Origin of the sequence: Maribacter sp. 4G9, from assembly GCF_002742265.1 — a bacterium.
In the GTDB taxonomy this organism is placed as follows: domain Bacteria; phylum Bacteroidota; class Bacteroidia; order Flavobacteriales; family Flavobacteriaceae; genus Maribacter.
Window position 1 is genome coordinate 1 of record NZ_MDGL01000032.1, and the last position, 57,671, is coordinate 57,671.

Below are 57,671 nucleotides of genomic sequence, written 5' to 3' on the forward strand. Positions count from 1 at the left end.
CAGGTGTAAAGGTAAGGGGCCAGTCGAACCGTACGCTCCCATAGGCCTCCTCGTAGGGCTCGTCGCTAAGGTCCACGTCCGGGAAGTTCCCGTTCAGAAAACCGCCGATCGGCTCCGTGCCCGTAAGGCCAGGTCCCAAAAACATGGGCGAAAAGGCAAGGACGAGGACGCCCAGAAAAAGAACCATTATCGTAGCGGTCCAATTCTTAATTTTTTTTGACAGGGGAAGGTAATTTTTTTTCATCAGGGCAATGCTAAAATTTAGTGCTTCTATAAACTAATCCACAAAAAAAAACTAATACGAGTGAAATACCATGTAATATCGTTTAACCGTCGGATAAAAACGTTTAATTTCGAGCCCGCAAATTTAAATTTTTCGATGCTCAAATACTACGTTAATCTGGGGACAAAACTTTAAAGTTACTAACATTAAAAAGAACAAAACAGAAGGGAACATTTGGTACATGGAACTTTGGTTTCCAGATGTAAACCAAAAATTATCTTTATGTGGATTAATCTCACAAAATATATAATCCGAACAAGGAGTTAATCTAGCAACTGCCCTATGGAATTATAAAATACCACTTAAAATTAAAAGGAACCGAGTACGGAAATTAGAAATTTTTGACGTAAATTTTAAATTTGACGGTGGATGTTGTACTTTCCCAAAGTACCGAAACATTTGAACAATGAAGAATACAGTTACACTACTATCATGAGAAAAAAACTAGTCATTTTTCTTTTTTTCACCATACTCTTAGGTTGTACGGCAGATAGTGATTTGGCTCAATTCCTAAATTCTAAAACTACAATAAACTTAATTTTTCCCGAAAATAATTCTGAGTGTAAAGAGGGCATAGCGTTATCAGCCTCCCAAACCGAACTGACGTTCCTATGGGAAGACAATAGCTTGGCGGAAGGTTACCTTATGACCTTAACAAATCTAAACTCGCGCGAAGTTAGAGAGCTGGAAAGTAATGAAGCACAATTATCCGTTGTGATAGAAAGGGAAACCTCGTATTCATGGAAGATAACCTCAGTTTCGAATCCGGATGAAATTCGTAGTGCTACATGGAGCTTTTTTAATGAAGGACCAGCACTGGACAACAGCCCTCCTTCACCAGCTACGCCCCTTTCACCTGTTACCGGAGCATCCATTTCAGCTACGAGTACCACTGTAAACCTACGATGGAACTCGGAGGACCCGGACAATGATATTATAGCGTATGATCTATACTTTGGTGAGGACAACAATCCTGGGTTGTTTGATTCTGATTTGGAAAATGACCAATACTTGGGAATCCCTGTCTCAGCTGGCAAAACGTACTATTGGAAAATAGTTACCAAAGACAGTAAAGGAAATGAGTCCATTTCCCCTGTTTTTTCCTTTACCGTGGGATAATACCAATTCGTATTAGGTCCCAAAACAATTATCAGAGAAGGAATAGTTCAGTATATTGATCTTTACGGTCTACGTACCTAACTATAAAATCAAGGAAACTTTTCTGATTGACCATAATCAATGATAGCAAACTGTAATCCTCATACCCAGTCGACAGGTTTTTGTGCCTTACCTGTTCAAAATTCGATGACTTGTATACCAGACCTGACATAGAAGTAATTCATAAGATAGAAGGCGTCTATTCGAAAGTCAATAAACTTATTTATGTCCGAAAACACATTGAATAAATCTCAAAGAAAATATCCGCCAAAAAAAGAGCCGCATCTTTTATCTGACACGGCTCTCCATTAAATATTGTAATTATAAGGGCTAAAACTGTAAAATCGTAAACTGTGATCTTCGGTTCTCCTGATGTTTAACCTCGGGACATTTTACCCCATCACCACATTCGTTGGTAAGTTCCGTTTCACCTTGGGCCTTGCCTACCAAACGGTCTGACGAAATTCCCTTTTCATTTAAATAATTAACTGTTCTTTCCAAACGTCTTTCCGATAACCATAGATTAAATTCTTCAGGACCCCTAGCATCCGTATGGGCCGAAATTTCCAAGGTAACAGTTTCATGCTCTTGAAGTATGGCCGCTAGCTTATCCAATAGCTCCTTATCCTCTGTAGTCAGGTATGACGAGTTAAATTTAAAATAAACACGCCCAAGCCCATCAATTTGATCTTGGATTGCCTTTTGTGCCGCTTCCTTTTTATCCCTCTCTGCTTTTTCGGCGACAGCCAATTCCGCGGCCTCTTTTTCTCTCTTAAGTCGCTCTGCCAACAACGCTTCCTCTCTTAACCTGTTGACTTCCGCAATGGAATCCTGTTGACGTTGGCGTTCTTTTTCTATAGCCGCCAAGAGTTCTTTCTTTTCTTCACCTCGCTTAGAAAGGCCCTTCTCAATACCAAACTGGTAAACAACACCCGCAGCATGTTGTATATGATTGGTAGCGCCTTCTGATTGGCTCATGGCCCATTTACCCGACGAATTGAAATCCAACCCCCATCTATCTGAAAACCATGTCCTAAAACCGACAATGGCGTTGTAGGTTCCCCTACCCAGATCATTCGCCTCCGTATACCCTGCTCCAACACCCACATAGGGATCGAACCAACCAGTTTCCCCAATGATTTTGTTCAAATCATACGTAATCCGGGCATCAATGGCATAATAGTCCTTATCTTCAGGATTTACCACTCCATCTACAATATTTCCTTCTTTGTATTTGTTTATAGTACCTATGGCTTCCACACCTAGTCCGCTTTTGAAATATCGGCCCAAACTAACCCTGGAAGGATACGGAAGTATATTCCACTCTTCACCAATATTGAAAAGTCCGTCAAAGACGTTTCCGGAATCATCTACGGCATTGAATCCAACGCCTACTATCCAAGAACTCGCTACAATACTATCCTTGGAGGTTATTTGCAGTTCTTCATCTTGTGCGAATGATACATTTATCGTGGCAAAAATCGTTACTACTAAAATTAGAAATTTGGTTCTCATGTCCATTATATTTGGGTATTAATGTGTAAAACTAGTATAATAAAAGCTAGTTTTCAAAAAACTCCTTTGTAAGGTATTTTTTATCGTTTGATAGATGTATTCCTATAAATATCCGATGTAATCTATTGGATTTTTAAGCTCCTCGTGGTTTTAGGAATGGTATAGATAAAGAAAGGTGTCAAAACAGCGGTTGTTTCATTTCTAGAATTTGTCTTTACCTTATTAAATAATAGTGTTTCATTGGAGGACATTCCTAAAGTTATATCGGATATATTATTGGTAGAAGTTCCTTTTAACCGAACGAGAACCGACTTTTTTTCAAAATCAATATCCGGAATGGGTATCCCAGGTTTTCTGGTCCTATTAATCTTTCCAAAAAAAACCTCAAATTCCGACTTACTATCGAATTTTAACAACTGCTCCTTTTCAAAGCCACTGTAATCTCCACTCATGACAAGTTCCATTCCCCCGTCATAACTATTTCCCATATTCCCTTTGACCTGGCTTTTACATGAACCTAAACAAATTGCAAGGAAAAACGCAACAAAATTGGCCCTAAGCATTTTTTAATCGGCTTTTATAAGCGCTTTCGTAGACCTTCTCGTACAATGGCAGCACCTTTAAAATGTCAAACTTTTCGGCTTCCTTAATAGCATTTATCTTAAATTTTTCCAAGGTTTCATCATCTTTTAAAATAAAGATTGCATTCTCGGCCATTTCCCCAATATTACCAATATCACTTAGAAATCCGGTCACACCATGAACATTTACCTCTGGAATTCCACCGGTATTGCTTGAGATTACAGGAACTTTATTTATCATCGCTTCCAAAGCCGCTAAGCCAAAGCTCTCCGTTTGGGACGGCAAAAGGAATAGATCGGAAAAGCAAAGTATTTTGTCAATTTCATTACTATTGCCCAAAAAGATAACCTTATTGCCAATACCCAGATCCTCACATAGGCGCTCGGCACCCTCCTTTTCAGGACCCTCGCCTACCATGATTAATTTTGAAGGAATCCTTTCTTGAATTTTATTGAATACCTTGATTACATCAGGTATGCGCTTTACTTTCCTAAAATTGCTAATATGAGTAATAATACGTTCGTCATCCTTTGCCATGGCCGACCTTTGGCAATCCGTAAACGTGTTCTTGTATTTGTTTTTGTCTATAAAGTTTGGAATGACCTCAATTTCGTTCTTGATATCGAATATTTCCAAAGTTCCCTGTTTCAGGCTTTCGGATACGGAGGTTACAACATCGGATTGATTGATACTGAAATTCACCGCTGGCTTATAAAATGGGTGCTTGCCCACTAGGGTGATGTCCGTACCATGAAGGGTAGTCACCATCGGAACATATATACCTTCCTCTTCCAACATCTTCTTGGCCATATAACCGGCATAGGCATGGGGAATTGCATAATGCACATGCAATAAGTCTATATTGTACAGTTTAATGGTATCCACCAATTTACTTGAAAGTGCCAATTCATAGGGTTGATAATGAAATAGCGGATATTCCGGTACATGGACTTCATGAAAGTAAATATTGTTGTTCAAAAGTTCCAGTCGCACCGGTTGTCTGTAGGTGACGAAATGGACCTCATGCCCCCTATTGGCGAGCGCGATTCCCAATTCCGTGGCCACTACGCCACTCCCGCCAAAAGTTGGATAGCATACAATTGCAATTTTCATTCGTTCTAAATCTATGTATTTATTTGGTCAGATTTCATAAACCATTGCAATCATGAAGGGTATCAGGAATTGCCCCGGCTCACTTTACATGTACAAAACTACTCTTTAATTTATAATGGAATCGTAAATGGCCTGTTGAATACGGGTTCTTAACCCAGATTTAACTAAAAGCGTGTTTGAGGCAGAAGGGTAGGTCCTGTTGGATAAGAATACATACACAATTTCTTCTTCTGGGTCTGCCCATGTGAAGGTACCCGTAAAACCACTATGTCCAAAGCTTTTTCTGGAGACACAACCACATGTAGGGCCACTGTGTTCCAATTGGGGCTTATCAAAACCAACGCCCCTTCGTACATTTTTATCGCAGAAATAGCAGGTATTGAACTTTTTTACGGTCCTGGAATCAAAAAACTTGGTACCTCCATAATAGCCGTTCTGTAAATACATCTGCATGATCTTTGCCACATCGTTCGCATTGCTAAAGAGTCCCGCATGGCCTCCTACGCCACCCTGCATGGCGGCACCCATGTCATGGACATATCCCTGTACCGTCTGATATCTGTAATAATTATCCTCTTCCGATGGAACAATGCTGTTCTTTGGAAACTTTTCCAAAGGATTATAGGTTGTACGGTTGGCCCCTAATCTACTATAAAGAAAATCGTTTGCTAAAATATCCAACCTTTTTCCATAGGTGTCCTCTACATATTTTTTCATAACATAGTAGGGTACATCGCTGTAGCGATATCTATTGGATTTTAAATCCTGTCTTCCAATCCTATTGTAGATAGAATCCTTATAGGCATCGGTCAGGTATAAATTTTCCGCCACCTTTACAGAGAAACCTGAAGTTGGTTGGGTCCTGTAAAATTCATTGGAAGGTTTTCTGTTTTCATCCAAAGTACGGACATAAAAAGGAATCCAAGCAGGCAACCTTCCATAGTGAGACAAGGCCTTTAATACCGTTACATTCTTTATTTCGGTATTGGAATACTCTGGAACAAGTTCCTCAAAGGTATCGTTCAACGCTATTTTACCTTCTTCCTCCATTTTCATGACCATGGGCAAAGTAGCCAAAATTTTGGTCAGGGAAGCCAAGTCGTAAATGTCGTCACCGGACACGGCAACCTGGGAATCGTACGTGGGTTTTCCAAAACTCTTGTTATAGACCACTTTCCCATGCCTTGCCACCAAAACTTGGGCACCAGGAAACATGAGACTATCCAAACCGTCATGCACCAATTTATCCAAAATGGCAAGACCTTGGGAACTTAGACCTACTCGCTCCGGCAGACTATACCCCAAACGATTTAATGATGACAGTTTGATTCCAGTCCCTGCCCTGAATTCAAAACTGCCGCTCACGGGAAGTTTTCCAGTAGCAGGTATCGCCCCAAAGAGTAGCTCTGCCGTTTTCCTTTGGGCAATCTCACTGTTTTGGTATGAGACCACGACTGCATCTATATTCTGAAATGTAGAAATATCCGAGAGTGCATAGGGTTTGGCAAATACGGACAAAATCAGGTTTGATGACCTTAAATTCGATATTTCTTGAAGCCAAGCCAATTCCTTATCCGTAAACTTATAAGCTTTCCAAGGGCTCTCATTACTTTTATGATGGCCAATGATGACCAAATTATAATCTTCCAATTGCTTTTTTAGCGATTCTATGTTGTCATCGTTCACTTGGGTGACCTTGGTATATTTATTCAATTCCTCAATAAAGGGATCGCTTGGTGCATCCCCAAATTTCACATAGGCAATCTTCTTGTTCTCCAGATTTTTGATACCAATCAAATCAAACCGATTTTTCACTATCGTAAGGGCGTTCTCAATAGCTTCCTCATAGAGGATATCATCTGCTACGGTATTTAAATCTTCATAGAGATTTTCCAAGACTATAGGCCTATAATCGTTGAGGCCTACCTTATATTTCGCCATTAAAATCTTCTTCACGGATTGCCCTAGCCTCGCTTCACTGATCCTGCCCCGATTGTAACTTTTGATCAGTAGGTTCTTGGCAGCCTCGACATCTTGAGGCATTAAAAGTATGTCATTACCCGCATTGAAAGCAGCTAATTCGACCGCTCCTTCGGTACCGAATTTTGTTGCCCCCTTCATGTTCAGGGCATCCGTAAAAACAAGTCCTTGAAATCCCAGCTCCTCCTTAAGTATGCCCGAAATGATCTGTTCCGATAAAGATGACGGTAATCCTTCCCTTATCTCCATGGAAGGCACTTCCAGGTGTGCCACCATCACACTGCTCAAACCCTCGTTAATCAATTTTTTAAAGGGATATAGTTCCAGGCTGTCCAAGCGTTCCCTGGAAAAGGGAATAACGGGCAAATCGTGGTGTGAATCCACCTCGGTGTCCCCATGACCTGGGAAATGCTTGCCGCTCGAGAGTACACCGGCACTTTCCATTCCTTTCATAAAGGCAATTCCCTTATTGGCCACCAGTTCCCGGGTCTCTCCAAAGGATCGGTTCCCAATTATAGGGTTTTTGGGATTGGTATTGATATCGATATCTGGCGCAAAGTTAATATGCACCCCTAGACGTTTTGCATGCTCCCCTACCCTATAGCCTACCTTTTCGATAATTTTATCATCCTGAATAGCTCCTAAGGTCATGTTCCATGGAAACGCATAGGTTGAGTCCAATCGCATGGCCAGGCCCCATTCGGAATCCATTCCTACCAACAATGGGACTTTTGAAATTGACTGGTATTCATTACAAAGATTGGCCTGCCGCACAGGCCCCCCTTTAGAAAATATGATACCACCTATTTTTTGATCTTTTATAAGCTGCTTGATCCGCTCCGTTTCCCCATTGGTTGGATTGGAGGTAACCATTACCATGAACAATTGACCTATCCTTTCTTCCAAGGTCATATTTTGGTATTGCTGCTCCACCCAGCCTGACTGAGCCAGACTATCTGAACTAACCAATGGGTTTTGTCCAAAAAAGGTAAAAGAACCAAAAAGAAAAAAGAAAAGTCTAAAAAAAAGCTTCATGTGTTTTTGCTGTATGGAGATAACATAAAACCATGAAATTTATTGCATTTCATCGATAAAACCTAATAAAATTAGATGTTAACACGCCATGGAGCCTCAAACAAAACGCGCATGCCAACTTTCTGAGGCAGGCACTTCCCAGTGTTCCAGATATTCGCCCTTGGTTGCAACAAGGTTGTTGAAAACAATGGTATTCTTGGAAATAGATTTTTGCTTGGCCATTGCTTTAAAGTCCAACAAGGTCTTATAGGCTATAAATTCGCCTTGCTTGAACGAAACGTTCATCTTATCCAACAGTTCAACATTGTATTTTTTTTCCAATTGCTGTATGAAATGAACCGAAGCATCAATGGAACAGCCCGTGGCCGACTGACCGCTTTGGTCCAGGGCAATTACCAAAAATCTGTTATACTTAATTTCAAAGCCCGCCTTCAAGTCCTTTCCATGAGCGGTCCAGTTTTCTAGAAATGCGTTGAGGTCGTTTTGTATTTCAAGCAACTCCTGTTCTGAAAAACTTCTGTTCGCCTGATAAATCCAAACTCTGGAATCATCGGGCAGTATATTAAAATCCGCTAACATGCATGTTGCTTTTGTACCGTTAAAATATCTTCTTTATAAATCCTCAGCTGCGGCAATAAGTTCTGCAATGTCCATCACCTTGATGTCCGCTTCCCTTTCCTTATGTTTTACACCGTCTGTCATCATGGTATTACAAAAAGGACATCCGGCTGCAATGATATCCGGGGTAGTCTCCAGAGCTTGTTCCGTACGCTCTATGTTTACATCTTTATTTCCCTTTTCAGGCTCCTTGAACATTTGGGCACCACCTGCACCACAGCACAACCCTCTTTGCTTACAGCTTTTCATTTCTACCAACTCTGCATCCAGTTTCCTGATCAACTCCCTGGGCGCCTCGTAAATGCCATTGGCCCTGCCTAGATAACATGGGTCGTGAAAGGTGATTCGCTTGCCTTTAAAGGTTCCTCCTTCCATGGTAATGCGTCCCTCCTTCAATAATTCCTTTAAAAACTGTGTATGGTGTACCACTTCATAACTACCGCCAAGACCAGGATATTCGTTCTTAAGGGTATTGAAGCAATGCGGACACGTGGTTACGATTTTTTGTATTTCATAGGCGTTGAGCACTTCGATGTTGGTAACCGCCTGCATCTGGAACAAAAATTCGTTTCCGGCCCTTTTAGCAGGGTCGCCAGTACAACTTTCTTCTGTTCCCAAAACGGCAAAGGATATATTCGCCTTGTTCAAAATCTTTACGAAGGCCTTGGTAATCTTTTTGGCCCTATCGTCAAAACTACCTGCACAGCCCACCCAAAAAAGTACTTCGGGTCTTTCACCGGCAGCAAACATTTCTGCCATTGTAGGAACTTTAATTGTGTCAGCCATTTTTAGTTCTTTATGATTCCTTGCTCCAATTTAACCTGTCCATTTGATTGAATGGCCAAGGAGCCCCATTGTTCTCGATATTGCCCATCATGTTGTTTAGATCTGAGGGCGCAGCGGATTGCTCCATCACCAAATACTGCCTCATATCCATGATAATGGACAAAGGGTCAATACTTACCGGACAAGCCTCAACGCAGGCGTTGCAGGATGTACAGGCCCACAACTCTTCGCGGGTAATATAATCGTCCAACAATTGTTTACCGTCCTCTTTGAATTCCCCACAATTGGCATCCAGAATTTTCCCTACTTCCTCCAATCGGTCACGGGTGTCCATCATGATTTTCCTAGGTGATAATTTTTTTCCGGTCTGATTGGCAGGGCATTCACTGGTGCATCGTCCACATTCAGTGCAGGTGTAAGCATTCAGCAACTGCACCCAACTTAAATCCATGACATCGGATGCACCAAATTTTGATGGCTCTTCTGTTCCCTCCGCAGGTGCTGCAAAAGGATCCGCCTCCGGATCCATCATCAATTTGACCTCCTTGGTTACGGCATCCAAGTTTTTGAACTTCCCCTTTGGTCCCAGTTTCCCATAATAGGTATTTGGAAATGCCAACAAAATGTGCAAATGCTTTGAAAAATAGAGATAGTTCAAGAAAAAAAGAATGCCAACGATATGCAACCACCAAGCCGTTCGTTCCAACAAGATTAGACTGGAGATGTCCATTCCACTGAACCAATTTGCAATATACTGGCTCACTGGAAAACTACCTGCCTGAACATAATGGTCCGCCCCCAACTGCTGCAAACGGAAATCGGCAGCATTCATGGTAAGGAACAGAAACATGAGGACCAGCTCTATATAAAGAATAAGGTTCCCATCTTTCTTTGGCCAGCCTTTCATTTCAGGCTTTAAAAAGCGTTGAAGCTTGATAATATTCCTTCTCACCCAAAAAGCCACCACAGAAACAATCACCAAAAACGCCAAAATTTCAAACGAAGCTATAAGAAAATCATACACGGGGCCTAAACCCGCAAAAATTCTATGTGTGCCAAAAATTCCGTCAATTACAATTTCCAATACTTCGATATTGATGATGATAAAACCAACATAGACAATCACATGAAGGATTCCCGCCACAGGACGCACCACCATTTTGGATTGACCAAAAGCGATTCGCAACATATTGCGCCATCGTGTAGGTGCATCATCCGAGACGTCCGTATCCTTTCCCAATAATATGTTCCGCCTAAGTTTTCCAACGTTTTTGGCGAAATAACCGATTCCTATAAGAAGGACCGCTACAAAAAGGATATTGGGTATATACTGCATTCGATCTATTCTATTTTAGCGGCCGGATCATCTTCCGGAACCTCATATTCCTTTTGTTTTTTACCGAATACCGAGACGTTCACGTAGCGTTTGGGATTTAGCCTAAAGTCCTGTAACAACAAATCCAACTCCTTGGAGGCATCGGTTAAATTGGAATACAACTCCTTGTCGTTCATCAACTTGCCCAAGGTGCCATCGCCCCGCTCGATTTTTGAAATCACCTTATCCAAATTGGACATAGTGGTTTCCAAGTTTGCAAATGTCCTACCCAAACCTGCGTTGTTCAGGGTATCCGAAAGTTTTGCAAAATTATAGGTTAGGGTTTCAAAATTGGTAAGGGAACTGTCCAGTTTCTTTTCGTTGTTGGCCAAAATATCGTTCAATACCTTGGCACTGCCATTGAGGCTTGCCATAAGATTGCTGAGCCCATTGATAGCGGTCTGCAAATCCTTTTTGGTCTTGGAGTCCAGGACCTCGTTCACGCTAATCAGAACAGAATCCGCATCCGAAACTGCCGATTCAAATTTCCTGAACAAGGGTGTAAGTTTTTCTTGGGCGAGCTCCGTTAGGCCCGGTCTTGTTTCCGTAGCAAGGGTATCGCCGGATTTTACGGTTTCCGCTCCATCGAAAACCGGGGTAATCTGTAGACCCTTTCCTCCTATTATTCCCGTATCATATAATTCTACGGTACTGTTTTTGGAGAATTTAAAATCACTGCTTACCGTAAAGGTGACGACCAAATTGCCTTGGGCGTCCTTAAATTTTATGTCGTTTACCTTTCCTACACCAAATCCGTTGATGGATACGGCGGTACCTGCTTGAAGGCCCCCAACGTCTGGATAAACGGCATACAAGGTTTTACTGTTATCAAAAAGAGGTGTCGATTTTAAATAGCTAAACCCCAATATGAATAGGAGTATTCCTCCAATTACAATAATTCCCGTCTTAATTTCCCTGGATAGTTTCAAACAATCAATTTTATGTTTCTAACAAAATTAGGAATAATTAGCATACCAAAGGAGTTTATTGGGATTCCTCTTCTACCTCCTTGGGTATCGAAATTCTTTCCCCATTTCTATACGCTACTATGTACGCTGAGGAATAACCGGTCCTGGTAGCCTTTGACTGAAGCATTTTTGCCTCCCTGTAGGAATGCGTAGCCCCATACATATATCGGTATAGACTGTTGTAAGGCTCCTTGGTTATTTGGGGCAACCCTTTGAAGTTTTCTGGTGACAAAGCCAAATCCTTGCTACTGGCCATTAACTGGACTTTATAGATAATGGCATTTTCATCCATCGTTTCCCCAACCTTATTTTCTGGTTCGGATACGGCCAATTCCTCCTTTTTACTTTCAACCGGTTCCGGTTTTTTAGCTTCTTTAATTTCCGATGTTTTCTCTTTAGGAACTATCACCGCAGCGACCGCAGCACCTTCGTCCTTTATTTGTATCTCAGGTGCTTCACTGCTCGTTACTTGGGTAGTTTGGGACCCTCCCTGCACATCGGCCTTGTATTTTAGAATAGCGTCCGCGATGGCCGTTCCCATTTCGGATTGTCCTTTTTTGGAATTCAAATAGGCGCCCTCTTCCTTGTTGGTGAGAAAACCTGTTTCCACTAACACACTTGGCATAAAGGTTTGGTGGAGCACAATAAAACCGGCTTGTTTTACCTTTCTATCGACCCTTTTTAACCTCCCCGACATGTTATCCTGAATATTTTTGGCCAAGGCGATACTTTGGTCCAAAAATTCTTCCTGCATAATGGTAAGCCCAATAACCGATTCAGGAGAATTGATATCATAATCCGCATAACGGATTTCATAGTTGTCCTCCAAGTAAATTACGGAGTTTTCCTTTTTTGCAATTTCAAAATTCTGTTTGTTCGCATGTAGCCCCAAAACGAATGTTCCGGCTCCATGGGCATCGGAGGAATGCGAATCACAATGCACCGATACAAAAAGATCGGCATTGGCCTTGTTGGCAATTTCCCCTCTTACAAATAGATCCACGAACGTATCGTCCTTTCTGGTATAAATGATTTTAATGTCCTTGTTCGCGGAAAGAAGTTCACCCACTTTAAGCACAATATTAAGGGCGATGTTCTTTTCTAGATATCCATTGCCCAAATTCCCCGGATCATGCCCCCCATGACCGGCATCCAACACTACTACAAATGGATCAACGGTAGACTTCTTCCCATCTTCTGGGGGAACTGCCTGCAAAGGCAGAAAAAACAATGAAAAAAAGAAGGCGATCAGTGAGTTAATTTTCATATTGTTATTGGGTTACTCTAGCTGTCTATATGGTTAAATTTATGGTAACACCCTATATAGAGAATAAAAAATATATGTAAGTTTGGCATCTGAATCTCATGGCTTCTAGATTGACAAACCTTTACAAAAATAGGATATATAGCCTTGCAATCAAATAAACAGAACGTACTTTTCCTATTCCTACTTTTTGTTGGTGTATTTTTAGTAACAGCACAAGAGGGCAAGGTAGTCCCCTTAGAGATTAAGGCAGAAAGAGATTCCATTGTAGCGCCCCTTCTCCCCAAACCAATGGTAAACGATACCATTTTGAGGGATTCCTTGCAACAAGATTCCCTGAATAAAAAACCTCCTGTTTTATTGGACAACATAACCTACAAGGCCAAGGACTATGTTAAATTAAGTCAGCGGGAGAACAAAATCTACTTGTACAATGAGGCTGAAATCTATTATCAAGATACCGAATTGAAGGCAGGTATCATCATTATGGATTACATCAAAAACGAAGTATATGCGGGCAGGATAAAGGATTCCGTGGGCAATTACACCCAACTTCCCTATTTTAAACAGGGTTCCAACGTGGTGATACCGGATTCCATCCGTTTTAATTTCGATACGCAAAAAGCAATAATTTGGAATTCCAGGACCGAACAACAGGCAGCAGCTGGCCAACTGGGGAGTGACGCCATGAAGGTCTATGCAGAAATTACCAAAAAGGAGAACGACTCCGTTTATTTTCTCAGCGAAGCGAAAATAACCACTGCCGAAGATACCATTAACCCAGATTATTACATTAGGGTGCGAAAAGCAAAGTTCGTACCAAAAAAAAAGGTGATTGCAGGGTTTAGCAACCTTTACATAGCCGATGTTCCCACACCCATAGCGATGCCCTTTGCCTATTTTCCATTATCAGTGGGCAGTGCCCCGGGCGTCCTGATGCCCACTTTTGGAAACGATCCGGACAGGGGTTATTTTTTACAGGACTTTGGGTATTACGCGCCTTTAGGGGACTATGCCAATGTAGAATTATCAGGTGATTTCTATACCAACGGGAGCTGGGGATTTAGAACGGCGTCCATTTACACTAAAAGATATAAATACAGGGGAAACGTCAATTTTAGGTACGAAAACCTAGTGTCAAGTCAAAAAGGCTTTAGTGATTATAGTTTATCAAAAAACTGGAATTTACAATTTTCCCATTCACAGGACCAAAAGGCGAGCCCCAATTCCAGATTTTCGGCATCGGTGAATTTGGGGAGTAGCGAGTATTATAGAAATTCATTGCAGCAACGCAATTTGCCCAACACACAGAACAATACCCTTTCCTCTTCCATATCCTATTCCAAAACGTTTCCCGCATATCCCTCTGTAAACCTAAGCGTTACGGCCACCCATTCCCAATTGACCTCGCCAACTGCCACGGCAACCAATCCGGACAATATCAACATGACCCTTCCAACGTTCCAGGCGAGCATGGAGCGTATTTTTCCATTTGCAAAAAGGGACGGAATAAAAAAGGGTGCCATCCAGAACATTAACTTTCAGTATGATGTCAATGCCCAAAACCGACTCACCACCAACGATGAGGATTTCTTTTCTGGCCGCATGTTTGAAAACGCCAGAATTGGGGCAAGGCACCGCATTCCCATCAGTACCAATTTTAAAATTGCCAAATACTTTAGCGTTACCATGGGAGGGAATTATGAGGATGTTTGGACGATGGAAACATATGAAAGAAGCTTTGATCCGGAAACGGAACGCGTGGTTGTGGATAGCGTAGCCGGGTTTGACCGTTACAATCAATATAACTTAAATGCAAGTATAGGAACTACGCTGTACGGTACGTTCAATTTTGGCGAGGACAAAAAGATACAGGCCATTAGACACGTGCTTAGGCCAACTATAAGTTATGGTTATGCCCCTTCCTTTGAACAATTCTATGATGAATATGAGGAAGGCATCAACGGTGAAGGCCGCGTGGTGCAATATAGTCGGTTTGACGGAACCCTAAACGGCGCGCCAAGGTTAGGGCGTTCCAACAGCCTTAGTCTTGCTTTGAACAATGTTTTAGAGGCCAAGGTCAGGGATAAGGATTCTACAAAAACGGAACCAAAGAAAATACCCCTATTGAGCAACTTTAATATATCAACGGCCTATAATTTAGAGGCCGATTCCCTGCGCCTAAGCCCCTTGAACATAAATGGGGGAACCAATATCCTGAACAACAAAATGTCCATCAACTTCGCTGCCGGGCTAGATCCCTATGCCATTGACAATAATGGAAGGCGCATCGATACATGGAACATCGATAATGGAGGAAGTCTATTTCGATTGACACGTGCCAATATGAACGTTTCCTATTCCATAGACAGCAAGATGTTTCAAAAGAAGAAAGAAGAAGAAGAGGAAGAGGGAGAGGATCCTTTTGATTATGTTGCCCAAAGTGGGGGTAGAACGGACGATCTTTTTGGCCGGGCCGATAGCTTTAGGGACAATCCTAGGGAAGACAGGGAAAAAGGGGATGTAGAAAATCCTGTTTATGGGACCAAAATACCCTGGAACTTTAGGTTGGCCTATTCTGCCACCTATCTAAACAGTGCAAGGCAAAACGAGTTTAGCGCGCATTCTTTAATGTTTTCTGGAGACATAGAACTATCGCCGCGCTGGAAAGTGGGCGGATCTTCTGGTTATGATTTTAAGAACAAAGGTTTTACCCTGACCCAATTACGATTTCAGAGGGACTTAAAAAGCTTTTCTATGCGATTCAATTGGACTCCTTTTGGAGAATATAGGAGATGGTACTTTTTTATAGGTATCGATGCCTCCATTCTGAGTGATCTCAAATGGGAAAACAGAAGTCAGCCATTTAGAAATTAAAAAACCATACTTTATGAAAAAAATAATAAATACCACAAAGGCTCCGGCACCCATAGGACCTTATAACCAAGCCGTATTTACTGGGGGCACCCTGTATATTTCCGGTCAAATACCCTTAAATCCAGAAACAGGTGAATTGGTTAAGGGGGATATCAAAAAAGAGACCGAACAATCCATGGAAAATCTAAAGGCCATTCTGCAAGAAGCTGGAATGACCTTTGAAAATGTTGTAAAATCGGTTATTTTCTTGAGCGATATGAATCAATTCGCACACGTTAACGAAGTATACGGTTCTTATTTTAATCCAGATACCGCGCCTGCAAGGGAAACCGTGGAGGTGGCGAATCTGCCTAAATTTGTGAACGTAGAAATCTCCATGATTGCCGTACAGTTCTAACAGTTACATATTCTCCCTGTGAAATACCACCAGGCCTTCGATAGGCTTTTGGCGAATCACCCCAACTATCAAATCATTGCGCTGTAGCACGGTTGTAAGTTCATCCCTAAGAAAATAGGCTATACTGCCCACAAAATTAATGGGAACCTTGGTGGCCAAATCGAACTGCATGATGTAATTGTTGATGAACTGCTGGAAGCCTTTATCAATAACGCCCTTGGAATATGGATGATCCTTATTTTCTATCAAAAACCTGGCAAAAGTTGCCAAATACGTATTGGGATTAGGTTGTTTGTATAGATTATCCTTGATCACATCTGCATCCAAATTGTACTGGCTGGCAAATTTATCAGCAAGATCTTTGGGAATTTTATTGAAATAATAATCACGTATCAATTTTCTTCCAAAGAAATTCCCGCTTCCGTCATCCATGGGAATATATCCCAAGGAAGTAACTTTTTGGTGGAGCTTTTCCCCATCATAGTAACTACAATTGGAGCCAGTTCCCAAAATACATACAATACCCTGTTGCCCAACCTTGGTTGTGGCAAATATGGCGGCATAGGTATCTTCCTTGACATCGGCTACGGCATTTGGAAAAAAGTCCTTAAAGATATCCTTAAGAAAATTTTTCATCCGGTCCGTACCACAACCGGCACCATAAAAAAACAATTGGCTAACCTTTTCCCTATTCTTGGAAAGTTCAAAGTTATTCGCCAACCTATCCTCGATGACATCCTTGGTCAAAACTTCCGGACTCAACCCTAGGGTCTGGGTCAAAAAGAGCTGATCACCATTTTCATCCAATGCGATCCAATCAGATTTGGTCGCTCCACTATCCACTATTAAAATCATGCCTTGCTATTTAAAAAATAATCCTGAAAATAAGGAAAAAATACCTCATTCACAGGATTATCATTATAAATCTAAATGCCTATTACAGGCTGTTAACGTGTTGCATCAAATCTACCATTTTGTTGGAGAAGCCTGATTCGTTATCGTACCAAGAAACCAACTTAAAGAATTTGGAATTCAATTCAATGCCAGCATCGGCATCAAATACACTGGTGTTCGTTTCACCAATAAAATCCTGGGAAACCACAGCCTCTTCCGTGTAGCCCAAAACCCCGTTCAACTCACCTTCAGAAGCCGCTTTGAACGCTTTCTTGATTTCTTCATACGAAGTTTCCTTTTCCAATCGTACTGTCAAATCCACTACGGAAACATCGGCAGTTGGAACCCTAAAGGCCATACCTGTAAGTTTACCTTCAAGAGCGGGAATCACCTTGGTAACGGCTTTTGCCGCCCCGGTAGAGGCCGGAATAATATTCAACATGGCACTTCTACCACCTCTCCAATCCTTTCTGGAAGGACCATCAACGGTCATTTGTGTAGCCGTTGTGGCATGAACGGTGGTCATCAAAGCTTCCTCGATACCAAAGGCATCGTTCAAAACTTTGGCCATAGGCGCAAGGCAGTTCGTAGTACAAGATGCATTTGAAACTATGGTATCCGATGCCTTTACTTCTTTATGGTTAACACCCATTACAAACATTGGGGCATCCTTGGAAGGAGCAGAAATAACTACTTTCTTGGCACCACCATCTATGTGATATTGAGCCGTTTCCAACGTTGTAAAAATACCGGTACACTCCGCTACGATTGTGGCCCCCACTTCATCCCATTTGCAGTTTTTAGGATCTCTTTCCGCGGTAATCCTGACCGTCTTACCATTCACGATCAAGTTCCCGTCCTTAATATCAACGGTTCCATCAAACCTTCCATGTACGGAATCATATTTTAATAGGTAGGCCAAGTGCTCCACATCCAATAAATCGTTTATCGCGACTACATCTACATCGCCTCTTTTTACGGTAGTTCTAAACACCAATCTACCTATTCTACCAAAACCGTTAATTCCTATTTTCAAATTTGACATTTTCTATTGTTTTTATCGATTATATTTTAAGTTGTCATTATTTCTGAGACACGGATAAGTTCCTTGTCTATTTTAGTATGCCCTTTGATCGCTTTATTAATGGGAGTAAGGGTTATTTTATTATCCTGAACGCCAACCATGAGACTGGTTTTTCCCTCCAGTAGTGATTCCACGGCCTTTACACCCATTCTACTGGCCAATACACGGTCGTAACAAGAGGGTGCGCCTCCACGTTGCATATGCCCCAAAACGGATACCCTCACATCGTATATCGGAAGATGTTTTTCCACATACTCTTTGAGCTCAAATACATTTTTACCCGTTTTGTCACCTTCGGCCACAATAACGATACTTGAAGATTTCCCCGACTCCTTACTTCTCTTTAAAGATTCCAACAACCGGTCTAAACCTAGGTTTTCCTCTGGAATCAAAATCTCCTCGGCACCTGCGCCAACACCCGCATTTAAGGCGATATGTCCAACATCCCTGCCCATAACTTCCACGAAGAACAAACGGTTGTGGGAACTGGCCGTATCCCTTATCTTATCAATGCAATCGACCACTGTATTCAATGCCGTATCGAAACCAAGTGTAAAACTTGTCCCAAAAATATCGTTGTCAATGGTTCCCGGGATTCCCATAATAGGGAAGTCGAATTCCTTATTGAAAATCATTGCGCCCGTAAAACTACCATCACCACCAATGACAACGAAAGCATCAATACCTGCGGCGACCAATTGATCATGGGCCCTTTTCCTTCCTTCAGGAGTTCTAAACTCCATACATCTGGCAGATTTTAATATAGTACCTCCCTTGTTGATGATATTGTTGACGCTTCTGGCATCCATAGGCTTAAAATCCCCTTCTATCATACCTTGATACCCCCTGTAGATCCCAACACAATCAACCTTCATATACGCACATGTTCTAACTACGGAACGTATGGCCGCATTCATTCCGGGAGAATCACCCCCAGAAGTTAGCACTGCTATTTTTTTTATGTTTGAAGACATCCGAAAAATTAAGCCAACGAAATTAGTAAAACTTCTTTCAATTATGAAATGTGTGACCAATGACTTTGGGCATAAAAGCCTCAAATAATATAAGTATGTCACATTTTAACCAAAAAATGACCTAAACCTGTATTTAATTAACATTGGACCAGGAATCCAAAATCAAAAAAAGAATTTAGAAGGATTTTGGTTTTGCATAAAAGTTGAGCAAACTATCCTTTCCCATTACAGAAATTGGTGGTTCTTGTGGCTCAATGATCTTGACTCCAGGGGGATTCTGCTTTGTATCCTTATTGAGTATTTTCCTGAACAGTTCCTTAAAGCTATCAAAGTCGACTTCATAAGATAAGCCAGCGCCCTGGGTAGATCCTTGTTGATCAGGAAGGAAGGCCTGGATTTCACTTTGCCTGCTGAAGAATTTTGCACTCAAACTTCCTTCCTCGTTCAACAGTAATTGAATTTCAAAATCCCCTGCAACCAAGGTTTCACTGGTCCCGCCCACCGGAACCCCTACTTTACCATTGAACAATACCCGATCCGAGATTTGCGTGGAGACCGTTACACCTATCCTATCGTCTGTTTCCAATTGGGCCCCTTGATACCCTTGTTCGTAGGACAGACCAAAATTCAACTTGTCATTTCCGCCGCCCAAAAGTGAATTCAATATACCCGATGCACTTTGTACCAAGTTGCCCGTAATGGCCTGTTGGTTGATTCCACTCTGGTCGTTCACAAAATTTCCCTGGGCCAAAAGGAATATGGCATTTTTCTCGGCCACCGTTGGATCCTGTAAGGCATATTCCAGCTCAGATTTAACAATGGAGTTCGTGCCCGGAAAATCAATGCCAAATTCAATATCGGGGTTTTGAAGTTCACCGGTCAACTGAATGATCACATCCGTTGGTATTCTTTGGGTATATCCCTGATTTTCCAATAGGGGCGCAGGGTTTGCGGTCAGTGAATATACCGCTTCCATATTCAATTGGGCCTCAAGGGGTTTTTGATTCCAGTTTATCTGGCCCCCGGGCTCCACGATAAATGTCTTATCTATTATGCCGCCAAATTTGTACCTGAATTGCCCTGTCACTACCACAAAATCTCCATACATTTCAAATTTGCCATTCGTGTTTATCTGTATTAGAAGGATACCTTCCCCAGTACCTTTTAAGGAACTTCCGGTTTTGGTATCCGTCACGATTTCCACCTCGGCCTCTGGGGTAACATCCAAATTGAATTCCAATTCCAGTCCTTGGTAATCCTTTAATTGCCGTTGTTCGTCGATAGAATTGACCTTATCCTTTTCCACAAAATTGATAAAGGAGTAGTCCCCTACACTCGCTACATCGCTTAAGGGTATTTTCAAGGAAGTTCCCCTGGCCGTTTCTCCATCAACGGTTATGTTCAAAGCGGTTGTTGGCCCATAAATTCTTCCTGTACCATTAAGATAGCCTGTTCCATAATAGAGATCACCTTCCTTAAACTCCGTATTTAAGATCAAGAATCTATTGTTATTGGTGTCCACATTGAAATTTAATACCCAATTGTCAAAATAACTGTGGGTGATGGTGCCGTCCAAATTGGCCCGTGTACCCATGGAAACGTCTGAAAGCGCAATATTTTCAAAATCAAAAGTCTGGTTTTCCAACCGTACCCTAGATCTTGGGGCAAAGGCATAGTCGACATTTAAATAGGGTATGGCAATGCCAGCATTTTCCAAGGTCACCAATCCGTTGAAGTTTGGATTGTCAACAGGTCCCGTCACATTGACCCTCCCCTCTAGATCACCCCGAATATGGTCAATTACGCCCTCGCCCAAAGGATTGAATGGATCTAGTGGGAACTTATTGAAATTGGCTACCAAATTTGCCGTGGGCATTTCCTCCCTATTCTCGATTTTGCCCACAACACCAAACTTCTCGACACCATTGTCAGACAGTTGTGAATTTACCTGAAACTCCGTTAAATCCCTATTCCCCACGATACTTATGGCCAAATCCCCCATGGGCATGTCATTGATGGCAAATCGATCTATGTTCAAATTGGAAGAAGGTAGGTAAATACCATCCTTTTGTAATATGTTCAGGTTCCCGTTAACCTCCCCTTGCAACTTTAGACTGTCTATTACCGGTGTAATTTTGTTTAGGGATACAATTTTAAACTGAAGCTGAAGGTCCTTATAGGTAGAGTCTGCCAATTGTCCACGCAACCTGATCTGCTCCTCTTCATCATTGTTCATGACGATTTCCTCAATTGAAATACTGTCAAGGGCCCTATTTAGAATCACCTTGTTTTTGGTATTCCCGTCCTTGTTCAAAATCCATTTGTTCCCCTTAAAACTGACATCAGAGGTTTTTAGACCTATGACCGATTTGTTATCCGCATTGAACGTATGGTAAAAGTTGAGGTTGTAGCTATCATTATATTCACTGCCACCTTTAAATTCAGACCTAAAGAATAACGTGTCCTTCAAGGTAGTGTTTATGAGATTGAAATCCTTTACATCATAATAGGGCGTCTTTAGGTCCCCAACTGAAACATAGGTATTGAACAACGGGTTTTTATTGTCGATTTTCACTTCAATATTATCTGCTTCATTCCCGTACGCCACGATACTGGGCGATTCAAAGTTCAGTTTAAAATCCCCCTCGTCAGACACTATTTTACCACGAATAAAAGTGTTTGGGTCAAAACGTACTTCTGGAAAGAAAACATCTACAATCTTGTTGTAGATTTTAAAATTAAAGCTCAGGTTTTGTCCGCTAGAAATCTTGAAAGGTCGGTAGTTGGTATAAATACTACCAATGGAATTCTGCACCAATTTACCCAATTCCCTCACCTTGAAATTGCCTTTCATAAATCCTGTGATAATATCTGGGGAATTTATATCTATCACCCTTACGGAATCACTTTCAAAAGCGGAGGAAATGGTGAAATCCTCAAAATAATAGGTATCGTTTATATTCTGGAAATTGGTCTTGGTAAAATTTACGTCCCCAACGATGTTGTCCAAAGTATTTCCACGGATGTTCATACTTACATCGCCCTTGAAAATGGATACACTGTCATTAATAAAATTCAGTCGTTTTAAATCCGCATAGTCTACGGAAGCCTTAAAATTGAAATTGTTGCTTTCCTCTCCAAAATCGGCCAGACCTTTAAAGTTAAACTTTAAGTTCTCATCATTGCTAGTCAAGGAACCATCGAACAATTGTTCCTTCAAGATACCGGACACCTTAATATCCTGATAATTATAATTATTGAACTCTATGGAATAGATCTGCCCAATAACCTCGGTATTCAATTTTTCCGAAACGAATCCCTGCCCTTCCACGTTAAAGTCAAGATTGGTTTTACCCAGACTTTTACTATTTACAAATTCGCCCAAATCAAAATCTATAAGTGAAATAAACCCTGTATATGTGGCATTGTCGATATTGTTGAAATTGGTCAAAACAATATCAGAATAACTACTACCAACCGCGGTATTTAGATTCACTTTTGCATCAATGGAAGAGTCCGTAACGAGCGCATCTCCCCGGATCGTGAACTGTCCCAACTTGCTGAAAGTTGATGGTAACGAATTACCTATCAAATTGGGCAAAAGCGCATTCAATTGGTAGTAACTGCTGGTTACATTTCGCATGCGTGCATCCAGTATAAAGGATTCCTGTTTATTAAATAGGTGTTTAAAATTGAAATCCCCCCTAATACCGGTATTATCGGAAACCAGAAAAAGATTATTAATGTTTATGTCGTTCAATACACCGTTTAAACTAGCGGTAAGGGTCGCTGTTTTTCCTTGTCCAAATTCGTTATAAACCAAATTGATTTCATCGAAGGAAACCGTTGATTCCTCAAAATCGGCCACTACATTTACCTTATTCAAGAAATCCTTAAAATCCTCTCTATTGTAGTTGAATACAATAGTTCCATCAAGATTGGAAAGCGGCGTCTTGATTTGAAGGGAATCAAAACGCATTTGTTCCTTGGTATATTTAAACTCCGTTTTTAAGTTTTCGACAAGGACTCCCCTTTTGCTCAAAAAGGACATTCTATCGATACCTGCCGTTACTTCCGGCCCAAGAATTTGAAAGTCGTTCGCCTCTATGTTCAAATTCTTAAAATGTAAAGCTTCCTCGTTTTCCAGATTTTCGTCAATGTATTGGAACCTGCTGTTTTCAATAGCTACATGGGAGGAGGAAAAAAAGAAGGGTGGAGTCCCGGGAGCCCGGGGTTTACCATCATCCAATTTGTCCACAAAGACATTTATATTGGTCTCCTGCTCGCCAAAATAGGTTTTAAGTTTAAAGTGAAGTTCGTCAATTTCAATGTCTCCAAACTCCAACCGTCCCTTTGCCAAATTCCCTATACTGACTATGGAAGTTTTCAATTCGTTGATATAAAACAATGTATCCTGCCTATAATCCTCCACGTAAATTCCATTAAGAGAAGTATCCCAGGATATTAAGGAGACCCGTAATCTATACACATTGATATTGGTACCAAACTCCTTATTTAAAGAGTCCGTAGCATACTTGGCAAGTGTAGTCTGTACAATAGGCAATGAGAGTACAATAGTCCCCAAAACACAGGTCAACAAAAGAACCAAAAGTGTTCTAACCAGTATTTTTCTAAGTTTTTTGATAGGGCTATTATGTTTTACCTTTGTATTTCAATTTTTATTCCAAACCCGTTGCAAAACGAAACAATTTATATTCTGGCCATTGAATCCTCCTGTGACGACACTTCCGTAGCGGTACTAGAAAACGATACCATGCTGAGCAATGTGGTCGCTTCCCAAAAAATTCACGAGGAATATGGCGGGGTCGTACCAGAACTGGCTTCCCGTGCCCATCAACAAAATATTGTCCCGATCACCAACCTAGCCCTAGCTAAAGCAAATATCGATAAAAATCAATTATCCGCCATAGCATTTACACGCGGACCTGGTCTTTTAGGTTCGCTGTTGGTTGGCACCTCCTTTGCCAAATCACTATCCCTTGCCCTAGGGATTCCATTAATAGAGGTAAATCACATGCAGGCCCATATATTGGCACATTTTATTAAGGCCGAAAATATGAAGCCCCCTACGTTTCCCTTCCTTGCCCTTACCATTAGTGGCGGGCATACCCAAATCGTAAAAGTGACCAACTATTTTGACATGGAAATTTTGGGACAAACCTTGGACGACGCGGTTGGTGAGGCATTTGACAAGAGTGCCAAAATACTGGGACTACCCTACCCTGGTGGACCATTGATCGATACATATGCCGCAAGTGGAAACCCATATGCCTTTGAATTCCCAATACCCAAGGTTAAAGACCTAAACTTTAGTTTTAGCGGTCTCAAAACGAGCATCCTCTATTTCGTTCAAAAACAAACGATACAAAACCAAAACTTTATTGAGGAGAATCTGGAGGACTTGTGTTCGTCCATTCAATACACCATTATCACTATTCTTATGGGAAAACTTAAAAAGGCCGTCAAAAAAACCGGAATTAAGAGAATTGCCATTGGTGGCGGGGTCTCCGCAAACTCAGGAATTAGGAAGGCCTTAAAAGATGCCGAAACAGCATGGGGTTGGACTACTTATGTGCCCAATTTTGAATTTTGTACCGATAATGCAGGTATGATCGGGATAGTGGGATATTATAAATACAAATCCGGCCAATTTGCAGGACAGGAAACCTCTGCCAAAGCCCGATACCACTTAACCTCCTAAACATGCAACTATTCTATAATCCCCATTTGGACGAAACCTCATCCCAATTTTCTTTCGATACCGAAGAAAGCAAACATATGGTACGTGTTCTAAGAAAAAAAGTGAACGATGAAGTCTTGATTACGAACGGTAGAGGATTGATGCTCAGTGCCAAGATTACCGACAGCAATCCAAAAAAATGCGCCGTTGAAATTACCGGCGTAAAAAAAGTACATCGAAAAAATCATTGGCTCCACATGATAGTGGCACCTACCAAAATGAACGATAGGTTCGAATGGTTCCTGGAAAAGGCTACGGAAATCGGCGTGAACGAAATCACCCCTGTTCTTTGTGAACATTCAGAACGTAAAACAATAAAATTGGACCGTTATACCAAGGTAATACAGTCCGCCATGAAACAATCGATGCAGGCCTATTTGCCCAAATTGAACGACTTGACCAATTTCAACGAAATCATTGATATACCTAGGGAAGGCGGTCTATTTATCGCCCATTGCGATGATTCTGAAAAATATGAATTAAAAAGGCGCGTAATCCCAGACAAACCCATTACCATTTTGATCGGACCGGAAGGTGACTTTTCGGCTAAGGAAATTAAAGTGGCAAAGGAAAAGGGATATCTTCCCGTCTCCATGGGGAGAAATAGGTTACGTACGGAAACCGCTGCCATTGTGGCCTGTACCACAGTAGCCATAATCAATAATGGTTAAATATTTCAAGGCCACATTTTCATGTGTTTATTTTTATTGTTTTCATGGGTTACATGTAACCTTTGATGATTAAATTCATGACGATGTGCGTATAAGGATTATTATAATCATGTCGGTTTCATAAGTACTTAATGCTTATTTTTGAAAGATAGGTTTAGTCCCATGCAAAAAATACTGGTCACTTTATTACTGCTTGTTGGTTTTGGCTTATCCACCAAAGCTCAGGAGATTGCCATTTTGAAATATCAAGGTGGTGGGGATTGGTATGCGAATCCATCGGCCCTGCCCAATTTGATAGCTTTTTGCAATTCAACTATTGGGACCCGGTTAAACGCGAAACCAGAAACGGTAGAAGTGGGAAGCAACTCCATTTTTCAATATCCCTTTTTACATATGACCGGCCACGGAAATGTGGTTTTTTCATTGGAAGAAAAAGAAAACTTGAGGGATTATCTCCTTTCCGGTGGATTTTTACATATTGACGATAACTACGGTATGCGGGAATATATCATTGGCCAAATCGAGGAGTTATTCCCCAATAGCGACCTGGAGGAAATAGGTCTGGACCATCCCATTTTCTCACAGGAGTTCAAATTTCCACAAGGCTTGCCCAAAATACACGAGCATGACGGTAAAAGACCACAGGCATTGGGAATATTTGAAAACAAAAGACTGGTTTTATTATTGACTTTAGAATCCGATCTTGGGGATGGCTGGGAAGATCCGGCCGTACACAACGACCCGGAAGAAATAAGAAAAAAGGCCCTGCAAATGGGGGCGAATATAGTGTCCTACGTATTTAAAAATTGACCATGACTTCTAAAACAATTGCCAACGGGATAATACGGGCAGTGGGAATAATCACGGGAACACTTCTCCTGCTCTATTTTTTTTACATGATACGTTCCGTTTTGGCCTATCTGGCTGCAGCCGCCGTTATAGCCTTGATCGGAAGACCCGTTGTACTCTTTTTTAGGCGAAGGTTGAATTTTCCCAACACGCTCGCCGTCATCCTTACCATGATTCTCATGGTAGGGATTTTAGCGGGAATCTTGGCGCTTTTCATACCATTGATTACGGAACAGAGCAAAAATCTTTCCCTACTCAATATAGACGAACTCCAGAAAAGCATCAATACCCTTTATCTCAAAACCACCCAATATTTTGGCCTGTCCTCACATGTAGTGGAAGATGTAATTCAAGATTCGGAAATTGAGAGAAATATCATTCAAGGCCTGGATATAGGATTTGTGCCTAACTTCTTGAATTCCCTATTGGACATCCTGAGTTCTGCGAGCATCGGCTTGTTCTCCGTACTTTTTATTTCCTTTTTCTTCCTTAAGGATAGTACCCTTTTTCAAAATGGCCTGCTCATATTTGTTCCTAAAACAAAGGAAACCGGGACAGTAAACTCCATCGATAAAATCAACAATTTGCTTTCAAGATACTTCGTGGGGCTTCTCTTGCAAATATTTATCCTCTTTGTAATATATACGATAGTCCTTTTGATCGTGGGTATCGAGAATGCAATCGTTATCGCCTTTTTGTGCGCCCTCTTCAATATCATACCATATATAGGACCCCTGATCGGTGGGGCCCTGATGATAACCCTAACCATGACCAGTAATTTGGGGGCCGATTTTAGCGAGGTGATCCTTCCCAAAACGGGTTATGTGTTGATCGGACTGGCAATTGGTCAATTGGTGGATAATTTTTTCTCACAGCCCTTCATTTTTTCCAATAGTGTAAAGTCACACCCCTTGGAGATTTTTTTGGTCATCATCATTGCCGGGCTATTGTTCGGGGTTGTAGGCATGATCGTTGCCGTACCCGGCTATACGGCCATTAAGGTTATCCTAAAAGAGTTTTTGGCCGAAAACAAGATTGTCAAATCCCTTACCGAAAACCTTTAGCACCCTTTGAACTTACACCTACTATATCCAGAGGTACAGGAATTTATCGACCATAATTTGAATACGGATGTACACTCCGTCCTTTTGGGCAAAAATGTATTCCCAGGTATTGAAAATAGGGAACTGGTCGAACAACTGGAGTCAAAAAAAAAATCCCAAAAGAAATTGCCTACGTGGTTTGGAACCGAAAACATTTACTATGCAAACAAGCTGAATATTTCACAAACATCCTCCGAGGCTACGGCAAGATATAAGGCGGATTTGGTTTCGGGAGATACACTTACGGACCTTACCGGGGGATTTGGGGTTGACTCCTATTACTTTTCAAAAAAAATCAAACTTGTTTTTCATATCGAAAAGAACAAGGAGCTATCAGACATCGCCGAACATAATTTTAGGAAGCTTGGCAGCACAAATATTTCCTGTTTTGCGAAGGATGGTATTGAATATCTGGAAACCCTTCAAGATACAACCGATTGGCTCTTTCTTGATCCTTCTAGGAGGGACAGTAACAATAAGAAAGTCTACTTTCTTCAAGACTGTGAACCGGATGTAACCAGGTGGATGCAGCATTTTTTTTCCAAATCCAATAATATCCTGATTAAAACCGGGCCGTTGCTGGACATATCCATGGGCCTCCAACAATTACAAAATGTATATAAAGTTCATATCTTAAGTGTAGAAAATGAGGTAAAGGAGGTTCTCTGGGAATTAAAAAAAGATCACAGGGAAGAACCGTTGATAAAGGCTGTCAATTTGAATGGGGATACTAAGGAAAGTTTTGAGTTTTTGGCCAAGGAAGAAAGAACCACGCTCCCGGAATATTCAGAACCGCTTTCCTTTTTATATGAGCCCAACACTGCCATTATGAAATCTGGGGGCTTTAATTTGGTAGGCAAAAGGTATGGATTAAAAAAACTACAGGAGCACTCCCATTTATATACTTCAAATGTTTTGGTTCCATTCCCCGGAAGGACCTTTGAGATATCAAACGTGTTTCCGTACAATAAAAAGTCCATAAAGGGGCTTGGCTTTCAAAAGGCCAATGTTACTACGAGAAATTTTCCGGAAAGCGTGGCCCAAATTCGAAAGAAAACAAAACTCAAGGATGGTGGCGAACACTTCCTGTTTTTTACCAAGAATTACCACAATGATTTGATCATGATTTCAGCATGTCAAACAGGTAAAAAGAAGGGCTAAAAATCCAGTAAAAAAATCCACCTTCTTCATCAAAATAATCCCAAACTACAACGTTTGAATCCTGCGAAAAGGATCGATTATTGACACAACTAGAGACAATAATGTTAAAATTCTCAAATTACCGATTTGACAATATTTTATAGCCCAAATTTTCTTTGAAGGCAATAAAGACGGACAATTATAGGATATATGTAATATTTTAAGTTATTTTTTGACACTTATTTTTAAAAAATAATGAATTACTCATTATTTATATTTCATAATATTTTGTTATCATTACGCTGAATTTGGTTTTTTTTAACAGTTTCCGGTACATACGGAAACCCTTTAAAAACCAGTTCAAGGAGATTAATTTAAACTAACAAACAACAAGGATTATGAATCAAAAACATGATTTCAAATCGGTTAAATCCAAAAGAGGTCTTTCCTTTTTTAAATCCGGGATTTTATCGATGGTCATTTGTTTAGGAGTGCAACTGGCTTCTGCAAATGAGACAAGTATCAACTACAAGATTGTATTGGATGAAACCTTACAGTCTACCGTTACAGGTACGGTAACGGATGAAACCGGTACTCCACTACCGGGTGCCAACGTAGTGGAAAAAGGTACTACCAATGGTACCCAAACGGACTTTGACGGAAACTTTACTTTAAATGTAGAATCCGGAGCAACATTGGTATTTAGTTATCTAGGTTTTCAAAGGCAGGAGATAGCCGTTGGAGGCCGATCTACAGTTAACGCAACCTTATTGGAAGATGCTGCTGCTTTGGACGAGGTTATCGTTACAGGTTATTCTACGGAAACCAAGCGGGAAACTACCGCTGCCGTTTCTGTAGTTGCAGCAGAGGATTTAGCTGCAATTCCTTCGGGTAACGTAGAGCAGCAATTACAAGGTAGGGTAGCAGGTGTTACGGTAATTACAAACGGACAACCTGGTTCTACTTCCCAAGTACGTGTTAGAGGTTTTAATGCCTTTGGAGGGAACCAACCTTTATATATCGTAGATGGTGTTCCTGTCCAGAGTATTGATTTCCTAAACCCGGATGACATTGCAAGTGCCCAAATTTTTAAGGATGCTGCGGGTGCTTCCATCTATGGGGCCAGGGCCGCGAACGGGGTTATTGTTTATACCACAAAACAGGGTAAGCGTTCTGATCGCAAATCAAATATTTCTCTAAACGTTCAAAGTGGTATATTGGACCCCAATTCTGCTGGTGCTCCCAGAAACTTGAATCCACAAGAAATGGCAGAATATACCCATTTGGCCTATGAGAACAATGCTGCTGCGAATGGTACGGCTCCACAGTATACCCATCCTCAATATGGCACAAATGCCACGCCAAGATTTCCCGACTATCTACATGCGGATGGACAGAACGGGGTTTTTGAATCGGATATTGATTTGGCACAGATTCGCGCCAATTACGAGGCCAATCCAGATAACGTATTCTTGATACGTCCAAATTTAAGGGGAACCAATTGGTACAAGGAATTGACTAGAGTCGCTCCTCTTAGCAGGGTTACCTTAGGTTTTGATGGCGGAAATGAAAACAGCCGCTTTTATATGGGAATTGGTATGCAAAATCAAGCTGGTATATTGTTGAACAACGATTTTACGAGATATACCGCGAGAATAAATTCAGAATGGGATTTAGCCCCCTGGTTAACCATAGGTGAAAACTTCCAAGTTACTTACCGTTCCGAAGTTGGTGGTTTTGGTGGCGATGGAGGTATTAGTGGCGCGGATGACGAATCCGTAATTCTGTCCGCCTACCGTATGCCCACTATCATTCCAGTTAGAGATGAATTTGGTAGTTTTGCAAGTACAAGGGCATCCGGATTCAATAATCCAAGGAACCCTGTGCGACAGCAAACACTAAATGCAGGTGATGATAAAAGTTATGGTATAGGTGGTTTTGGTAATATTTATTTGTTATTGAACCCATTGGAAGGTTTAACCGTTAGAAGTAGCCTTGGAGGGGCCTACAACAATAACTATTTTGTAAATTATGGATTCCGTTATTTGGGAGATTCTGAACCGGAAGCGAGTAACACCTTCTCAGAAGGAAGTGGTTATAATTTCCAATGGACCTTTACCAATACAGCTACGTACGAAAAACTATTCGGCAAACATAGGGTTAAACTATTGGCTGGTATAGAGGCCTTGAATACTGGAAAAGGAAGATTTCTTAGCGGAAACGGTATCAACCCATTCTCAACGGATTTGGATTTCCAAAACTTAAGCGTGGTACAGAGTCCTGTCGTTAACAGTAACTTGTTTAATGGAGTGAATTTCTATTCCACTTTCGGAAAATTGGATTATAGTTTCAATGAAAAATATATAATCTCTGGTACCTTAAGAAGGGATGGAGCCTCGCGTTTTGGTGGTAATAATCGTTATGGTACTTTCCCGGCAGTTTCTGCGGCATGGAGGGTCATCGACGAGCCCTTTATGCAAAATCAGAGTATTTTTAGTGACTTGAAATTCAGAGGAGGTTGGGGACAAATGGGTAACTCCAATAACGTAAACCCTAATAACCAATATTCCTTGTTCGCCTCAGATAGGGGAAATACGTGGTATCCAATTCAAGGACAAAACAGTGGAGCAGACGAAGGTTTTGCCCAAAGCAGGATCGGGAACCCAGATGCGAAATGGGAGACGACGACCACGTTCAACGTAGGGTTTGATGCCAGTTTCTTCAACAATAAGTTAGACGTTATATTCGAATATTGGGAAAAGGACACGGATGACCTTTTGTACCAATTGGAATTGGCCGGTGTAACGGGGAATTTTGCCCAGTCACCCTCAGTAAACATTGCCAGTATGGCGAACTCAGGAATAGAGATCGATATAACCGGTAGAGGAAATCTGACAGAGGACTTGACCTTCACGATGAACTTAAACGGTAGTTTTCTAAATAATGAAATTACATCCTTGGCTCCTGGTTTGGAGTTCTTTGATGGACCAGGATATAGAGGTATCTTCCCAATTAGAAATGCAGTTGGCCAATCAATTTCCTCTTTCTTTGGATATGAGGTAATTGGATATTTCAATAGTGCAGAAGAGGTGGCCAACTCTCCTGCCCAGGATGGGAAGGGACTAGGTCGTTTCCGATATGCGGATATTAATGGTGACGGAGCTATTACCCCAGACGACAGAACCTTTATAGGAAGTGCAGTTCCTGATTTTACAGGAGGTGCAACCTTAAACCTTAGATATAAAAATGTATCATTCGAAACTTTCTGGAGTGCATCATTTGGGAACGAAATCTTTAACCAGTCCAAATGGTTTACTGATTTCTTCGGAACGTTTGAGGGATCTGCAAAAGGACAGGCTGCCAAGCGCTCCTGGACACCAGAATTGGGCAACAACGCTGCAGCGCCCATATGGGAAAGTGCCACTAATTTGAGTACCAGTGGCGCAGCCAATTCCTGGTATATAGAAGATGGTAGCTATGTTAGGCTACAACGTCTGGCCTTATCCTATGACTTTACGGACTTAACTGAAAAATTGGGTCTTAGTAAATTCAGATTAGGCGTTTCCGCGAACAATCTTTGGACAATTACCAATTATAGTGGATTGGATCCAGCTGTAGGTGGTCCTGATACCAACTTTGGAATCGATGTAGGAAACTATCCTGTTACTCCTCAGTATTTGTTTACTTTAGAAATGGGAATTTAACCTTAACTATATAGAATTGTGATACTTATGTGTAAAATATATGTTATCTTTAAACAAAAATAAACTATGAAAAATATGATTAATCTTAAAAAGACAGCTGTTATTGGGATATCCTGCCTTATGCTTGGGGTGTCCTGTAACGACGAATTTTTGGAAGTGTTGCCTACGGGTTCCCTAGCGGATGCCCAGGTAGGCACCAAAGATGGAATTGAAGGCTTGTTAATCGGCACCTATGCGGCTCTCAACGGTGTGTTTGGGAACCGATTTGAAGGCCCAAACCATTGGGTAACGGGCTCCATTATGGGCGGTGACGCCAACAAAGGAACGGATGCCGGTGACTACTCGACCATAAACCCGGTACAACGTTATGAGGCAGATCCCACCATAGGAGATTTTAACAACTTATGGAGAGGTCGTTTCGAAGGTGTTAGCAGGGCAAACAAGGTGTTGGCAGCTTTGGCTGTTGCTACAGATGTATCTGCCGCAGATGCCGCACGAATCGCTGGAGAAGCCCGTTTATTGAGAGGCCATTACTATTTTGATTTGAAAAAACATTTCAATAGTATTCCTCTTTTTGACGAAACAGTGCTTCCTGCAGATATACCTAGCATTCCCAATACACCGGATGTATGGGCCTTTATCGAAGCTGATTTTCAATTTGCCTATGATAATTTACCAGAAGAAAATGGTGCTGGCAGGGTGAACAAATGGGCCGCTGGAGCCTATTTGGCCAAAGCTTATTTATATCAGCAAAAATTTGGTCCCGCACGAGACCTGTTTACAACTGTTATAGAACAGGGTAAAACTTCCAATGGGCTAACATATGATCTTTTAGATGATTATGCCCAGATTTACAACGCTGAGAATGACAACCATGCCGAAGCTGTTATGGATGTGGAGTCTGCCAATAATACGGGTAACGTACAAAATGCGAATGCATTCGATGATTTGAACTATCCATACAACACCGGACCTGATGGACCTGGTAACTGTTGTGGATTCTTCCAACCCAGTATTGAATTATCCAATTCGTTTAGGACTGGGGCAGACGGTTTACCATTATTGGATGGTTCCTATAACGATCCGGCCAACGAAGTGGATAATATTTACAGACATGTCTTTACAAATGGTAATGACGAATCCACCTTTGTAGAAGATCCAGATCCGTTGGATCCTAGAATCGACCACTCCATTGGTAGAAAAGGAATTCCTTACTTGGATTGGATAGAGCACCCAGGTTCTGCTTGGATTCGTAGCTTCCCATACGCCGGTCCGTATTCTCCTAAGAAATATATCTATTACAGAAGCCAGGAAAATAGCTTTACGGATGGTAGCTCTTGGACTAGAGGGTATGCCACTATGAACTACACGATTATTCGTTTTGCCGATGTCCTTTTAATGGCCGCTGAAGCAGAAGTAGAAGCTGGTACTTTGGACAAAGCCTTGGAATATGTAAATAGAGTGCGAGCAAGAGCTGCCAACTCTGAATTTTGGGTACAGGAGTACGATGGTAGCGGTCCCGCGGCCAATTATGTGATTTCTGAATATACATCGTTCCCTGATCAGGATTTCGCAAGAAGAGCGGTTCGTTTCGAAAGAAAATTGGAGCTTTCCGGTGAAGGACACCGTTTCTTTGATTTGGTTCGTTGGGGCGTAGCAGCAGCGGAATTGAATGCCTATTTGGATTACGAATCACAGTACTTGGTGACCAAGTTTGGTGGTGCAAGTTTTACTTCAGGTAAAAACGAGTACTATCCAATTCCACAACAACAAATTGACATCCAAGGTTCAGATGTTTTATCCCAGAACCCTGGTTATTAATTAATCAACCCATTTTATATGAAAAGGGCGTGTTTTACACGCCCTTTTTTATTATCCAAAAATTAAAAATGATTAATAAAAGTTTAATTGCCTACCCTTTTACCAACTTACATTTTTAAAACCTTACCTTTTATTTAAATTTGTCAATTGTCACACATTTCTAATTTTTAACCTGTGTAATCTAACTTTTTCCTGAACTATTAAACAACGTATTGTTTACCATGAAAAAAATAATTTGTCTCTCATTACTAATTGGTCTTACCGCTATTTCATGTCATAAGGAAAAAGAAAAACTCTTTACCCAAATACCTTCAGAAAGTTCCGGTGTAGCATTCAATAACCGAATAATAGAGACGGACAGTTTTAATATATTGACAAGTGAATATATTTTTAACGGTGGTGGAGTTGCCATTGGAGATTTCAACAATGATGATAAGCCGGATATCTTTTTTTCGGGAAATCAGGTTTCCAATAAACTTTATATAAACGAGGGGGACTTTAAATTCACCGATATTTCCAAAAAGGCGAATATTGAAGGAAACGATAAATGGAGTACGGGAATCGCCCTAGTGGATATCAATAGGGACGGTTTCCTGGATATCTATGTATGTGCCGCCATGTTGGAGTCCAAAGAAGAAAAAGCGAATATGCTCTACGTCAATCAAGGGCCCAACGAAAATGGAATTCCCACCTTCAAAGAAATGGCAAAAGATTATGGAATAGCGGATAATAATAACAGTATGGGAGCTACCTTCTTTGATTATGATAAGGATGGGCTATTGGATTTATATGTCTTGAACAATGTAGATATCCATGTGCTGCCTTCCAATTATCGGGAAAAGATAACGGACGGTTCGGCCCTAAGCAACGATAAACTTTATCATAATAATGGGGATGGTACTTTTACCGATGTCTCCTTGGAAGCAGGTATAACGATTGAAGGCTATGGACTTGGACTGGCCATAGCGGACATCAATTATGACACTTGGCCGGATATCTACGTAAGCAACGACTACCTTACCAATGACTTATTGTATATAAACAATCAAGATGGGACATTTACGAATAAAATATCGGAGTTTGTAAAACACCAAAGTAAATTTTCCATGGGAAATGACATATCGGATTATAACAATGACGGATATTTGGATATTATCACCTTGGATATGTTGGGCGAAACCAACCAAAGGCTGAAAACGACCATTGCCAGTAATAACTATAACAATTATGTCCTAAATGAAAGATATAATTATGAATATCAGTACTCAAGGAACATGTTGCAAAAAGGGAATGGGAACGGTGTGCCTTTTAGTGAGATCGGATTGATGTCCGGTGTTTCAAAAACGGACTGGAGTTGGTCCCCACTCTTTGCGGACATGAACAATGACGGTCATAAAGATTTGTTGATAACCAATGGGTTTCCCAGGGATATAACCGATTTGGATTTTGGTGATTTCAATTTCAATGTTAGTAGGTATTTGGGTCCGGGTAAAATATTGGACTCTATACCAACCATTAAAATTCCCAATTATGTTTACGTGAACAACGGTACCGGTCAATTCGAGGATAAAGGGGAGGATTGGGGCCTAAACATTCCTTCCTTTTCAAACGGTGCTGCATTTGCCGATTTGGATAATGACGGCGATTTGGACTATGTGGTTAACAACATCAACGACCCGGCTTTCATCTTCAGAAATAACTTAAATACAAATAATGCTTATTTAAGACTAAATCTAAAGAACTCTAATTCCTCTGGAATTGGAGCCAAAGTGGTGGTTAGATTTGCCGACGGTACGTTTCAATATCATGAAAATTATTTGTACAGGGGCTATATGTCTTCCTTGGAAGGCATCGTTCATTTTGGGCTGGGAGAGAAAACCGAAATCAAATCGGTCGAAGTATTATGGCCCAATGGTGATTATCAAAAATTAGATAATGTCCTACCAAATCAAACTTTGGTTTTAAACCAACGTGACGCCTCCTCCATTGAACTTGGCGCCCTTGAATTCCCTTTTACTCCAAAACCCAAAAAAAAGGTTTATGCAGAAGTTTCTACGGAAAAAGGTATAGACTATGAACATAAGGAAATGGATGCGGTAGATTTTAACATTCAAAGAATATTGCCGCATAAGCTTACCCAAAATGGCCCTTGTCTTGCCTCAGGGGATTTAAATGGCGACGGTATGGAGGACTTCATCGTTGGAAGTTCCGCAAGGTATTCCCCAGTTTTGTTCCTTCAGGACCGTGAAGGAAATTTTTCAATAAGGGAACTTTTTACGGAAGAAGGGGATAAAAAGTATGAAGAGGAGGGAATTTCCCTTTTTGATTTGGACAACGATGGTGACCTGGATATTTATTTTGTATCCGGAAGCAATGAATTTACCCCGGATGACAGCTATTATCTGGATAGATTATTGATTAACGATGGCAAGGGTAATTTTACACCGGCACCGGACAAATTACCAGAAATAAAGAAGAGTGGTTCCGTAGTAACCGCCAATGATTTTGATGGTGACGGATACATAGACCTCTTTGTTGGCGGCAGAACCCCTTTCGCAAAATATCCCATTGCCGAAAAAAGCTTTCTCCTTAAAAACGAAAATGGAACTTTAGTGGATGTAACGGATTCAATGGCACCGGAGTTACGGGAAATTGGTATGGTAACCGATGCCACTTGGGCAGATATCGATGGGGACGGCCTAAACGACCTGGTTGTGGTTGGTGAATTTATGCCCATCACCGTTTTTAAGAATAGTGGGTCGACCCTAACGAAATTGGAAAAATCCGGAATCGACCATCTATTCGGTTTTTGGGAGAGCATCGTGGCCCACGATTTTGACAAGGATGGTGATTTGGATTTTATCGTGGGAAATTTGGGAGCAAACAATTTTTATCGACCTTCCCCTGAAAGGCCTACCAAGCTGGTATCCAAGGATTTTGACAATAATGGTACCGTAGACCCCGTAATGTTCTCATACCTAAAATATAGTTTTGATAATCCTGAGTATAGGGCATTTCCCATTAAGTTCTGGGGCGACTTAAACGGCCAAAGCCCTTTGTTCCGATCAAAGTACAACACTTATAAAAGCTTTGCCAAAGCGGATATCAATACCTTGTTTTCTGAAAGCGAATTGGAAGGTGCCCTAACTTTGACAGGAAATTATGATAGAAGCATCTACTTGGAGAACTTGGGGAACGGCACTTTCCATTTTAAGGAGTTGCCTTGGGAAGTACAAATGGCCCCAGTTAAAAGTATTGCTTTAACCGATTACAACAATGATGGAAATGATGACCTATTTCTAGTAGGAAACGATTATGGTAATGAAGTTTTTATTGGAAAGTACGATGCATCTAACGGATTTTTATTGGAAGGGGATGGCAAAGGCAGTTTTACGGTTGTTGATATCCAAAAAAGTGGTTTTATAACCCAAGGTGACACGAAGGATATAACTATTGTAAAAAACACCAATGGAGATAATCCATACATTATCGTCTCACAAAACAGGGGCCCCCTTAAGGTTTTTTTGAAAAATGAATGATCCAAATACCAAAGACTAATTCCAAGCTTCAAAATATAGTGTAGATATAATGATACAATTTCAGGTAGTTTAACTTGAACTGTCCTATTAAATCTTATTTGACCTAATATGAGAAAGTCGATCTACCTGAAACACCTAATTTATATAATAGCAGTAATAGCCCAGTTTTCTTGTGCGTCCAAAGAGAAAAAGGCCATTGCACTCTATAACTCCTATTGCGCCAGTTGTCATATACTTCCAGATATAGAAAACTTACCCAAGCATATTTGGGAAGCGGGAGTTTTACCCGATATGGCCGCGCGGATGGGAATTTACGACTCAACCTATGATCCGTATGAAAAGGTTTCCAGAATGGAAGAATTTGCCATAAAGCAATCTGGTATTTATCCAGAAAAACCCGTTATGGATATTCGTGATTGGAATTTATTAAAGGATTATATTCTCAAAATGGCCAAGGATTCCTTAAATATTCACGGTGTAATAACGCCTAGAAAAAGGGTTTCCCAATTTAGACCCAATCCAATAATCATGGATAGTACAAAAGGCGCCTTCATTACGTTTTTAGCATATGATTCTGTGCAAAAACAAATAATTACGGGTAATCTTAACCGTAAACTAATTCATTATGATCCACTTACAAAACAAGTTACCAAAACAGAGCGCACAGAGGGTGTCCCTACCTCCTATTCCGAACAAGACACTTTAAAATACTTTACCTACGTGGGTTATTTAGATCCTTCTGAACTTCCTCAGGGTAGCATCAGTGTTATCGAACCTAGCAAAAGAAAAATAAATAGATCGAATGTTCAACTTCACAGACCGGTTCATACGCTCGTTCATGATTTTGATAAAGATGGAAATGACGAAGTTGTGGTCTGTGAATTTGGCGACCTAACAGGCAAGCTTACACTTTTGACACATAAAGGAGATTTTAATTTTCAAAATACAGTTTTATTAAACCTACCAGGAAGTATCAAATCTATTGCCAAAGACATGAACAAGGATGGCAAGGATGACCTCGTAGTTCTAACATCCCAGGGAAGGGAAGGAATTAATATATTTTATCAAGAGGAGCATTTAAAATTCAGAATGGAGACACCAATAAAATTTAGTCCTGTTTATGGATCCAGTTGGTTTGAGATTTTAGATTATAACAATGACGGGCACCAAGATATTGTTACTGTAAATGGAGATAATGCAGACAATAGTTATTTTCATAAACCCTACCACGGACTGCGAATCCATATTAACGACGGAAACAATAATTTTGAGGAAGTATATTTCTATCCCATGAATGGTGCCACCAGGGTTGTATCCAATGATTTTGATCAAGATGGAGATCTGGATTTTGGAATTTTATCCACGTTTCCAAATTATGACCAAACGCCTACCTATTCGTTCGTCTACCTAGAAAACAAGGAGCCAAATGAATTCCTTTTTGAGCCATATCGTATGGATACTAGTGATTTAGGCAGGTGGATGTTGATGGATATAGGCGATACGGACCAAGATGGAGATATGGATATTATCCTTGGTTCCTTTAGCTATTCATTTACTCCCGTTCCAAAACTATTGAATGAAGCATGGAAAAACTCAGATGTTGACCTTTTGATTTTAGAGAATAGGCTAAATCCCTAACTTTCCTAAGAAATGTTTCGAGGACTACATCCTCAATGTTCATTTTTATGTTTAAAGTCGCCAAAACGATACTTTACGGTCCGCTTTAATGGAATCCGCATACCTCCCGTTTCTTCCAACCAGTCATAGATTGCGGCCGACATGGATTTGGCTACCTCCTGTTTGTCAGGGTCCGCAATAAGATTATACATTTCGTCAGGATCGTTCTCCAAGTCATACAATTCATTCCGGTCCCAAATACCATGGTACTTCATGTATTTATATTTATCGGTTCTCATCCCAAAAACCGTAGGTGTCATTGGGAAATCATATTCCCAGTAATATTCATAAAATACTTCCTTCCTACTATTTTTATCGGTTTCACCCTTCAGAATGGGAATAAACGAGGTTCCCGGCATATGGTCAGGTTGTTTTAGTCCTGCCGCCGCCAATATCGTTGGTCCAATATCAATATTCTGTACCATGTGCTTTGGACGGATTCCTCCCTCAAACAGTTCTGGACAACGTACCAAAAGTGGTACTTTTACTGATTCTTCATAAAAATGTCGCTTATCTATCAAACCATGTTCCCCCCAACTGAAGCCATTGTCGCCCATGTATATGACAAGCGTCGATTCGTCCAAACCTTCTTTTTGCAAATACTCCATGACCGTACCTATACTTTCATCGACCCCCAAAAGGGTTTCACAATAGTCCACCACCATTTCATGTATATCCCTGTTTTCATGGTACATATAATCAACACCGTGCCAGCTTACCCTTTGATCCGCTACCCACTGAGGCCATTTGAGATCGCGATAGGCGCCCGTTTTTGTTTGCTCATAGGTAGATGGAAGATCAATCCGTTTTCCTTTATACATTCCTTTGTGCCTCCTTGCAGGTTGAAATCCGGCGTGCACAGCCTTATGTGACAGATACATAAAAAAAGGCTTTTTCCTATCCCTTTTTTCTAGCCACCCAATAGCATGGTCGGTCAAAAGATCTGTTATATATGTTGAGTCGGTATACGATATCCTTTCCCCATTGATATTTAGGGTTGGATTGTAATAAACGCCCTGACCCGGAAAACTCTCCCAATGTGTGAACCCTGGTTGCGGTTCATCCCCATGATCGCCCATATGCCATTTTCCAAAAAAACTGGTTTGGTACCCAGCCTTCTCCAAATACTGGGGAAAATACGTTAGATTTCCAGGATCCGGGGCCTGATTGTCCACGATGGTGTGACTATGGGAAAACATGCCCGTCAGAATGGAAGCCCTACTGGGGGAACATAAGGAGGTAGTTACAAAGGCATTTGGCAAATAGGCCCCTTCACGTGCAAGCCTATCCATGTTTGGTGTTTCCAACCAAGGAACCTTACCGGTAAACCCCATATAATCATACCGATGATCATCGGTAAGAATGAAAATTACGTTCCTCGGTTGCTTTTTTTTAGGTGATTCTTTTTCAATCATGGAATGGCCATTACCGATAAAAAGTAAGCAAAAGGTCAAAAAACTTAAAAAGTGGGTCTTTTTCATGATGTTAGTTCCTTAAATACTATTTGAATCCATATAAATCCGTAAGTTCTTGTTTTAAAAGCCAATCATAGAGTTCCTCCGTAGCATAGGCCTTGGTCCAGGCATCATGGCCAACGTTTTCATACTTTGTAAATTTGACATCGTATCCAAACCCTTTTAATTTATGCACCATAGCCTCTGATTCCGCTACCGGAATTACAGCATCTTCTTCCCCATGAAATACCCAAATGGGCATTTTCTTATTGATCCACGATGCGTAGGGCAACGGAGTCATACCACAAACGACCGCCATTGCGGCAAAAGTTTCCGGATATTGAACGGCCATTTCCCAGGCTGCACCCCCTCCCCTACTAATTCCAGATAAATAAATTCTATGCTTGTCCACTCTGTTGTTGGAAATAACGGAATCCAATAATTGCTTGACCGCCCTGGTATTCCACCAACTTTTCGCATACGGATTTTGTGGTGCCAGGATCAGGAAGGGAAATTTTTTACCTTGTAAAATAAGGCTGGGAGGCGGAATTCTTTCATTAGGACCTAGATCCTCGGCTACCTCCCCGCCACCATGTAAGAACAATAATATGGGGAACTTCTTTTCAGAATCCAGCTCGTAATCTGGTGGATAATAGAGATAATACTTTAAAGTTTCCGTGACCGATGTTTCCAGTACCTCGTCTACCAATGTGTAACTAGGCTGTGAGGCACAACCATTTACTAAAAGGACAAGGAATAGAAAGGCGCTGTTTTTAAGCAAATCAATGGTATTATATCCTTTGAAGATACATATTTTGGCTTAAAAAACGCGTGAAACCCTCATAGAGGGATTTATTATGGCAGTTTAAATATCTTTATATAAGTAAATGTTTAAAAATCAAGATATTAACCTAAATTTAAACGCATGAAACAAAAAGGGAAGCTAATCCAGCTTCCCTTATTAAAATTTATCTGTATAAGGTAAAATGACCTACGTATCGGGATTTTCGTTCTCCCAGTTCATTGACAACATACCAATAGTCGCCCGTTGGAACTTCCTTGCCCTCATAGGTTCCGTCCCATCCAGTTACTTTGTCCAATATGGCCACAACCCTACCGTAACGATCGTAGATTTTCACCTCCAACTCATCAAAAAATTCCGTATTGCGTATTTGCCAAAGATCATTTTGGGCATCTCCATCCGGGGTAAAGAAGTTAGGAATCTCCAACATTCCGGTAAATTCAAAAGGTAGGTCTACTTCGGCTACACAACCATTGGCATCCACTACCCGAATATTAACCATACCACTGCGATTCGTAGTATATGTTGTTTCACTGCCATAGGAAGCACCATTAAAGAAGTATTCGTAACTACCAAAACCTCCTTGCGCCATGGCCACCAATTCATTGGGACCCGTTTTTTCTGCCGATAAGGTCAATGGGTCATAACCCTCAACGGAAAACTCCACAAAATTTGTACATCCGTTCTGATGGTAAATATAAACAATATGGTCACCTGGAGTAAGGTCTCCCCATTGGAACTCCATGCCCGCGTTTGCCGATATGGCATCGGTGGGATCTATAGGATCCAAGGCGAACATCAAATCGTTCATATTTACATTGCCAAGCATGTCGATTGTAATCGTACTATTCGGAAAAATGCCTTCACATCCGTAAACAACCCTTGGCTCTGCCGTTAAATCAACTCCGATTCCAATGCTAAACAGCTCCAGACCCGTACATTGATTGGTATCCCTAATGTGAATGGCATAAGAGGCTCCACCCTGTAAATTTTCGATAAGCTGTCCTGGTACATAAGGGGCAAAGGTTCCCGTACCTGATTCATCGATGGGGTCTATCATCTCCACCTTATATTCATAATAAGGGGTTGCGCTTACCATGGGGTCGTTGATAGGCGTTCCTCCTGTAATTTCAAAAGTCATGGTACCATCATTGGCCCCGATACAAAGCTCAGGTGTGGTCTGAATATTGATGGCCTGTAAAACTTCTGGTTCGTCCACAGTGATGAAATCACGTTCAAAACATCCATTTTCGTCCTGGATCAAAATTTCATAGGTACCTTGCGCCAAATACTCAAAAGTATATACACCAGGCGTTGCAGGATCGCTAAAGAACTCATTAAAGTTGGGACCTATGGCAAATTGAATCAAGCCTATACCCCCTGAAAGTACCTCAACAGTGATGGTACCGTCCTGTTCCCCGTTACAACTTACCATTGTTGGAGTTGCATAAAAAACAATGGGATCTGGCCTAACAATTTCAAAAGGACCTGCAATGTCCATACAAGTAGCTCCACTGGTCACGGCAATATAATAATCCGTGCCCTCTGGCAAGCCCTCAAAAGTACCATTGTCCTGGGGTCCCCTAAACAAGGTGGCCGATGCTGCCGGATTAAAGGCATCCACAGGATCGCCAATGTATAGGTAAAAGGTATCGTCACCTACTCCCCCATTTACGAAGGACTCAATTCTGCCATCCAATTCCGAAGCACATGAAATATCATCTGGAAGATTAGGTAATAGAGTAATTCCTGTGGCATCCGTCATAGTAATACCATTGGACCTTACTGCCAAGCACGTGCTTGCCGCACTAGTCTTTCTTACATCGAATTGATAGGTAATCCCTTGTACGCCGGATACCAGGACAGAAGTTCCTATCATCGTCTGATAAGGACCTACCACCAAACCATTTTCAACGGGTGCATATTCATAGGTGAACGAGGGGTCCGGATTCTGGATGGACAAGCGCATTTCACCATCTCCACCACAACCGGGCACACGGGTTTGTACCAATAAAGGCGCTACTGGTGGGGGTGGATCTACAAAATAAGGATCGGTCACATACAAACATCCAAAACTTGAAGAAACCTCTATGGCATACCAACCTGCACTTATAAAACCACCGCTAGCACCAATAAAGGTAGGGGTATTCTGCAATCCGCTCGCAGAAGCGATATCCGTATTATCGTTACCATTCAAATACAATAATCTATAATTATATCCAGCTCCCGGAAACCCTCCCGTGGCACCTGCAGTCGCCGTCATTGCATCTCCCGTTGTGGGGTCAAAAGCCTCCAATACGGCGTTGTTTCCATTTGGACAATCCAGACCTTGTGGCTGTCTTATACCGGCATCTATCTGCGGTACTTCGGCTAGTTCAATATCAAAGGTGTTCGTACAAAGCTCCGTATCCCGAACCTCAACACGATAAAAACCAAATTCTAGACCAGTAAACGTATTGTTGTTCGAAAAGGCAGCTATTTCCGTGGTATAGCTGGTTCCACCATCGGTACTAAACAATAATCGGTATTCATACGGCGTACCGTCCCAACCACCTGTTCCGGTAGCCTGAATTTCACCACTGTCATTGCCGCAGCCCACATTACCCACAGAATTGGCGGTTACCTGCAAAGGTCCGTTAGGGGTACGAATATTGGCCACATTACTATCATTGCTACAAAATGGCACATCTGTAGACACCACCTCAACAATTAGATTACCTCCTGGCAAACCGGTTATCCTGGCCTCCTCCCCATTCACATCGGGGAAATTTGTGGTATCAAAACTTCCTGTAGCTATAGGCGTACTTTTAGTTGTATCGTCGGCCATATAGACCGTATAGTTGTAGGCTCCCACATAATCGGATACCGATATGAAAAGTTCTCCATCATTGGTTCCGAAACAGCTCACTGGTTTTGCTTCGGTAATAAACGCCGTTGGCAGTTGCGGATCGTTGACCGTATGAATTGGAAGTGGATAGGTGCATCCTCCTACATTGTCAATAATCTCGAACAAATAATCGCCCGATGCCGGTAAGTCCACAAACCCAAAACTCGCCCCGCTAACATTCACATTCGCAACAGGTACGACCGAATTGGTAACAATAGTAAAATTAGTAGTGCCTAACACATCAATCTGTACGCGTTCATCGTTGGCACAATCCAATGCACTCACTACGCTCAATGTTGGTACAACATCGGTTGGTGGATTGATTGTAGGCAGGTCAAAGGTAGTCTGACATCCGTTACCATCAATGGCATACACGGTTATATCCTGCGGGGAACCATTATCCACAATTTCAAAGGTATTACCGGATTGATAGTTTGAAAATCCAGTGATACTATACTGATATCCAGAACCAACAGTTCCAGGATCTACTACATTCACGGTAATTGTAGTTGAACTGTATCGATTTGCACCGGGCTCACACGCAAAATCTGGTGCCGAAGCGGTAATGCTAAAGTCGGCTGGATTTGTAATCGTATGTACGCCTGAAAGTACTTCACAACCCCGTTGAGTCACCACCTGAACCTGATAATCCCCTTGAGGTAAATTCGAGAATATTCCCGTATTGTTTCGGTCATGCTCAGAAGATGTGGTTAGGCTGTTCAGAATATAGGTAATTGGCATATCTTCCGATGTAAATGGTACCAATGCATTTGCAGGTCCCACGACCACTTCAATGGTTCCGTCGTTGTTGTCGCGACAGGTAATATCCGTAGCCAATTCCGAAGTAATAACAGGTTGCGCAGCCTGATTCAGATTGATTCCCGCCACATTATACTCGCAGAAATTTGTCCCGTCGAACATAATTCGGTCCACCACCAAAACATCATAGGTACCAGGAGTCAATCCGGTGAAAAGGGGGTCATCCTCTTGGGTAATAGGTCCCACCGAAGCACCGGTATAATCGGTTCCCGAAAGGATGTATCCAAAATCACCGCTTCCGCCAAAGGTTGCTATGGTAATCTCGCCATCGGCATCATTACAAGTTGAATCCGTAGAAAAAGTTCCCGTAGCCGAAAGAAAGTTATAGACGGTGGCGGTACCCTGACTGGTACATCCGTTTGCGTCCACTACGTCCACTACATAATCCCCCGGACTTGCTACCGTAAAGGTATACACCCAATTGGTTCCATTATCGGTTGGAATTTGCTCATCACCTGCCAATGTAAAACGAGGCGTGTTGACCGAATTGGGCATTGATACGGTAATATCAAAGGAGGTTGAACTAGGATTACACTGGTTCACGACCGTAAACGTTGGTATTGGAAGGTCTGGGTCCAGTTGAATGACCGTGGCGATATCGAAAGAGATACAACCACCACTATCGCGTACATAAATATCGTAGTCCCCTGCAGGGCCCACAAAAGTCGTTGTACTCACATAATCTGCCGGATAGGCGGGTTCCGGGGAACCATCTGGCACAAAAGCATACTCATACGGACCTCCTGAGCCACCGCGACCCTGCACCGTTATCTGTCCGAAGGCATTACAATTCGCCGGAACATCTGAAATAACATCAATGGCAGGTAGGTTCTGATCTATAATAACACTCGCAGCATCCCTACAGGTATCCGTTTCATTCACCACGATAATCTGGTAATCCCCGGGCAACTCCGGATAGGTGTTGTTATAGGGCAAAGCTGTTGTACTAAAGGAAGGTACAATTACCGTTGTAACGTTTGTATCGTTGTTCAACAATTCTATTCTAAGAACATCCCCAATGGTATATCCAATTACCTGATACGCAATCTCCCCGTTTCTATTCAGGTCACATGCCCCGGGCGTGGAGGATGCCGTTATTTCCAAAGTGGAAGGCGCATCAATAGGCGGAATTTCCTGTTCGTACAAACATCCTGTCACCACATCCCTTACCTGTACCGTATAGGCGATACCGTATTGAATACCATCCGTGGCATTGCTAAAGGTATGATCGTTAACACCTGGTGTATTGTTCAAGGGATAAAACGAAGGCTGTTGTGCCAATTTTATTTCATAGGAACCGGAACCTCCGCTAACGCTTACCGCATAGGTAAATCCACTATCGTCACAGGTTGGTGGTAATGGTGGTAAAATGGGTGTAATGACAACCTCATTGGCGGTAATCGTGACTGTGTCAATGTCCGTACATCCATTGGCATCCAATGTAATTACCGTGTAATTTCCGGGAATAAGATTTATATCATTAATGGTTATTGGAAAGGCCGATTGATTTTCCAAACGTGTAATTTCCATACCCGTATTGTCCTCAATCCTAAAATCAAAATTTGCCGTTCCATCCGTAACTCCATTGATGGTAATTCCTCCGCTCACGACACCACTACCATCGCAAATTGCAGGGTTTTGAGTAACCGCAGCATCGGGTGGCAAGGTTGTATCGGTACCGATTATGGCATTTGCCGGAGCCGTTTCACAACCTCTGGCATCCCTTACCAAGAAAGGATACGTACCTGCCGGTAAATCTGAATAAACTGTTTGGGAGCTCCATCCCGTTCCGTTGAAGTTCACTTCGTAGGGAGGTACTCCGCTTGTAGCGTCTGGGATGATGGTTACCACCCCATTATTTGGTGAACCACAACTAACAGGTCTTGTAATGACAGAAGCAGCAGCGATATTCGCTGGCGGATTTAATATAAGCGGTGCCGAAGTGGCCTCGCAGCCTGCATTGGTAGTATTATTATCGGTTATTCTAAATATATAGGTGCCATCAACGGCAGTGTCATAAAGGAAGGTACTGGAGGTATAGGGTGCAGGCGCACTAAACGTTGCACCGTTATCGGAGCTCACCTCATACAGACCTGTTCCCGAAGCATATCCTCCTGTAACATCAACACGTATCTGACCGGGTGCACCACCGCAGGGTATTTCCGTTACGACCGCGGTATTTACCCTGAGTTGCTGAGCTATGGTAATGACTATGGAATCGCTACAGTTGTTTCCATCCACAACCTCAATAGTATAGTTACCGGGAGTCAATCCATTAAAAGTTCCCGTAGCTTGTAAGGCCCCTCCATTGATTCGGAATTCATGGGTTCCCAACGCAGCTGTACCTGCTGTTGACGTTACCACGGCCGTTGCTCCGGTTCCCGGAACATAACAAAAATCCGAGGCCGCGTTGTCCAAGCTTAGCGTAGGCGCATCTATAGGCGTAAGGTCGAAGGTAAAGGTATCGGTACAACCTTCCGCATCTTCGGCGGTCAATGTGTAGGTACCGGGTATTGTAAGGTTACTAAACGTCCTCCCCGATCTAGGTCCGATCGCAGGACCCGAAGGTGGCGTCAGCGTATATCTGTTTCCGCCCCATCCGCCAGTAAAATTGGCCCGTACACTTCCAACGTTTCCATTAGCGCAGCTCATAGGGGTCACGGTACTACCGCTAATGTCCAATGCAGGTGCGTCCACAATATCAAATGAAGCGGTATCCGTACAGCCGGTATCAGCATCGGTAACTGTAATGGTATAGGTTCCTATTCCGGATAACGGCAAGTCTACCTCGGCATTGATTTGCGGGGCACTTTCGGGACCTCCGTTGATATTATAGGTGTAGTTGTTCGCAAAACCGTCGATAATAAAAGTTCCCGTACCGTCGTTGGCACCGTTACAGACCCTTAAATCCCCACCGGATTTGACGCGGGCCCGTATGGAACTGATTACGGCCGGACTAAAACCTTCGGTATAGGTGCAGTTATTGGCATCGGTAATTTGAAAAATATAGGATGTTGAAGTGCTCAATCCAATAAACGTAGCGCTACCCCCATTGTTAAAGGGAACGGGGCTAATGATGGAATAATTTACAATTGGTGCGTTGGATGTCGGTGTCAGGGTAACGTCTGACGTACCGGCCGCGCAGCTAATATTGCTTTGGGCGAAATCTATATTCGTTGGTGGATCTACATCCAAGATGTCAATTGGGGTAAGTTCCAATCGGCACCCACCGCCATCCCTGATAATCGGGGTATACGTTCCCGCCGACAAGTTCGTGTACGATGTAATTGTAGTAAAATTGACACCATCAATACTGAATTCATATCCGCTTCCAGAACCTCCCGTAAAAGGCCCTACAAAATCGATTTGACCCCCATTGGTTCCTCCGCTACCATCGCAGGTTACATCTGAAGTTTTGGTGGCTGAACCATTGATGTTTCCTACCGTGCTTACTGAAACGGGTGGCAGTGTAATGGTACATTCAAACCCCCCTTGCTGATAACGGACTTCAATATTGTTATAAGTTCCCGCGGGTACCGAAATCTGCGGAGCTGTAACCCAAGGATCTCCAGAATTCACCCGATAGGAAAGGTTATATCCCCTGGCATCGTTTACGGTGAAGCTAATTCGGGCACCACCATTGCTACATGTACCATCAATTCCAGATGCTGTTACATCTGGCGGAAGTAAATCTTCCACGTTGGAAGAGGCCGTGATAATACAGCCGTTACTATCCGTTATTACAAAGTCATAGGTTCCCGGGGAGTTAACTGTGTAGATTGTAGTCCCCGTGTCCGTAGAAGCATTTCCATAGGAAGGTTGAACCGGTCCACCGTTGACCGTAAACGTGTAGGGAGCTGAACCACCCGATGTATTTACAGTGATATCCACACTGGAAATAGTGGCACATCCAAAACTGGAATTTACCTCGGTAGACGCATCTAATGGGCTTATTCCAGAACCAATGGTAATGGGGTTTCCAACGGTATCCACCGCAATTCTAGGCGGATTGATTCCGTTCAAAGGGTCTCCGGTACATTGCTGGGTCTCCACCTGCGCGATGTAGGTACCTGAACCTACTGCGGAAAAGGTGTAGGTTTCATCCGGAATAAAGGCCGTAAATTCCTGGGCTACGCCCATACTGTTCAACAGGGTATATTTATAGGGGCCAAGTCCTGGGGTGGGTGTTACGGTTATAGTGCCTGTTTCCCCGGGACAACTGATATCCGTGAAGTTCACGGACAAATCCAAGGTTCTTTCCAATATTTCAATAGGCTCGTAAGGATACTCACAGGTATTTGGGATATTCCTCAACCTTGCCTTTACGATATAGGTACCAGGGGTTAAGTTGGAGAAGATGGCACCTTGCCATGGACCGAAGCCGCTACCACTATCGATACTGAATTCGTAGGCACTGGACAAATTTGTTATTTGAATACGGCCAGGAACATCGCAGATATAATCCTCCTTAACGAAGGTTTGGTTGATAGTACTCTTTTTTACCTTGAAATAAAATATCTGTCCGTCTGCAACTACCCTGTACTCGGCACCTACTGTTGCGGGGACCGTACTTGCATCCAAACTGAAGGTTTGACCTGTACCTACTTGAGTATAACAAGACCCTGTATTGGGACAATCCTCGTTGATATCGGGTGAACATGACCCTCCCAAAATTTGCCATGAAACTGATGAATTTGATCCACCGGACAAACTGATAATCCTGTCATCGCTGTTCCCGCATAAGTTAAATCGGGCAACCGTAAAACCATTGGTACTACAACCCACCTCTTCATCCGCACCTTGGATAATGGTTGTGAACATTGGGGCCATAGCCGTAGAAGTATTCGAATTGAAATTTGTGTATGTTGAATTCCCGGCTTCTGATGAAGTTGCTACCTTCTTCCTCAAAACCGTTTTTTCGACCACCCTTTCCACTGCAAGGGTTACCTCACTAAATATTTTTGTGATGCTAGAATCCGCAAGTGCCGTAGAGCCAACCACTGAAAAGAGAATCAGCAGAAGTACATACAGCGATTTACGCTGTTGTGATGGGTGCATAGGTTAAGTAGTGTTTGGTAAGAAGGATATTGTTTGGGGTTCAATATCGTTCCCTGGTGTAATTATTTTTGCTTATATTCTCTGTTTTACTTAAAAAAATATATCTTCACTCATTAATATTCTTCTAACGTTCCAACATGAAAAAAAGTGTATTATTCTTTTGTTTTTTCGTTGTACTGCTAAATTTTTCTTGCGCACAAAACCCTGAAAATAAGGTCTCTACACCGGATCAGGTTCCTTTTGATGCCGAGCTGTTCGTCGATGACCTACAGATTCCATGGGGCTTCACCTTCCTTCCAGATGGCAGTATGCTGATTACCGAAAAAAACGGTGATTTAGTCCATTTTTTTAACGGTAAAAAAACAAAAATTGCTAATGCACCTAAAATTTACCAACGTGGTCAAGGTGGTTTATTGGACATTGAACTGCACCCCGATTATGAAAAAAACGGTTGGATATATTTGTCCTATGCCTCACCTGATGGGGACAGTAAAGGGGGCAATACGGCCATCATGAGAGCCAAATTGGACGGCAATAAATTGGTTCAAAATGAAGTATTGTACAAGGCAGTTCCCAATACTACCAAAGGACAACATTTTGGTTCACGTATCGTATTTGACAAAAACGGATACCTATTTTTTTCCATAGGGGAACGAGGTGAAAGGGACATAAACCCCCAGGATATTACTAGGGATGGAGGAAAAATTTATAGGCTGAACGATGACGGCAGCGTACCCAAGGACAATCCTTTTGTGGGAAAAAACGGTGCAAAGACCGCCATATATAGTTACGGTCATAGAAATCCGCAAGGACTGGCCGTACATCCCAGTACAGGTGAGATATGGGACAATGAGCATGGCCCACGGGGAGGTGATGAAATCAACATTGTTAAAAAGGGGGCCAACTATGGGTGGCCGGTCGTTACCTATGGTATCAACTATAGCGGAACACCTATTACCGACAATACCAAAATGGACGGCATGGAACAGCCCATCCATTATTGGGTGCCTTCCATTGCACCGAGCGGAATGGTATTCATAACGACGGACAAGTATAAAGGATGGAAAGGCAGTGTTTTGGTGGGATCCTTGGCATTCCAATATTTGGAGCGATTGGAACTAAATGAAAACAATGTAACCGGAAGGGAGAAATTAATGGACGGCGTAGGCCGCGTACGTTCCATTGAAGAAGGACCGGACGGACTAATATACGTAGGAGTTGAAGGAAAAGGGATCTATAAGCTAAACCCCAAAAAATAGGAACATATAGGGGCAAACGCTTTATTATCACGGATTTTGACATTTGGAATTTGGCGCTTGGAATTTTATCGTGCTAGCGTTTCTTCCTTACTCCGGAGTCCTTCCAATAATAAGGTTACTTGATTCATTTCCCTGCCTCCAAGGCCTTTTTTACGGATCCGTGTTTTTTTAACAAAGCCTCGGCCTGGTCGTAGCTTATACCCAATCCCTCCGCAACATACCGCGTTCCACGATCCACCAATTTATGGTTGGATAGTTGCATGTTGACCATTTTATTGCCTTTCACCCTACCGATTTTTATCATCAGGGCCGTAGAAATCATATTCAGGACCAACTTTTGTGAGGTGCCACTTTTCATACGGGTACTTCCGGTAACAAATTCCGGTCCGACGTTTACTGCAATGGGTATATCCGTGGCCTTTGTAATGGGGGAACCAGGATTGTTAGTGATACAAGCTGTAAGAATATTATTTTTTTGTGCCGATTCAAGACCACCTATAACGTAGGGTGTTGTGCCCGAAGCAGCGATGCCTACCACAACATCCATTTCATTAATTGCATGTTCCTTTAGGTCCAACCAAGCTTGTTGCTTATCATCTTCGGCATTTTCAACCGCTTTTCTAATGGCCTTATCACCTCCAGCAATTAGACCAACGACGCGTTCGTGGGGCATTCCAAAAGTAGGAGGGATTTCAGAGGCATCCAGAATTCCTAATCGCCCACTGGTTCCTGCGCCAATATAAAACAAACGTCCCCCAAAATGAAAGCGCTCCACCAGGGCGTCTACCAACTTGGTGATTTGGGGAATTTCCAAGGCAACGGCATCGGCTATTTTCCTATCCTCTTCGTTCATTTTTTTGAGAATGGAAACCGTATCCAACTGCTCCAGGTTATCGTGATTGGAGGGCGTCTCCGTAATTTTTTTGTATTCCATTAGTTATTATAATATGCGTATATCGTGATTTCTAAAGACCTCCAACATCCTATCGGATGGGTCCAATTCCGTTATCATGGTGTTGATGGTATTGATATCGCAGGTTTTGTATCTATGCTGCGAATTTAGCTTTTCCGAAATGGATAGTAAAACGGTTTTTTTCGCCGCCTTTATAACCGCCTTTTTTACTTGGACTATGTCCCAATCGAACTCGGTCAGTCCGTACACGGCATCCACATAGCCCGTACCTATAAAGCTATAGTCCACTTTTATTTCAGAAAGATTATGGATGGCGTTTGCCCCAATGGATATCTGTGCTTCCTTGGAAATTTGTCCACCAACGGAGATTACCGTAACGTTTGGTTTGTTGGAAAGCTCCATGGCCACGGGCAAACTGATGGTGAAACAGGTCAAACTTAGATTATCGGGAATCAAGCGCACCAGTTCCAAACAGGTGGTGCCCCCATCTATAAAAATGACGGCCCCGTCCTTGAGCAGGGTAACCGCTTTTTGGGCAATGGTTACTTTTTGGTCCAGGGCATAAATGTTCGTATTCCGACTGTTACTATTGGTAAAACCCAATGAAATAGCCCCCCCATGAACCTTTTTAAGTTTGTTCTCCGCATCCAATTCCTTCACATCCCTGCGGATAGTATCAATGGAAACATCCAGGCTTTCGGCGATATCCGTCAATAGAATCCGGTTGTGCAATTCTACTTCGTTCAAGAGAATCTGTTGTCGTTCTTCCTTCAGCATAGGTATTCGTATAAATAGAAAACAGCGCAAAGATAACTAAAATTTACACATGCCGTTTTATTCAGTAATAGAACTTAAAACATTAAATTTAGGTTAATTATTGCAAAAAACAGCATTTATAAATTGCAAAAAACAGCAAATTATAAAATTATTGCCTATATTTGCACGAATTAAAATGTCAAACTTCAACATTATATGAAAACCACCATGGTCAAAAAAAAGCGGGACATCAACCACCAACCCATCGGACAGTTTGAGGAAACCCGATTTGAAAAAATCCACAATGTAATTTTCTCGGATTCCAATGAAGCGTCCATTCGTGTAGCGGAAGAGATTGCCGAGCTCATCCGCAAAAAACAAAATCAGAACAGAACATGTGTTCTGGGACTCGCTACAGGTTCCTCCCCTATCCGGGTTTATGAAGAGCTTGTAAGAATGCACAAGGAAGAAGGCCTTAGCTTTCAAAATGTAGTGACCTTCAATCTTGATGAATATCTGCCCATGGAAAAAAGCAATATTCAGAGCTATCACTATTTTATGCATGAGCACCTTTTCAACCATATAGACATTGACCCTGAAAACGTGCACATTCCTGACGGTACGGTTGCTACGGAGGATACCACGGCCTACTGTCTTGGGTACGAAAGAAAAATCAAGGAATACGGTGGCCTTGATTTTCAATTATTGGGTATTGGTAGAACGGGACATATTGGTTTCAACGAGCCCGGTTCCCACTACAATTCGGGCACTAGGGTCATCACCTTGGACCACATAACCCGGGTGGACGCAGCGCCATCCTTCCTAGGTATCGCCAACGTTCCCAGAAAAGCGATAACCATGGGTATTTCCACGGTTAGAAAGGCCAAGAGAATTATATTATTGGGCTGGGGAGAAAATAAGGCTGAAATCATCAAAAAAACCATTGAGGGTGAGATTTCCTCCCAGGTACCTGCAACCTATCTACAAAACCATTCCAATTGCACCTTTATCTTGGATACCGGTGCGGCATCGGAATTGACCAAAAACAAAACTCCTTGGTTGGTGGATGCCTGTGAGTGGACGGAAGAGCTCAAGGCCAAGGCGATTATATGGCTCTGCGAAGAAACGGGCAAGACCGTTTTGAGCCTTACCGATAAGGATTATAACGATAACGGGATGGCCGACCTGCTCTCCAAGGAGGACTCCTACGATCTAAATATTCAAATCTTCAATAAGCTGCAGCATACTATCACCGGATGGCCAGGTGGAAAACCAAATGCGGACGATACCCATAGACCTGAAAGGGCAGAACCTGCCAAAAAACGGGTAATCATTTTTAGTCCCCACCCTGATGACGATGTCATTTCCATGGGAGGAACGTTTGACAGATTGGTGGAGCAGGGTCATGAGGTACATGTGATCTATCAAACATCTGGAAACATAGCAGTTTCGGACACCGATGCCAGAAAATTTGCTGAAATCGCGATGAATTTGAATCCATCAGAAAAGGTTCAAAAAATCATCAACTCGATAAACAACAAACAGGATAGCCAGATAGATTCCCCTGAATTGCGAAGGTTAAAAGGAGACATTAGACGATCAGAATCCTATGCGGCCACACGATATATGGGGCTAAAGGATGCCCATGTCCACTTCCTGGATTTACCTTTCTACGAGACGGGAACCATAAAAAAGAACAACCTGTCCGAGGAAGATATCGCACTTATGGTAGATATAATTAAACAGATAAAACCGCACCAAATATATGCAGCCGGTGACCTAGCAGATCCGCATGGTACCCATAAAGTCTGTTTGGATGCCGTTTTGGAAGCCCTTAAACGACTAAAACCGGAACCATTCATTAAAGATTGTTGGTTATGGCTGTACAGGGGTGCTTGGCACGAATGGGATATCAATGAGATAGAAATGTGCGTTCCCATGAGTCCGGGGCAAGTCCTGAAAAAACGAAATGCCATTTTCTGCCATCAGTCCCAAAAGGACGGCGTCATGTTCCAGGGAGACGACTCGCGGGAATTCTGGATGCGTGCCGAGGAACGTAACAGGGACACGGCCAACAAATACAAGGACCTGGGCATGTCCTCGTATGCCGCCATGGAAGCTTTTGTGAGACATAAATTTTAATACTCTTAAAAAAGGGCCTATTTTCGATTAAATAGGCCCTTTTTTAATTTTTCCCATGCCCAAAAACTTGTTTGTAATTTTTCTTGTTATACTTGCCAGTTCCTGCGGTGTCTTTACCTCCAATATCCCACAGCCAAAAAATGAATTTCGTGGAGTTTGGATTGCCACGGTGGTTAATATCGATTGGCCAAAAAACGGAATGGATTCCGTTGAAAAACAGAAGGAAGACTACCTTAGAATTTTGGATTTTTATAAAAGCTTACATTACAATGCCGTCATTGTACAAGTTCGTGCGGCAGGTGACGCTTTTTATCATTCGGATTACGCCCCATGGTCCCGATTTCTTACCGGAAAGGAAGGTGAAAACACCAAATGGAAGGAAGACCCTTTGGCATGGATGATCGATCAGGCCCATAAACGTGGTTTGGAGTTTCACGCTTGGCTAAATCCCTATAGGGCTACATTTGATTTAAATACCGATATTCTAAGTCCGGACCATGATTTTAACACGAACTCGGATTGGATGGTCAAATACGGAACCAAATATTATTATAATCCCGGATTGCCGGAGGTACAAGAAAAACTGACTTCAATTATAAAGGAACTGACCCTCGCATATGATATTGACGGGATTCATTTTGATGACTATTTCTATCCCTACACCATTAAGGACGAAGTGTTTAATGACAGTATCACCTTTTACAACTGTTCCCAACCGCAGCAGTCTTTGGCCGACTGGCGGCGCAGCAACGTGGACAGCCTCATTAGAAAAAGCTATGCAACAATTAAGTATATCAAACCGTGGGTATCTTTTGGGGTGAGTCCGTTTGGCGTATGGAAGAACAAGTCTACGGACCCACGGGGATCCGAAACCCAGGCGGGTCAAACAACTTATGAAAACCTATTTGCAGACCCCTTACTTTGGATGGAAAAGGGGTGGCTTGATTACATAGCCCCTCAAATTTATTGGAGTTTGGACCTTCCTGTTGCCTCCCATAAAACCCTTGTGGATTGGTGGGCAAAAAATAGTGAAAACAGTTATGTATATATTGGGAATGGGGCGTACAAAATCCGAAACAATAGCGATCAGGCATGGAAGAATAAGAAAGAATTGCCTAATCAATTCAAGTTGGCACGGCAGACCCCAGAGATATCAGGGAACATTTTATTCAGTGCAAAATCCCTGATGGATAAAAATCAGGATGTGGTTTCCTATCTGGGAAGAAAGTATTACAAATGGCCGGCCTTAACGCCCGAAGTGAAGAATGGCTACGAGGAGCGTTTAGAAAACGTCAACATTACCGGAAAAGTACAATCACCAGATTTTGTGACACTGACATTGGACCCTAAAAATGCAACTCAATATGTAATCGTGTATAAATCGGGGAAAAAAAATACCTCGGAATTAAAAAGTAAAAAACTTTTGGACAAGATTTTTGTTCCTACCGGATCAAACCAAGTTCAAATACCAAAATCGGTTCTAAAAAGAAATGATTTTGCCATCACTTTTTTGGACCGATATGGACGTGAATCTCAACCAACAATCATACATTTAAATCAAATACCGGGGTATGGCAGAAAAAGATAAGGGCGCATGGGGATGGGTCCCCATTTTATATTTCACGCAAGGTCTGCCCTATGTTTTGGTGGTGACGGTTTCGGTAATCATGTACAAACAATTGGGCGTAAGCAATTCAGACATTGGGCTGTATACCAGTTGGTTATACCTCCCCTGGGTGTTGAAACCGCTTTGGAGTCCTTTGGTAGATCTTAAAAGTACCAAACGAAAGTGGTTTTTGGCGATGCAACTGCTCATCGCCATTGCCTTGTTGGGGGTAGGATTGAGCATACCCACCAACATGTTTTTCATAACGACCCTCGCCTGTTTTTGGATGGCTGCATTTGCATCGGCGACCAATGACATCGCTTCAGACGGGTATTATATGCTCGGACTAACCGAAAAAAAGCAATCCTTTTTCGTAGGCATGCGAAGCACCTTTTACCGTTTGGCCATGGTTACAGGAGAAGGATTGATAGTCATTTTAGCCGGATTTCTAGAAAACAAATATGGAGACAACTCAAAAGCATGGAGCATCACAATGATTGCGGCGGCCGTCCTAATGCTGCTATTGACCCTCTCTAATTTTTTTGTTACCCCAAAATATGAATCGGTAACGGCCTATGTAGCCGAAAAACCGAAAAGCTTTTTGGAAGTATTCAGCACCTTTTTTCAGAAGAAAAATATAGGTATTGCTTTGGCCTTTATCCTAACATACAGGCTAGGGGAATCCCAATTGGTAAAGATGGCGGCCCCGTTCATGCTCGATAGTCCTGAAAAAGGCGGCCTTGGCTATTCTACAGAGCTTATTGGAACCATTTTTGGTACGGCAGGTGTCATCATGCTTTCCATTGG

Annotated in this window: 35 protein-coding genes (1 of these 35 running past the window's edge); 16 read left to right on the forward strand and 19 right to left on the reverse strand. The window is 42.1% G+C overall.

The genetic code is table 11. The features are described from left to right. On the reverse strand, positions 1–244 hold a 244-nt coding region (locus tag BFP75_RS03410; protein WP_133118648.1), incomplete at its 3' end, for a hypothetical protein. A gap of 471 nt (positions 245–715) precedes the next feature. Between BFP75_RS03410 and BFP75_RS03415 the strand changes: the two genes are divergently transcribed. Beyond that, positions 716–1,402 carry a hypothetical protein gene (locus BFP75_RS03415; RefSeq protein ID WP_123803314.1) on the forward strand — a complete coding sequence of 229 codons (687 nt, stop codon included), beginning with the start codon at positions 716–718 and terminating at the stop codon, positions 1,400–1,402. 369 nt (positions 1,403–1,771) lie between these two features. Here BFP75_RS03415 and BFP75_RS03420 read toward each other — a convergent pair whose 3' ends face one another. From BFP75_RS03420 to BFP75_RS03460, 9 genes are all read right to left on the reverse strand, one after another. Continuing rightward, complete coding sequence (locus BFP75_RS03420) at positions 1,772–2,956, reverse strand: OmpA family protein (protein ID WP_099543488.1); 1,185 nt, start codon at positions 2,954–2,956, stop codon at positions 1,772–1,774. A gap of 122 nt (positions 2,957–3,078) precedes the next feature. Beyond that, complete coding sequence (locus tag BFP75_RS03425; RefSeq protein WP_123803316.1) at positions 3,079–3,444, reverse strand: hypothetical protein; 366 nt, start codon at positions 3,442–3,444, stop codon at positions 3,079–3,081. A 67-nt stretch (positions 3,445–3,511) separates the two neighbouring features. Then, positions 3,512–4,651, reverse strand: coding sequence for an N-acetyl-alpha-D-glucosaminyl L-malate synthase BshA (gene bshA, locus BFP75_RS03430; protein WP_099543265.1), 1,140 nt, complete (start codon positions 4,649–4,651; stop codon positions 3,512–3,514). Between the two features lie 105 nt (positions 4,652–4,756). After that, positions 4,757–7,666, reverse strand: a complete 2,910-nt coding sequence (locus BFP75_RS03435; protein WP_099543266.1) for a glycoside hydrolase family 3 N-terminal domain-containing protein — start codon at positions 7,664–7,666, stop codon at positions 4,757–4,759. A gap of 96 nt (positions 7,667–7,762) precedes the next feature. Beyond that, entirely contained in the window at positions 7,763–8,245 is a 483-nt protein-coding gene (locus BFP75_RS03440; RefSeq protein ID WP_099543267.1) for an ABC transporter ATPase, read from the reverse strand. Between the two features lie 33 nt (positions 8,246–8,278). Further along, positions 8,279–9,070: a (Fe-S)-binding protein gene (locus tag BFP75_RS03445; RefSeq protein WP_099543268.1), complete on the reverse strand. Its 792-nt coding sequence runs from the start codon at positions 9,068–9,070 to the stop codon at positions 8,279–8,281. Positions 9,071–9,080: 10 nt separating this feature from the next. Beyond that, positions 9,081–10,406, reverse strand: coding sequence for a (Fe-S)-binding protein (locus BFP75_RS03450; RefSeq protein ID WP_099543269.1), 1,326 nt, complete (start codon positions 10,404–10,406; stop codon positions 9,081–9,083). Between the two features lie 5 nt (positions 10,407–10,411). Then, entirely contained in the window at positions 10,412–11,374 is a 963-nt protein-coding gene (locus BFP75_RS03455; protein ID WP_099543270.1) for an MlaD family protein, read from the reverse strand. Between the two features lie 55 nt (positions 11,375–11,429). Next, positions 11,430–12,680 (reverse strand): N-acetylmuramoyl-L-alanine amidase, encoded by a 1,251-nt coding sequence (locus BFP75_RS03460; protein ID WP_099543271.1) that lies wholly within the window; start codon positions 12,678–12,680, stop codon positions 11,430–11,432. A gap of 144 nt (positions 12,681–12,824) precedes the next feature. Between BFP75_RS03460 and BFP75_RS03465 the strand changes: the two genes are divergently transcribed. Next, the gene (locus BFP75_RS03465) at positions 12,825–15,554 is read left to right on the forward strand and encodes a putative LPS assembly protein LptD (protein WP_099543272.1); all 2,730 of its coding nucleotides are present in this window, start codon (positions 12,825–12,827) and stop codon (positions 15,552–15,554) included. 13 nt (positions 15,555–15,567) lie between these two features. Beyond that, positions 15,568–15,951 carry a RidA family protein gene (locus tag BFP75_RS03470; protein WP_099543273.1) on the forward strand — a complete coding sequence of 128 codons (384 nt, stop codon included), beginning with the start codon at positions 15,568–15,570 and terminating at the stop codon, positions 15,949–15,951. A gap of 3 nt (positions 15,952–15,954) precedes the next feature. Here BFP75_RS03470 and BFP75_RS03475 read toward each other — a convergent pair whose 3' ends face one another. The 4 genes from BFP75_RS03475 to BFP75_RS03490 form a co-directional block, all read right to left on the reverse strand. Further along, positions 15,955–16,806, reverse strand: a complete 852-nt coding sequence (locus BFP75_RS03475; protein WP_099543274.1) for an N-acetylglucosamine kinase — start codon at positions 16,804–16,806, stop codon at positions 15,955–15,957. Positions 16,807–16,888: 82 nt separating this feature from the next. Continuing rightward, positions 16,889–17,890 (reverse strand): type I glyceraldehyde-3-phosphate dehydrogenase, encoded by a 1,002-nt coding sequence (gene gap, locus BFP75_RS03480; RefSeq protein ID WP_099543275.1) that lies wholly within the window; start codon positions 17,888–17,890, stop codon positions 16,889–16,891. Between the two features lie 26 nt (positions 17,891–17,916). Next, positions 17,917–18,903 (reverse strand): 6-phosphofructokinase, encoded by a 987-nt coding sequence (pfkA, locus tag BFP75_RS03485; protein ID WP_099543276.1) that lies wholly within the window; start codon positions 18,901–18,903, stop codon positions 17,917–17,919. Positions 18,904–19,078: 175 nt separating this feature from the next. Continuing rightward, positions 19,079–23,467: a translocation/assembly module TamB domain-containing protein gene (locus tag BFP75_RS03490; RefSeq protein WP_099543277.1), complete on the reverse strand. Its 4,389-nt coding sequence runs from the start codon at positions 23,465–23,467 to the stop codon at positions 19,079–19,081. A 90-nt stretch (positions 23,468–23,557) separates the two neighbouring features. On the opposite strand from BFP75_RS03490, the gene tsaD reads away from it, so the two are divergent. The 9 genes from tsaD to BFP75_RS03535 all read left to right on the forward strand — a co-directional run bounded on the left by tsaD (position 23,558) and on the right by BFP75_RS03535 (position 39,129). Next, positions 23,558–24,625 (forward strand): tRNA (adenosine(37)-N6)-threonylcarbamoyltransferase complex transferase subunit TsaD, encoded by a 1,068-nt coding sequence (gene tsaD, locus BFP75_RS03495; RefSeq protein WP_165776532.1) that lies wholly within the window; start codon positions 23,558–23,560, stop codon positions 24,623–24,625. 2 nt (positions 24,626–24,627) lie between these two features. Next, positions 24,628–25,335 (forward strand): 16S rRNA (uracil(1498)-N(3))-methyltransferase, encoded by a 708-nt coding sequence (locus BFP75_RS03500; RefSeq protein ID WP_099543278.1) that lies wholly within the window; start codon positions 24,628–24,630, stop codon positions 25,333–25,335. 162 nt (positions 25,336–25,497) lie between these two features. Next, the gene (locus tag BFP75_RS03505) at positions 25,498–26,145 is read left to right on the forward strand and encodes a DUF4159 domain-containing protein (protein WP_099543279.1); all 648 of its coding nucleotides are present in this window, start codon (positions 25,498–25,500) and stop codon (positions 26,143–26,145) included. Positions 26,146–26,147: 2 nt separating this feature from the next. Continuing rightward, positions 26,148–27,248 (forward strand): AI-2E family transporter, encoded by a 1,101-nt coding sequence (locus tag BFP75_RS03510; protein ID WP_099543280.1) that lies wholly within the window; start codon positions 26,148–26,150, stop codon positions 27,246–27,248. A 6-nt stretch (positions 27,249–27,254) separates the two neighbouring features. After that, on the forward strand, positions 27,255–28,448 hold the full coding sequence (locus BFP75_RS03515; RefSeq protein ID WP_099543281.1) for a THUMP-like domain-containing protein: 1,194 nt from the start codon (positions 27,255–27,257) through the stop codon (positions 28,446–28,448). A gap of 377 nt (positions 28,449–28,825) precedes the next feature. Beyond that, a complete protein-coding gene (locus BFP75_RS03520; protein WP_099543282.1) occupies positions 28,826–32,131 on the forward strand; it encodes a SusC/RagA family TonB-linked outer membrane protein in 3,306 nt (1,101 codons plus the stop codon). A 66-nt stretch (positions 32,132–32,197) separates the two neighbouring features. Continuing rightward, positions 32,198–33,952 (forward strand): RagB/SusD family nutrient uptake outer membrane protein, encoded by a 1,755-nt coding sequence (locus BFP75_RS03525; RefSeq protein ID WP_099543283.1) that lies wholly within the window; start codon positions 32,198–32,200, stop codon positions 33,950–33,952. 221 nt (positions 33,953–34,173) lie between these two features. Next, positions 34,174–37,491 carry a VCBS repeat-containing protein gene (locus BFP75_RS03530; RefSeq protein ID WP_099543285.1) on the forward strand — a complete coding sequence of 1,106 codons (3,318 nt, stop codon included), beginning with the start codon at positions 34,174–34,176 and terminating at the stop codon, positions 37,489–37,491. Between the two features lie 108 nt (positions 37,492–37,599). Beyond that, positions 37,600–39,129 (forward strand): FG-GAP repeat domain-containing protein, encoded by a 1,530-nt coding sequence (locus tag BFP75_RS03535; protein ID WP_099543287.1) that lies wholly within the window; start codon positions 37,600–37,602, stop codon positions 39,127–39,129. A gap of 32 nt (positions 39,130–39,161) precedes the next feature. Here BFP75_RS03535 and BFP75_RS03540 read toward each other — a convergent pair whose 3' ends face one another. The 3 genes from BFP75_RS03540 to BFP75_RS03550 all read right to left on the reverse strand — a co-directional run bounded on the left by BFP75_RS03540 (position 39,162) and on the right by BFP75_RS03550 (position 50,188). Further along, positions 39,162–40,649 carry a sulfatase gene (locus BFP75_RS03540; protein WP_099543289.1) on the reverse strand — a complete coding sequence of 496 codons (1,488 nt, stop codon included), beginning with the start codon at positions 40,647–40,649 and terminating at the stop codon, positions 39,162–39,164. Positions 40,650–40,668: 19 nt separating this feature from the next. Continuing rightward, on the reverse strand, positions 40,669–41,403 hold the full coding sequence (locus tag BFP75_RS03545) for a prolyl oligopeptidase family serine peptidase (protein WP_240531687.1): 735 nt from the start codon (positions 41,401–41,403) through the stop codon (positions 40,669–40,671). Positions 41,404–41,590: 187 nt separating this feature from the next. Continuing rightward, positions 41,591–50,188 carry a T9SS type B sorting domain-containing protein gene (locus BFP75_RS03550; protein WP_099543294.1) on the reverse strand — a complete coding sequence of 2,866 codons (8,598 nt, stop codon included), beginning with the start codon at positions 50,186–50,188 and terminating at the stop codon, positions 41,591–41,593. A gap of 137 nt (positions 50,189–50,325) precedes the next feature. Between BFP75_RS03550 and BFP75_RS03555 the strand changes: the two genes are divergently transcribed. Then, positions 50,326–51,447, forward strand: coding sequence for a PQQ-dependent sugar dehydrogenase (locus BFP75_RS03555; protein WP_099543296.1), 1,122 nt, complete (start codon positions 50,326–50,328; stop codon positions 51,445–51,447). A 124-nt stretch (positions 51,448–51,571) separates the two neighbouring features. Here the strand turns inward: BFP75_RS03555 and murQ are convergent, their stop codons facing one another. Together murQ and BFP75_RS03565 are read right to left on the reverse strand one after the other, a co-directional pair. Then, positions 51,572–52,381 carry an N-acetylmuramic acid 6-phosphate etherase gene (gene murQ / locus BFP75_RS03560; RefSeq protein WP_099543298.1) on the reverse strand — a complete coding sequence of 270 codons (810 nt, stop codon included), beginning with the start codon at positions 52,379–52,381 and terminating at the stop codon, positions 51,572–51,574. Positions 52,382–52,387: 6 nt separating this feature from the next. Continuing rightward, on the reverse strand, positions 52,388–53,137 hold the full coding sequence (locus BFP75_RS03565; RefSeq protein ID WP_099543300.1) for a DeoR/GlpR family DNA-binding transcription regulator: 750 nt from the start codon (positions 53,135–53,137) through the stop codon (positions 52,388–52,390). A gap of 195 nt (positions 53,138–53,332) precedes the next feature. Between BFP75_RS03565 and nagB the strand changes: the two genes are divergently transcribed. The 3 genes in view from nagB to BFP75_RS03580 are tightly spaced (at most 55 nt apart) and all read left to right on the forward strand, a layout consistent with a single transcriptional unit that may run on beyond the window. Then, positions 53,333–55,258, forward strand: a complete 1,926-nt coding sequence (gene nagB, locus BFP75_RS03570; protein ID WP_099543302.1) for a glucosamine-6-phosphate deaminase — start codon at positions 53,333–53,335, stop codon at positions 55,256–55,258. Between the two features lie 55 nt (positions 55,259–55,313). After that, entirely contained in the window at positions 55,314–56,846 is a 1,533-nt protein-coding gene (locus BFP75_RS03575; RefSeq protein WP_099543303.1) for a glycoside hydrolase family 10 protein, read from the forward strand. After that, positions 56,830–57,671, forward strand: partial view of an MFS transporter gene (locus tag BFP75_RS03580; RefSeq protein WP_099543305.1) — the 5' portion only. The gene runs 424 nt beyond the window's last position; the window shows 842 of its 1,266 coding nt (coding positions 1–842); it begins with the start codon at positions 56,830–56,832; the stop codon falls past the right edge of the window. The genes BFP75_RS03575 and BFP75_RS03580 overlap by 17 nt, the downstream gene beginning before the upstream one ends.

Excerpts from the sequence above, each read along its gene's own strand:
- BFP75_RS03415 (WP_123803314.1), top strand. The coding sequence starts at position 716 with ATGAGAAAAAAACTAGTCATTTTTCTTTTTTTCACCATACTCTTAGGT.
- BFP75_RS03420 (WP_099543488.1), bottom strand. The coding sequence starts at position 2,956 with ATGAGAACCAAATTTCTAATTTTAGTAGTAACGATTTTTGCCACGATA.
- BFP75_RS03425 (WP_123803316.1), bottom strand. The coding sequence starts at position 3,444 with ATGGGAAATAGTTATGACGGGGGAATGGAACTTGTCATGAGTGGAGAT.
- bshA (WP_099543265.1), bottom strand. The coding sequence starts at position 4,651 with ATGAAAATTGCAATTGTATGCTATCCAACTTTTGGCGGGAGTGGCGTA.
- BFP75_RS03435 (WP_099543266.1), bottom strand. The coding sequence starts at position 7,666 with ATGAAGCTTTTTTTTAGACTTTTCTTTTTTCTTTTTGGTTCTTTTACC.
- BFP75_RS03440 (WP_099543267.1), bottom strand. The coding sequence starts at position 8,245 with ATGTTAGCGGATTTTAATATACTGCCCGATGATTCCAGAGTTTGGATT.
- BFP75_RS03445 (WP_099543268.1), bottom strand. The coding sequence starts at position 9,070 with ATGGCTGACACAATTAAAGTTCCTACAATGGCAGAAATGTTTGCTGCC.
- BFP75_RS03450 (WP_099543269.1), bottom strand. The coding sequence starts at position 10,406 with ATGCAGTATATACCCAATATCCTTTTTGTAGCGGTCCTTCTTATAGGA.
- BFP75_RS03460 (WP_099543271.1), bottom strand. The coding sequence starts at position 12,680 with ATGAAAATTAACTCACTGATCGCCTTCTTTTTTTCATTGTTTTTTCTG.
- BFP75_RS03470 (WP_099543273.1), top strand. The coding sequence starts at position 15,568 with ATGAAAAAAATAATAAATACCACAAAGGCTCCGGCACCCATAGGACCT.
- BFP75_RS03475 (WP_099543274.1), bottom strand. The coding sequence starts at position 16,806 with ATGATTTTAATAGTGGATAGTGGAGCGACCAAATCTGATTGGATCGCA.
- gap (WP_099543275.1), bottom strand. The coding sequence starts at position 17,890 with ATGTCAAATTTGAAAATAGGAATTAACGGTTTTGGTAGAATAGGTAGA.
- pfkA (WP_099543276.1), bottom strand. The coding sequence starts at position 18,903 with ATGTCTTCAAACATAAAAAAAATAGCAGTGCTAACTTCTGGGGGTGAT.
- tsaD (WP_165776532.1), top strand. The coding sequence starts at position 23,558 with ATGTTTTACCTTTGTATTTCAATTTTTATTCCAAACCCGTTGCAAAAC.
- BFP75_RS03500 (WP_099543278.1), top strand. The coding sequence starts at position 24,628 with ATGCAACTATTCTATAATCCCCATTTGGACGAAACCTCATCCCAATTT.
- BFP75_RS03505 (WP_099543279.1), top strand. The coding sequence starts at position 25,498 with ATGCAAAAAATACTGGTCACTTTATTACTGCTTGTTGGTTTTGGCTTA.
- BFP75_RS03510 (WP_099543280.1), top strand. The coding sequence starts at position 26,148 with ATGACTTCTAAAACAATTGCCAACGGGATAATACGGGCAGTGGGAATA.
- BFP75_RS03520 (WP_099543282.1), top strand. The coding sequence starts at position 28,826 with ATGAATCAAAAACATGATTTCAAATCGGTTAAATCCAAAAGAGGTCTT.
- BFP75_RS03525 (WP_099543283.1), top strand. The coding sequence starts at position 32,198 with ATGAAAAATATGATTAATCTTAAAAAGACAGCTGTTATTGGGATATCC.
- BFP75_RS03530 (WP_099543285.1), top strand. The coding sequence starts at position 34,174 with ATGAAAAAAATAATTTGTCTCTCATTACTAATTGGTCTTACCGCTATT.
- BFP75_RS03535 (WP_099543287.1), top strand. The coding sequence starts at position 37,600 with ATGAGAAAGTCGATCTACCTGAAACACCTAATTTATATAATAGCAGTA.
- BFP75_RS03540 (WP_099543289.1), bottom strand. The coding sequence starts at position 40,649 with ATGAAAAAGACCCACTTTTTAAGTTTTTTGACCTTTTGCTTACTTTTT.
- BFP75_RS03550 (WP_099543294.1), bottom strand. The coding sequence starts at position 50,188 with ATGCACCCATCACAACAGCGTAAATCGCTGTATGTACTTCTGCTGATT.
- BFP75_RS03555 (WP_099543296.1), top strand. The coding sequence starts at position 50,326 with ATGAAAAAAAGTGTATTATTCTTTTGTTTTTTCGTTGTACTGCTAAAT.
- murQ (WP_099543298.1), bottom strand. The coding sequence starts at position 52,381 with ATGGAATACAAAAAAATTACGGAGACGCCCTCCAATCACGATAACCTG.
- BFP75_RS03565 (WP_099543300.1), bottom strand. The coding sequence starts at position 53,137 with ATGCTGAAGGAAGAACGACAACAGATTCTCTTGAACGAAGTAGAATTG.
- nagB (WP_099543302.1), top strand. The coding sequence starts at position 53,333 with ATGAAAACCACCATGGTCAAAAAAAAGCGGGACATCAACCACCAACCC.
- BFP75_RS03575 (WP_099543303.1), top strand. The coding sequence starts at position 55,314 with ATGCCCAAAAACTTGTTTGTAATTTTTCTTGTTATACTTGCCAGTTCC.